This window comes from Duganella vulcania (assembly GCF_009857655.1).
In the GTDB taxonomy this organism is placed as follows: Bacteria; Pseudomonadota; Gammaproteobacteria; order Burkholderiales; family Burkholderiaceae_D; genus Rugamonas; species Rugamonas vulcania.
The window spans coordinates 1-57671 of sequence record NZ_WWCX01000027.1 but is presented as its reverse complement, the minus strand read 5'-3'; the positions used below and the strand labels follow the sequence as shown (position 1 = coordinate 57671).

The following is a 57671-nucleotide window of genomic DNA, read 5'->3' as shown; positions in this document are numbered from 1 at the left end:
GCACTACCGCACCGAGGAACTGCGCAAGGCCACGCTGCTGGATCACCGCGCGATCTACGACGCCATCGCCGGCAGCGATCCGGTCGCCGCACGAAGCGCCATGCGCGCCCACCTGCAGCGCGTGAACCGCACGCTGGCCGGCGGCTGAACCTGACGGACGGCGACTGCGGCCGGCCAGCGACCGTTCAATCCGCGCCGGAATGGCGCGAGCCGTCCGAACCTTGAGCGCGGCCGCCAGGGACGCCGCCAGCACACGGCCAGTAGCGTCCCATGCAAGCCTACAGTCAGCGCAGCGGCTCCAGGATCACCGCCGCGCCGCCCGCTGGCGCCAGGCGCAGGGTGAGCGTGTCGCGCGCCGTCACCACGCGTTCCACGCGGCGCAGTTCATTCGGCGTATCGCCGTCCTCCCACAGTGTGGCGCGGAAGCGGCCGGCCGGCAGGAAGCCCAGCGACACCGGCTCGGCGCGGCCACCCGCCGTTTCGTCCGCCGTCATCGCGCCCAGATACCAGCTGCGGCCCTGGCGGCGCGCCAGCACGATGTCCTCGCCCGGTGTGCCGGACAGGAAGCGCGTCTCGTCCCACGCGGTCGGCACGCGCTGGATGAAGTCGAATCCGGCGGCGCCGCGATAGACCTCGGGATCGTCGGACACCATCTGCAGCGGGCTGTCGTACACCACGTACATCGCCAGCGCCTGGCCGCGCGTGTGCTGGGTCTGCGGCATCACCTCGCGCACCGCGAAGGTGGCCGGCGTGCCGTTGTGGAAGCCGCCCGGCGTGTAATCGAGCGGGCCGGCCAGCATGCGCGTGTACGGCAGCATCAGGTTGTGGCGCGGCGTGATGGACTTGTCCATCTTGTCCCACTCGGCGCCGCGCACGCCCTCCTGCGTGATGAAGTTCGGATAGCTGCGCTGCAGGCCGGCCGGCACGTAGGCGCCGTGCAGGTCCAGCAGCATGTGGCGCTTGGCCGTGGCGGCCGCGACGCGCTGGTAGAAATCGACCACGTCCTGGTCGTCGCGGTTCATGAAATCGATCTTGACGCCCTTGATGCCCCAGCGCGCGTAGGTGTCGAGCACCTCGTCCATGCGCCCTGCCACGTGCTCCCAGTGCGCCCACAGCATCAGGCCCACGTTCCTGGCGGCGGCGTAGCGCACCAGTTCCGGCATGTCGATGCCGTCGGCGGCGCGGGTGACGTCGGTGGCCGGATTCGCATCGCAGCAGCCGCCCGGGCCGGACGCCCAGCCGGCGTCGATCAGGTAATACGGCAGGCCGGAGGCGGCGGCGAAATCGATGAAGCGCTTGTAGTTGTCCATGCCCGGCTTCATGCCGGCCAGCGGGCCGGACCACCAGTCCCATGCCGCCTTGCCCGCCCGTACCCAGCTGAAGTCGCCCTGCGGCGGCGGGTTGAGGTTGCCGATCAGCTGCGACGGGATCATGTCGCCGATGCGGTCGCCCATCATCACCACGCGCCACGCGGTGGTCAGCCCGGCTTGGGAAATGTAGGCCGGCGCCGGCCGCTTGGGCGGCGCCGACAGCCGTATCCGCAGCGCTCCGCCTTCCGGCAGCAGCGCCGCGCCGGTGTAGCCGGCCAGGTTGGCCTGGGTGATCGCGTAGGCGGTGCGTCCGGACAGCGCGGTGCAGACCACCGGCACGTCGTAGGCCTGGCCGGCGCGCAGCTGCGACACCCTCACGCGTTCAAACGGCACCTCGTGCGCGCCGTCGGCCGTCGACACCAGGCATTCCGGATCGCCTGCCGGCACGAAGGCTGTGCGCTCGCCGCGCAGGCGCACCGGCTCGGCGCCGTCTAGGCGGTAGCGAAAGGCGACGCCGTCGTCATAGGCGCGCACGTCGAGGTACAGCCGGCGGCCTGCCGGCGCCTGTTCGCGGAACACCAGCGTGGCGCCGCGATAGCGGTCGCGCGCCTGGGCGGCCTTGGTGGCCGTCAGCGCGATGGTTCGGTCGACCTTGACGTCCTCGCGCCGCTCCAGCCGCAGCGCGCCCAGCTCCGGCACACCGTCCAGCTCCAGCCCAAGCGGCGACGGTGCGATGACGGTCTCGCCCCGGCGCGCGACCGAAAAGCGGCCGGCGTCGTCGTCGATGCGGATGGTGGTGCGCCCGTCGGGCGACGACACCAGCGCCGGCGCGGCCGAAGCCTGGGCCAACGGCAGCAGCAGCGCCGCCACGAGGGTCGTCACCAGGGGTTTCATGACGGCGGCGCCGGCCACTTGCTGCGGAATTTCGCGTCTCTTCATACCATTCTCATTATTCGGATTAGCACCCGCGGGCGGCGGGCGAAGGAGCTCGATTGTATTGTATATATTTAATACAATCAAGCGCATCGGCCTCCGCGCCATTATCATTTTAAGCATGCTTTTGCTACAATAATGGCCTTTTGCAATTTATTTTTCTATAAGGATACTACGATGACAGTACGATTTGGCCGCCTGACGGCCAGCATGCTCGCGTTGGCCTGCAGTTGCGCCTGTGCCGGGATGACGCGCGTATCTGCCAGCAGCCGCTGGCGGGCTCGCCGTGGACCGTGCCGCTCACGGTGAGCGTGAAGTCGCCGATCAACCTGACCGCGCTCAAGGCCATCGACGGATTGGGCAGCTGGACGACGTACCAGGGCAACGCGTCCCATACGGGCTTTGTTGACGCCAGCTTCAATCCAGCGGCCTTTTCACGCCGCTGGAACATGGCCGGCGTCAACGACAACCTCGGCAATTACGCGTCCACCGCCACCGAAGGTGGACGCGTATTTTTTGTCCGCCACGACAGCCTGGGCACCCGTTGGGAGCTGCTGGCCGTGTCCGAGGACACCGGTGCCTTGGCATGGAGAGTCGACCTGGGCCCCTTGAGCCGGGTCAACCCGCCGGCGGTGTCGAACGGCCGTGTCTACGTCACCTCGAACGCCTACCAGGACGCCTATATGTGGGTGTTCGACCAGGCGACAGGAGCGCAGCTCAATCGCCAGCAAATGATCTCGCAATGGACCGAGTATTCGGCCCCCACCGTCTTCGGCACCGACGTTTATTCGTTCAACGGCTACCTCGGTGGCATCGCCAAATATTCCGATGTGGACGGCAAGATCAGCTGGAGCAACCCGGCATATGGCGACGATGGCTGGAGCCCGGCGACCGACGGACGCTTCATCTACAGCTACACCACGCCGGACAATACGCTGGCGGCGTTCAACCCCGCCGATGGCAGCCGCGCCTTTGCGATCGGTGGGACTTATGTGGGCCGCACCAGGCATAGCGGCAGCCCGGTGGTCCTGACCGGCACCCAACAGGCGATTGTGGCCGAGCGTAACCTGATGGCGTTCGACCTGGCCACCCGCACCCGCTCCTGGGTGCTGGACACCGGCGTGTACGGGGCGGTGGCCTACGGGAACGGCACCATTTATGTCTTCGATCAAACCAACACCCACCTTGAGGCACGGTCGCCGGCAAGCGGGAAGTTGTTGTGGACCACATCCAAGCTGGAAAGCGATGGCTTTGACGACATCAACACCAGTTACACCGGGGTGATCGTGACACGTAACCTGGCCTTCGTCAGCTCCGCGGTGCGCACCCTGGCGATCGATCTCAACACGCACACTGTCGTCTGGTCCTGTCCCAAAGGCGGCAACCTGGCGATCTCGCCGCGCGGCGTGTTGTACATCCTGAACAAGCGGGGCGAGCTGACAGCGGTCAGCCTGCGGTAACGCGCGCCACCCACGCCACCCACGCCGGTCCAGCTGACGTTCAGCCGACCGGCAGGGTTGGCGACGTCCCCGAATGCGCCTTCGGCAGCTTGCTTGCGTACATGGTTTGGTCGGCGTAACGCATCAACTGCTGGATGTCGTCGCCATGTTCCGGATAGTGCGCCACGCCGATGCTGGCGGTGGCGCCCAGGCTCACGCCGTCGGCCAGCCGCATCGGCACCGCCAGCGTCTGGTGGATCTTCTCCACGATCCGCAAGGCGTCGCCGGCCACCAGCACTTCCTCCACGATGATGACGAACTCGTCGCCGCCAAGGCGCGCCACCGTGTCGGACTCGCGCACGCAGTGCCTGAGCCGCCGCGCCACCTCGCGCAGCAGCTCGTCGCCGCAGTCATGTCCATGCTCGTCGTTGACTTGCTTGAACTTGTTCAGGTCGATGAACAGCAACGCCAGCTGGCCCTGGTGGCGCTGGGCGCGGGCCAGCGCCATCTGCAGCCGGTCGAGGAACAGCCGGCGGTTGGGCAACTGGGTCAGCTCGTCATGCTGGGCCATGAAGCGCAGCCTGGCATTGAGCTGCTGGCGATGGATCGCCGTCGCCACCTGGCTGGACACAAAGGTCAGCAACTCCTGCTCCTGGTCGGTGTAGCCGGCCTGGCCGGGGGCGTCCCCGCCCTGCAGCAGGAGCACGCCGATATCGCCCTGGGTGGTGGTCAGCGGCACGCCTATCCAGCAATCCGGCTCGGCGCCCGCGGCGGCCCGCACGGCGGGCGGCACCAGTGCCATCGCCGCCGGCGTCAGCAACACAGGCGCGCCGCCGCGCAGCACCTCCTCACCCAGCCAGCGCGCCAGCGTGTGCGGCGCGCTGCCGCCGCCGGCGTGCGCGTGATAGGCGAAGCGCAAGCCGCTGCCATGCTCATCCCGCAGCGCGACCGCGAAGCCGCTGGCCGGCAGCATCGCGCCGATGATCTGGTGGATGCGCTGGAACAGCGCGGGCAGATCGTCGCTGGCGTGCGCCGCCTCCGAGATCGCATACAGCGTGTACTGCATTCTCTCGGCCTGCTTGCTGGCGGTGACGTCGTGCGCCACCGCCACGCGCAGCTGGTCCGCCTCCGACCAGCGCGCCGACCACATGATGTAGACGAGCTGGCCGTCCTTGCGGACGTATCGGTTTTCGAAACGGGAATTGGGCTGGCCGTCCATGATGGCGCGCGCCGCCGCCAGCGTGCGTTCGCGGTCGGCCGGCGCCACCAGGTCGATCATGCGCATGCCGACCATCTCCTGCGGCGTGTAGCCGAAAATGCGCTCGCAGGCGGCGCTGACGAACACAAAGTGGCCGTCAGCATCGACCATGCAGACGGCATCCATCAGCAGGTCGGTGATACGGGCGATCGTGTCGGCGCTGGATTTGTGCATATCAGGCCATTCTAGCCCTAAATGCCGGCCGCGAGGAGGACTAGCGCGCAGTGTTGCAAAATGACATCGGTACGCCGCTCTCCCCCCTTTAAGCGGCCGCCACGTGCTCGCGCAGGAATTGCGCATGGTCCGGCATGCCGTCCACCGCGCGCGCGATCGCGTTGCGCAGGTTCCAGAAATGCGCCTGCACCTGGCGCAGGTCCAGCAGCCCGGCCATCGGGTCATAGGCGCGGGGCCGCACGCCGAGCCCCGTCAGGATGGCCAGGTGGGACGCCTCGCGGAATCCCTGCAGGTCGTAGGGCGCGCTGTTTCGCTCATCCCTGCTGCTCCCTATGCGCGGCGCCATGATGCCATCGCCTCAGAACGAGAAATGCGCCTTCAGGTAGTAGCTGCGGCCGGTGAAGTTGGCGAAGTGCTCCTTCAGACCGATCTGCTGCTGCATATACTGCTTGAACATGGCGTTGGTGAGGTTGCCGACGTCGAACGACACGGTGATGTTGTCGTTCACCTTGTACTGCACGCCAAGGTCGGTCTGGCCATAGGCCCCGCCCCAGACCGGCAGCGCGTAGTTCACCGAGCCCGACTGGCCCTTGTTCGGGCTGTTCGGATTCTGGTCGATGCCGTCGCCGCCGTTGGTGCCGAAGGCGTTGATCACCTGCAGGTAGTCCGAACGCCAGCTGTAGGCCAGGCGTGCCGACCACGGTCCTTTGTCGTACAGCAGGGCGAAGTTCACCGCGTTCTTGGACGTGCCCAGCATCGGCTCGCTGCCCAGCACGCGGCCGTCGGTGTCGCAACCGGACAGGTTACGCAGGGTCTCCGACTCCAGCGTGCCTTTCGGCGTGCACCACAGGGAGGTCGGCGCGTGCATGTCCTGCTTGCTGCGGATATAGGTGTAGTTGCCCTGCACCCCGATGCCCTTCAACCAGTCCGGCAGGTTGTCGAAGTAATGCTGGAAGCCCACCTCGGCGCCATAGGCGCGGGCATCGGCGCCGTTGGCCGGCCCGTTGGTCAGGAAGTCATGCTTCACGCCGGCGGAGTCGGTCAGCGTATTGATCACGGTGCGGGTGATGATGATGTCCTTGATTCTCTTGTGGAACAGCGACATCGTCAGCGAACTGCCATGGCTGAGGTACCACTCCGCCGTCAGGTCCAGGTTGTTCGACAGGACCGGCTTGAGCAAGGGGTTGCCGGCGCTGTCGCCGACGAAATCGATCGAATCGAGCACGGTCTGCTTGGTCACCGGATCGACGTGCGTCTGCGGCTTCAGGTCCAGCGTGGTGTATTGCTGCATCTGGTAGAAGTCCGGCCGCGACATGCCTTTCGAGGCGGCGAAGCGGAACTGCAGCTCCTCGTTGACCTTCATCCGCAGGTTCAGGCTTGGCAGGACGTTGGTGTAGTTGTTGTCGATCGTGTGCAGGTCGTTCACGGCCGCAATCGTGGGCACGCCCTGCACCTGGGTGCCGGTCGGCGGGCTGAAGATCGTCATGCCGGTCGCCTTCTCCTCGGTCTTCACGACGCGCACGCCGACATTGCCGTCGACCGGATAGCGCAGGTTGTCGAAGCCGAAGCGCAACTGGGTGTATGCGGCCTTGGTGCGCTCCTTCTGCTGGTTGGTGTCGCTCGGACCGCCGAACACCGAAGGCTTCCAGTTGGTGCAATCGCCGGTGGCGCCGGGGGTGTTGCAGTAGTAGTTGGCGTAGTTGTGCAATTCCTGGTAGGCCGCCGGCACCGACGTGAAGGAGCTGCTCACCATCGCCTGGGTCGGAACAATGATGGTCGGCGCCGCCGGCAAGGTGCCGTTGAAGAAGTTGCCGAAGCTGTGGGCGACGTAGTTCGACTGCCCCAGGCGCGGATCGGTCAGGACCGCGAAGTGGCTGTAAGGCTGCCAGCTGTTGCCGACCGACCAGGACTGGGTGATGTTCTGCCATTCGTTGCCGCCATTGCCGCCGTGGGTGCGGTTGGTGACCGAATCGCGGTCGGTCATGCGCAGGCCGAAACGCAGGTCGCGCAGCACCGGCGAATCGAACACGAACCGGGCGTCGGCGCGCGCCACATCCTGCGTGGCCACCGCCGCGTCGCGGTGCTCCTGGGCGAAGCTCCAGTAGTAGTTGTTGGCATCGGCCAGCCAGGCGCGGTCGCCGGCGTCGAAGGTGTAGGTCGGCACCGAGGTCCTCAGGTCGACCGTCTCCTTGGGCATGAAGCCGCCCAGGCCGACCGTGTTGTCGTAGGCCTGGGTGGTGGCGCGCGTGTGCTGCAGGTCGGCGGTGAGGGTCCACTGGTCGGTCGGGCGCCACTGGATGTTCCAGGACAGGTCGGAGGTGTCGGCCTTGCGGCTCGAGCGGCGCGCGTCGGTGCCGAAGCCGATCCCGTTGCTCAGGCCGTAACCGCCGTCGGTCGGGTTGTGCAGGACGCCCGTCAGCAGCGCGCCCTTGGCATCGTAGGTCGCGCCCGGATCGACGGTCAGCGTGGCCGGCGTGGTGGCCATGAAGAAGCCGGCCTCCTCGGTGTACATCTTGTACTTCGACTTGAAGTAGGTCATCGAGGAAGACCAGTTGTCTTTCTTCCATTGCAGCGCGCCGTACAGGCCGTCGCGGGTGCGGTCGAAAGTGTTCGAGTTCCAGCTCGCGCCCGGGCTGATCCAGCGCGTCTGGCCGGGCGTGATGTCGGTGCGCGGAATGTAGGGGCTCACGCCCATGCTGTCGCTGGCGGTGGAAATCTCCGAATGCGCCAGGTCGAGCAGCGCGCCGAACTGGCCCAGCGGCGTGGTCCAGCGGTTCGAGATCAGGCCGGACAGGCCTGGCCGGGTATGCGTGCTGCGGCTGGCGCGCGACTCTTCCACCGACAGCGCCGCCTTGAAGCCCTTGTAGTCGAACGGCAGCGCGGTGCGCAGGTTGACCAGGCCGCCGATCGCGCCCTCGACCTGCTCGGCGGACGGATTCTTGTAGACGTCCACGCCGGCCATCAGCTCGGGCGGCACGTCCTCGAAGCTCAGCGCGCGGCCGCCGTTGGCGGAGAACGAGTCGCGCCCGTTCAGTTCCGAACGCACATAGTTCATGCCGCGCACCGACACCCCGGTGCCCTCGGCGGCGAAGCGCTGGATGCCGTCGCCGGTGCTTTGCAGCGGATCGGCGCGGTACTGGGTGCGGTCGATGGACACGCCCGGGATGCGCTGCAGCACTTCGGTGACCGAACGGTCGGGCAGTTTGCCGATGTCGGCGGCCACGATCGAATCGACGATCTCGTCCGAGTTCCGTTTGATGTTGGCGGCCGACTCCAGCGCGGCGCGCTGGCCAGCCACGACCACCGTGACGGGTTGGGCTTCCTTGTCTTTATCGGTGGCGGTAGCGGTCTGCGCCAACACGGCGCCACTGGCCAAAAGCAACACTTGTGCAACCGCGGCAGCGATCGCTGTTTTTTTAAATTCGCTCAATTTTGTCTCCGTCTTGGTATGGTGCCACCATACGATCAGGTGACAGGCAGATGTTGCTTGCAGCATCGATCTCACTCAATCACAAAAAAACTCAATCACAAGAATGAAATTCAGCATCCGGACTGCCGTACCAGTGCGGATCGCCAGCGCGCCGGCGGCATCGCGGCGCTGTATGTCGCCCTCCCGCAACACGCATCCGCATGCCATTCCTCTCCTGCCGCGTTTGCCCAAACCGGTTTTTCATGGCAGCATGCGGCTGTGCTGACTTACAAAATAACCAATGTTAAATAAAATACTGGGCGTGCTCGACAGTGCGCGGCGTGTCTTCGGCTCGTCGGAACAGGCATTGATCACCGACGGCCTGGGCGGCCTGGATCTGATCGCCAAACAGCTCGCCAGCCGCGCGGCCGATTTTGTCGCCAACGGCGGCGATCCGGCGGTGCTGCTGGAGCTGGCCGGCAGCCGTGGCGCGGCCGGCATACTGCTCGGGCGTCCCGGCCATCTGGATTGGGCCACCCACACCAGGGGCGACGCCAGCGATGCCGCGATCAAAGCCAGCGTCGCCGCCCGCCATGCGCTGTACCGCCGGGTGGTCAATGACGAGACGCACGTCGCCATGCTGGCCCGCCTCGGCAAGGTGCTGGAAGCGGCGGACCAGAAACACTCGCTGACCTACACCGGCACCTTCGCGCCGGATTGGCTGCAGTACCTGCTCAACGACGCGCTGTGGAGTGTTTGTCCGCGCGGAGGCACGACAACCACCGACGACGACCGTCCGGCCTGGGACGTCAACCTGCTGGCCGCGCTGCTGGCGGCCGAGGGCTATCCGCAAGGGATGGTGCTGCCCATCCTGTTCGACCGGCGCGACCTCGATAGCTATCACCAGAAACACCTGTTCAGCCGCATGCTGGCGCCGGGCGCGCTGGACGACTACCTGCTGGCCCACATTCCCGACGTGGACGCGGCAGTCAAGGCCCTCTCCGCCGTGGGCCGCAACCTGCTGGTCAACCGCATCGGCGCCCAGCCACGGCTGGTCGCGGCGCTCGGCGCCGTGCTGGTCAAGGTGGCGGTCGGCGACAGCAAGATCGCAGCCGCCAGCGCCGCCAGCCTGGTCGGCAGCATGGACCGGACGCAGGCCACCGCGCTGCTGGCCGAGGTGCTGCGCACCGGCCATCCCGCGGAGCGCGTCAGCGCGGCCGAGCTGCTGGCCCGCACCCAGGGCGACAGCGCCGTGCCGGTGCTGGAAGCGGCGCTGGCCGGCGAGACCGGCAAACCGGCGCGGCAGGCGATCCAGAATGCGATCACGCGCTTGCAGGCGGTGGAGGACTCGGGCGGCCTGGAGCTGCCGGAAACGCCGCCGTTGCCGCCCGAGCCGCAGGAAGTGCTGGGCGACGATGTGCTGGACATGCTGCTGAAGAACCGTGACGAGCTGCTGGAGCGCTTCCGCCAGAACGCGGCCGCCGAAGTCGAATCCAACCGCACCGCCAAGTACCAATCCGACTATCAGCAGGACAGTTATGCGCGCTATCGCCGCCTTGACGAGCGCCAGCTGCGCGCCGCCATCAAGGTGCTGAACGGCGAAGGCAAAGCCGTCGATTCCATCCTCGGCGATTCGGAAGTGGACAGGACGCTGGCCACCAGCCGCGTGGAAACCCGCACCGATTTCGGCCTGCTGCAGGTGTTGCGCTGGATCGTAGGCCGCGGCGGCCGCGGTTACGGCAGCGTGTGGAACCATCCCTACTTTCAGTCATGGCTGGGACACCAGGACAAGAACGGCATCGACCTGCGCCAGCTGGTGGCGCTGACGGCGCAATGCGGCGGCGATCCGGAGACGATCTATCGCGTATGCCTGCTCGATTCATACTATGGCAGACTGGCGCCGCAGCATGTGCTGCCGCCCGACCGCGTATGGCCGCTGTTTGCCGCGCGTCCGGACCTGATCGACCAAGGCCTGGGCATGGCCGACGCCTCCAGCACCGAGTATGGCTCGCCGCAGCTGGGCGCCACGCTGTCCGTGCTGGACACCTTCCCGGTGATTCCAACCCGCTGGATGCCGCGCCTGATGGAACTGGCGCTGGGCGAAGGCAAGACCCACCGCGCCGCCGCCCAGCAGGTGCTGTCGCGCACGCCCAATATCGGCAAGCTGGTGAGCGACACCCTCCAGTCCAGCAAACAAGAATTGCGCATTGAAGCGGCGCGCTGGCTGGTCACGCTCGATTACCGCGACGGCGTGCCGGCGCTGCGCACCGCGCTGGAAAAGGAAAACCGCGAAACCGCCAGCGCCGCCATCATGACCGCGCTGGAGCAGCTGGGCGAGGACATCTCGCCATACCTGGCGCCGGACACGCTGCTCAAGCAGGCGCGCAAGGGCTTGAAGGGCAAGCCGCCAAGCAGCATGTCCTGGCTCGCCCTGGACGGCGCCCCCGCCTGCGCCTGGAGCGACGGCACCCCGGTCGAGCCGGAGATCATCCGCTGGTGGGTGATCCTGGCCTGCAAGCTCAAGGAGCCGGCCGGCAACGGCCTGCTGGAGCGCTATCTCGGCCTGCTGGCGCAACCGTCCCGCGCCGCGCTGGGCGGATGGCTGCTGCATCAGTTTATCGCCCGCGACACCGCGCATCCGTCGCTGGAGGAAGGCATTGCGTGGGCACAGGCCAACGCGCCACAACGCTATCAGAACTATCAGGACGCGGCCAAACGCTATCCGGATTACTACGCGGCGCAGGGCAAGCTGACGCCGGAACAGGTGTTCGAGGAAGTCAAGCGCGAGAAGATGAGCGTCTACGTGGGCAGCGCCCTGAACGACAGGGGCTTGCTGGCGTTGATCTCCGGCGTGCCTGGCCATGAACTGGCCAGCGTCATCCAGGTCTATATGCGCGACCACTACCTGCGCCGCGCGCAGATCGAGGCGCTGCTGGAAGCCGCCTGCGTGTCCAACGACGCCAGCGTGATCCAGTTCACGCTGGGCATCGCGCGCCGCTACCGCACCGCCTCGGTGCAGCAGAAGGCGCGCGACCTGGTGGAGCGCATCGCCGAGCGTAACAACTGGACCCAGGACCAGTTGGGCGACCGCACCGTGCCATCCTGCGGCCTGGATGACAGCGGCCGCATGACGCTGCAATACGGCAGCCGCCAGTACTTCGTCACGCTGGACGCCGCGCTCAAGCCAGTGCTCAGCAACGAGGAAGGCAAAACCGTCAGCGCCCTGCCCGCGCCGCGCCAGAACGACGCACCGGAAGCGGTCAAGGAAGCCAAGCAGCAGCTGACCGCCTGCAAGAAGGAAGTCAAGCAGGTGGTGGAGATGCAGACCGGCCGCCTGTACGAAGCCATGTGCGCCGGCCGCCTGTGGCCCGTGGACGAATGGCGCACCTATCTGCAGCGGCATCCGGTGGTTGGGCGTCTGGTGCAGCAGCTGGTGTGGCAGGAGATGGCCGCCGGCGGCGAGGCCGTGCGCCTGTTCCGCCCGACCGAGGACGGCAGCCTGATCGACGCGAACGATGACGAGGTCACGCTCGACGAAGGCTCCAGCGTGCGCCTGGCACACAGCGCGCTGCTGGACGATGGCGAGGCCGCCAAATGGCTGGCGCACTTCAAGGACTACAAGCTGAAACCGTTGTTCGCGCAGATGGCGCACAAGCTGCCGGCGCAGCGCAGCGGCGACCACAACGCCGACCGCCTGGGCTGGGTGAGCGACACGTTCACGCTGCGCGGGGCCTTCAACAAGCGCGGTTATCAGCGCGGCTCGGCCGAGGATGGCGGTGTGTTCATGGAATACACCAAGCAATTCGCCAGCGTCGGCATGACGGTGGTGATCGAGTTTACCGGCAACGCCCTGCCGGAGGAAAACCGGGCGGCCGCGCTGAAGTCCCTGCAATTCCGCAGCATGGACGGACAGCGCTACGGCTACCGCCCGCTGCCGCTGGACCAGATCCCGCCGGTGCTGCTGGCCGAGGCCTACGGCGATTATCTCGCCGTGGCGGCCGCGTGCAGCGGTTATGATCCTGAGTGGGAAAAGAAAATGCCTTGGTAAGGAACAGCATGAGCACACAGAGTACATCCAGTACGGCCGACATCCTGCGCAGCAGCGCCGAACTGCGCTACCAGGAGGAGCTGCGGCGCCTGCAGGAAACCGACAAGGACCAGCGCCCGCAGGGCTGGCGTCTGTCGCCGCGCGCCGTGCGGCGCTTCATCCTTGGCGACGAGGCGCTGGGCGTGAGCCGCAAGTTCTACGGCGACGATCCGCTGGTGGACCGCGCCGTCGTCACGCTGATGGGCCACCAGGGCCTGATGCTGGTGGGCGAACCGGGCACCGCGAAGTCGCTGCTGTCCGAGCTGCTGAGCGCCGCCATCAGCGGCGATTCGGCGCTGACCATCCAGGGCACGGCCGGCACCACCGAGGACCACATCAAGTATTCGTGGAACTACGCGCTGCTGCTGGCCGAGGGGCCGAGCCAGCGCGCCATGGTGCCCTCGCCGCTATACCAGGCCATGGTGGCCGGGAAGATCGTGCGTTTCGAGGAGATCACGCGCTGCCCGCCGGAGATCCAGGACGTGATGATTTCGCTGATGTCCGACAAGCAGGTCATGGTGCCGGAACTGGGCGACCAGGCGCGCGTGCACGCCAACCGCGGCTTCAACGTGATCGCCACCGCCAACCTGCGCGACCGGGGCGTGCACGAGATGTCGTCGGCGCTGAAACGCCGCTTCAATTTCGAAACCGTGCGGCCGATACGCGATCACGCCTTCGAGGTGGAGCTGGTGATGCGCCAGGTGCAGCGCGACCTGGGCAGCGCCAACGCCAGCGTGCGCATCGAGCGCGACGTCATCGCCTTGCTGGTCACCACCTTCCAGGAACTGCGCGCCGGCCAGACGCAGGAAGGCACGGCGATCAAGACGCCGGACACCGTGATGTCGACCGCCGAAGCGGTCAACGTCGCCTACGCCGCCGCGCTGGAGGCGTGCTATCTGGGCGACGGCCGCCTGACGCCGCGCGAACTGGCCAACCAGCTGCAAGGCGTGGTCCTGAAGGACAATGCGGACGACCTCAAACGCGTGCAGCATTATTTCGACACCGTGGTGCGCGAGCGCGCCCGCCGCGACGACAACTGGAAGGCGTTCCGCGACGCCGCGCGCGCCCTGTGGCCATAAGCCAGGAAGTCCAGGCGGGGCTTGAGCAACTGGCCGCCGATGGCCTGTACTTCGCGCCGGTCCGTCACCACAGCCCCGCCTGCGCGCTGGCGCTGCAGGCGCTGATCCGCGAGGTGCGTCCGGCCGTGGTGCTGATCGAAGGGCCGGACGACTTCGACGCGCTGCTGCCGCTGCTGCTCGATCCCGCCACCCGGCCGCCGGTCGCCATCCTGTCGCAGGCGGCGCTGGCGGAGCAGCAGCCGCGGGAAGACGCGCCGCCGGTGGGCGTGCGCTCGGCCTTCTATCCCTTCTGCGACTACAGTCCGGAATGGGTGGCGCTGCGCGAAGGCCACGCGCTGGGCGCGCAACTGGCCTTCATCGACCGCCCCTGGCGCGGCGGCGAGGATCACAACGAGGAAGTGCGCAGCCTGATGTCCGAGCGCTGCCTGGCCCACAGCGAGGCCCTGAAGGCGCTCGCCGCGCGCAGCGGTTGCCGCGACCAGGACGAACTGTGGGACCATCTGTTCGAGCTGCGCGACGCCGCCGGCCTGCGCGACTGGCGGCGTTTGTTCGCCGACGTTTTCGCCTACTGCGCCATGGCGCGCGCCGGTTACGAAACCGCCGTGCTGGAAGCCGACGGCAGCCTGCCACGCGAGCGGCACATGGCCGCCCACCTGCGCGCCTGGCGGGCCAGGACCGCCGGCGCCATCGTCGTGGTGACGGGTGGCTTCCACACCATCGCCCTGCAGCAGATGCTGGAGCTGGACGCGCCGCCAGCGGAAGCCGTGGCGGGCAAGCGCATCGGCAACTGGCTGATACGCTACAGCTTTGACCGGCTCGACGCCTTGAGTGGCTACGCTGCCGGCATGCCGGCGCCGGCCTACTATCAATGGGTGTGGGACAGCGCCAACGCGGCGGCGGACGGCCCGGCGTTGCTGGACGTCGCGGCCGGCGCGCTGACCGCGCTGGCGCGGCAATCGCGAGAACTGGGACTGGCCGAACAACTATCCACCGCCGACGTGCAGGCCGCGCTGCTGCAGGCCGCGCGGCTGGCCGAACTGCGCGGCCATGCGGGACCGGGCCGGCAGGACCTGCTGGACGCGGTGCGCTCCTGCTTCATCAAAAGCGCCATTGACGACGGCACCGGCGGCCTGGCCGCCGACGTCCAGCGCTTCCTGGGCGGCAGCAAGCTTGGCGACATTCCGCCGTCCGCGGGCTCGCCGCCGCTGGTGGAAGACGCCCGCCGCACCGCCGCGCAAATGCGCATCCGCGTGGACGACAGCCTGCCGCGCATCGTGCGGCTGGACCTGTATCGCAAGGAACGGCATCGCGCCCGCAGCCGCTTCCTGCATCTGATGGCGTATCTGGACACCGGCCTGGCGCAATGGCAGTCCGGCCCCGACTTCATCGGCGGCGCATCGCTGGACATGCTGACCGAGGAATGGCGCGTGGCCTGGAACCCGATGGTGGAAGCCCGCCTGATCGAACTGGCCACGCTGGGCCCGTCCTTGTCCGCCGTCGCCATGGCGCGCCTGCGCAAGGAACAGCACCAACTGGCGGTACAAGGCCAGGGACGCTCGGCGGCACAAGCGGTCGACCTGCTGACGCGCGCCTGTCTGATAGGCCTGCACCGCCAGCTGCCAGCGTTACTGGAGCTGATATCGTCCATACTGGACGAGGATGCCAATGCCGGTTCCGTCATCGCCTGTGCCCACAAGCTGCTGCTGTTGTGGCGCGGCCGCGAGCCGCTCGGCTTGCAGGAGCACCCGCAGTTGCGCCGGCTGCTGCTGCAAGCCTGGCGCACCGCGCTTTTCCTGATGCCGCAACTGGCGCAAATGAAGCAGGATGAGGAGACCGCCGCCGTCGAAAGCCTGCGCTCCATGCACACGCTGCACGGCGCCCTGCGAAAACTGGTGGACGACGAAGTGGACCACTCCCTGTGGCGCCAGCACCTGCGGCGCCTCGCCGCGACGCCCGAGGCGCCAGGCGTCGGCAGCGCCGCCGGCGCCATGCTGTTCATCGACGGCAGCTGGAACGAGGCGCAGCTGGCGGCCATGCTGCAAGCGTGCTTCGGCCCCGGCGCCCTGCCCGGCGACGCCGTGCGCGCGCTGAAAGGCCTGATGGCGGCGGCGCCCGAACTGCTGCTGACGCAAGCGAGCCTGCGCACTGCGCTCAACGCCGTCATGGCCGGCTGGGACGAGCAGACTTTCGTCTCCTTCCTGCCGGACCTGCGCCAGACCTTCACCGCGCTCAGGCCACGGGAAACCGCGGAACTGGCGGAGGCATTGACCGGCGCGCGGCAGGACACGCTGCTGGCCGAACTGCACTACGACGCCACCGAAGCCGACCTGCTGGCCGGCGCCGCCATGCAGGCCGCGCTGGCCGACAGCCTGGCACGCGATGGCCTCGGCGCCTGGCTGGGTGCGCCGGGAACATCGGGAGCGCCGCATGATTGACCAGGAAATGCTGCGCCGCTGGCGCCTGATTCTGGGCCGCTACGCCGAACAGTCCATGAACAAGGCGGAGATGAGCGACCGCGATCGCCTGCTGGAGCAATCGCTGGACTATTTGTACAGCCGCGAATACGAGGGCCGTGGCATGATGCGCGCACCGGGCGGAGGCGGATCGCTGGACGGCAGCGCCGTCACCGCCATCGACTGGCTGCAGCGCACCCGCAAGCTGTTCCCGCGCGAGGTGTTCGAGCGCATCCAGCACCACGCGGTGGATAAGTACCAGATGACCGAACTGCTGGAAGATCCGGCGGTGCTGCGATCGCTGGAGCCCAACCAGGCGTTGGCCCGCACCCTGCTCGGCCTGCGCGGCCGCCTGAGCGCGGAAGTGAGGGATGTGGTGCAAGGCGTGATCCGCAAGGTGGTGGACGACATCAACCGGCGCCTGCGGCCGCAGTTCGTCAACGCGCTGGTGGGCCGGCGCAACCGCTTCCGCCGATCGCACCTTCCCAGCGCGCAGAATTTCGACCCGCGCGCCACCATCGCCGCCAACCTGCGCCACTACGACACGGCCAGCAAGCGGCTGGTGATCGAGCGGCCGATCTTCAACGCGCGCGTCAAGCGCAACCTGCCGTGGGATGTGATCCTGTGCGTCGACCAGAGCGGCTCGATGCTCGATTCGGTGATGTACAGCGCCGTGGTGGCCGGCATCCTGGCCAGCCTGCCGACGGTCAATGTGCGGCTGGTGGTGTTCGACACCAACGTGGTCGACCTCTCCCACATGGCGGCCGATCCGGTGCAGGTGCTGCTCACCGTGCAGCTGGGCGGCGGCACCAACATCGGCCGCGCGCTGCAATACTGCGAAACGCTGGTACGCACGCCGCACCGAACGGTGGTGGCGCTGATCAGCGACTTCGAGGAAGGCGCGTTCCCCGGCCCGCTGCTGAACAGCGTGCAGCGGCTGGCCGAGTCGCGCGTGAAGATGCTGGGCCTGGCCGCGCTGGACGAAAGCGCGCAGCCGGTCTACGACACCACCATGGCGCAAAAGCTGGCCGGGCGCGGCATGGAAATCGCCGCGCTCACGCCATCGCATTTCGCCGAGTGGCTGGCCGAGGTCATGGGGTAGCGCATGGAACGGGACTGGCTGCAAATCTACCGCAACTTCGACGACAACGCGCTGGCGGCGCTGTCCAGCACGGGCCTGGTGCGCCGTGCCGCCAAGGATGTGGAAGCGGACAAGGTGGCGTGGGCGTCGCCGCCGGACAGCGAGCAGGCCACGCTGCGCGCCGACGGCCAGCTGGTGACGCTCAACCCGGGCGGTCCGGCGAAGGCCAGTTGCGATTGTCCCGCGCCCGGCATCTGCAAGCACATACTGGCCGCCGCGCTGTGGCTACGCGCCGCCGCGCCCTCCTCCGCAGGTGAAGCAGCGCCGGTGGACGTGCTGGCCGAGGTGCTGCGGCTGGAACCCGCCGCAGTGTTCAAGGCCGCCGGCGTGGCGGCCACCCGCAAGGCCGCCGCGCTGCTGGCGGACACCGAGGGCGCCGTCATCACCGACACGCCCGGCGCGCTTTCGATACAGCTGCCGGCGTTGGACGTTCCTTGCCTTTACATCGCCGGCGGCGGCTATGCCAGCATGGTGTCCGAAGCGCCCGCCGCCTCGCGCGCCGTCGTCCATCTGCTGGCCGTGGTCGCGGTCTGGCGCCGCCATGGCAGGGAGTTCGCGTGGCCGGAAGCCCTTGCCGCGACCACGCCGGCAGCTGGACCGGAGGATGGACTGTCCGACGACGAGCGCCAGTTCCTGGTCCGTCTGCGCGCGCTGGTGCTGGAGATCTGCCACGGTGGATGGGCGCACGTCAGCGAGATCATGCCGGCGCAATTGCGCGCGCTGGCCATGTCGGCGCGGATCGAGTCCTTCCAGCGCCTGGCCGGCATGCTGCGCACACTGGCCGGCACCACCGACCTGCTGGCGAAGCGGGATCTCGGCGCAGATGAACGCCAGGCCATCCGGCTGGCGGTCCGCATCTATGCCCTGTCGCACGCGCTGGAAGGCGCCCGGGGCGATTTGCTGCGCGACCTGCGCGGCGCGGCACGCCGCAGTTTCAATGGCGCCGGCACGCTGGAGCTGCTGCCGCTAGGCGCGCACTGGTGGGAGCTCCGCAGCGGCGCACGCGGCTTGACCATGGCGTTCTGGGATCCCGCCGCACAGCGCATCATGCAGGCGTCGCTGGCGCGGCGCGATGGCGCCGACCGCGGTTTCAACCGCGACATGGCCTGGAGTAGCAGTACGCTGTGGCCGGGTGTGGGCGCGCCGTGCGCACTGGGCGACGGCACGCTGACGCTGTCGAATGTGCGCGCATCGGACGACCACCGCATCAGCCTTGGCGCCGAGACCAGCGCCGGCATGCTGCCGCCGTGGCGCGCCGACGATCCGCGCTGGCAGGCTGCCGGCCATGACGACTGGACCACGCTGGCCGAGGCCATACGTCAAGGCGCCGGCTTGCGCGGCGAGGCCTTCAACTGCGTGCTGCTCAAGCCAACCCGTTTCGACCAGCCGGTGCTGGACGAGATACGCCAGGTCTCCAGCTGGACGCTGCGCGATGTGCATGACGAGCCGCTGACGCTGCGCCTGTCCTGCGACCCGGAGCACCATCTGCGGATCGACAATATCCAGGGATGGGCCGAACAAGGCCCCGTCATTCGCGGCGTGCTGGCGCGGCTGGAGCGCGACCTGCACGGCTGCAGGCTGGAGCCGCTGTCGCTGGTCATCGAACGGAATGGCGTGCTGCGCGCCGTCTCGCTGGATTATGAGGCGCCGACCAACCGCGCCGGCATGTCGCTGCTGCAGCGCATCGCACGCATGTTCAAATCCGGCGCGCCCGCAACCGCCGCCGCGCCGGCGGCCGCGCACAGCGACTGGCTGGAACATCTGCGGCTCACCATGGAAGACAAGGCGCTCACCGGCCGCCTGCACATGACGGGCGAAGACCGGAACAGCCTCGCCTCCATGCAAAGCTTCCTGCGCGCCAGCGGACTCGATCTGGTGGCCGACGCCTTGCGCCGCTATCTCGACCATCCCGGCGCGGAACAGGCCATGGCCCTCATGTATCTGTGTCAAGCCTGCGCGGACGCGGGTGACCTGGCCAGCGCGCTGCGATAACGCTTCTTGCGATATCCGCTTGCTGCGTCCTCAAAGCCATGGAATATTAACCCGATAGTCACCACCAATTTTGGAGCTATCCCATGACACCGACGACAATCGTAATGTGCGGCCTGGCAGCTGGACTTGGCGTCATGCTCTGGCGACGCCGGCTTCGGTCGCGCCGCGCGGCCTACATCACGGCCTATGCGCTCCCCGTCGGCTTGCTGGAAAAACTGCGCGAGCGCCATCCGACCCTGAGCCTGGAAAACTACCAGCTTGTGGCACAGGGGCTGCGGCAGTTCTTTCTGGCCCATCTCAATAGCGGCATGGAATTCGTCTCGATGCCATCCCAGGTCGTTGACGACCTGTGGCACGAATTCATCCTCTACACCAAAAATTACCAGCAATTCTGCCGCCGTGGCTTCGGCCGCTTCCTGCACCATTCGCCGGCCGCGGTGTTGAACAAGCGCCAGCGGGGCAATGCCGGAATACGCCAGTGCTGGTTCCAGGTCTGTCGCCAGGAAAATATCAACCCGCGCCGCCCCAGCCGGCTTCCTTTGCTGTTTGCGTTGGATGCGCAGTTGAACGTGCCAAACGGTTTTACCTATGTCGTCGATTGCAGCGGCGTCGCACGCCAGGCGGATAGCGGCACCACGATCTACTGTGGCGCCGACCTGGGTGGATCCGTGGCCGGTTGCGGAGGCGGTTCCGGCGACGGGGCGCACGGCCATTCCGGCTCGGATTCAGGCTGTGGTGGCGATGGCGGCGGCGGGGACGGCTGTGGTGGAGGCTGCGGTGGCGGCTGCAGCGGAGGCTGCGGCGGCGATTGATCCGGGTCTGCTAACGCGAGATTTCATTTACCGCACTCGACGTCGCCTGCTCCCATGTGATCAAAACCTTGTATTCAACATTCGTGGTAGCGCTGGCCGTCCCTTGGACCCCGCTGCGTTGGGATCTGCGCGCTCTCCTTGATTGTGGATGCCCGGCAGTGCCCTTTTCAATTCTCAAAATCGCCAAAACGCCGTATCAATTTTCAGCGGGCGCCTCGCCTGATTTCATCGATTCATGCAATTATCAAATTCAATGGTGGCGGTTTATCTCTGCAATTGATGGGAATAAAGTACGCCTTGCTCAGAAAACCAAGGAAACAGAACCATGATCAAGCCTCCAACCCTGCACTATATTTACGATCCGCTTTGCGGCTGGTGCTACGGCGCCGCGCCGCTGGTGAAGGCTGCCCGCGAGGTCTTGTCCGTGCAGGCTCACGGCGGCGGCATGATGGCGGGCGACCGCCGCCAGCCGGTCACGCCGCAGTTGCGCGACTACGTGATGCCGCACGACCGGCGTATCAAGAATCTCACCGGCCAGCCTTTTGGCGATGCTTATTTCGAAGGCCTGTTGCGCGATACCTCGGCGGTATTCGATTCCGCCCCGCCAACCGCCGCGGTGCTGGCGGCGGAAAGACTCGCCGGCCGCGGCCTGGACATGCTGTCCCGCCTGCAATCCGCGCACTATGTCGAAGGCCGGCGCGTCGCCGACCGCGAGGTGCTCGTCGACATGGCTGGCACGATCGGACTGGACGCTACTGCCTTCGAGCTGGCTTTAGACCAAGCTCAACGCGAGGAACTTCACGCGCACATCGCCGAGACGCGCCGGCTGATGGAACGTGTTGGCGCGCGGGGCTTCCCCAGCTTCGCGCTCGAACGCGACGGCAAATTCACCTTGCTCGACGCGGGCGCTTTCCTCGGCCGCCCGCAGGAGCTGCGGGATTGGCTGAGGACCCAGTTGCCCGATGCCATGCCAGCGCCCGGAAACGCGGCGACGGAGTTTGGCTGCGGACCGGATAGCTGTTCAATCTGAAGAAGGGGAAAATAACCATGCGTAGCAACTTGCAGATCGCCTCCGAACACTATGCCGCATCGGGCCGGGGCGACATCGCCGGCATGATGGCCGACGTCGCCCCGGACGCGCGCTGGACGGAGATGGCGGGTTTCCCTTGCGCGGGCACGTGGATCGGCCCCGCACAAATTGTTGAACACGTGTTCAGGGTCCTGGGCGGCGAGTGGGATGACTACCGCATGACACTGGAGTCCCTGATCGATGGAGGCGACTGCATCGTCGGCATTGGCAGCTATTCCGGCACGTACAAGCGCACCGGACGAGCCATGCAAGCGCGTGTGACCCATGTGTGGCGGCTGGCCGGCGGCAAGATCGTGGGCTTCGAGCAGTTCACCGATACCTTGCTGGTGGCCAGGGCCATGCAGATCGATCGCGCAGCGCGCGATTCAAGCCACTGACGGCGGGGCGGACTACGCCGTCCACGCGCTCAACGGCTACCTGAAGACCTGCGGGATTGCGCCGGAAGCCGCTTGTATTGCCGAAGCAATCTCGTCTTCGCTGCGTCCCCCATTGATGGCAATGCGTCCCCCAAAGACAAAGTGAGGAACCGAACGGACACCGGCCTCCCTCGACTTGACCGCCTCCTCCTCGACGCGACGGTGCTGTTCCGGATCAAGTGCGATGGCACGAGCCTGATCGCGGTCAAAACCGTAGTCGGCTGCGATGTCGGCCAGCACATCGGCATCGGAGATATTCTTCGCCGCGATGAAGTACGCATTGGTGATTGCGACCGCGAGCCGGTGCTGCGTGTTACGCCCAGCGGCTGCCCGAATCACAGCATGAGCAGCCTGGGTCGGATAGGCCCGGAGCTGGCGGCCAAGATCGAGGTCGAAGCCCGAAGCGCGGGCTTCTCCCTCGGGGCGGGCAAAGGCGCCCTTGGGATCGGTGATGCCGTAGCGCGAACGCAGCAGGTCGGGAATATACAGGCCGCCCGCCGGCGCATCCGGCAGCAACAGGACTGGATGCTGCCGAATGTCGACGGCCAGGTTGGGGAAACGCTCCGCCAGCACTTTGTCGAGACGGTGATGTCCGACGATGCACCACGGGCATGTGATTTCAGTATAGAGGTCTATTTGCATAATCGAGATGTCCCTGCATGCTTTCCCGACCATCAGGTCACGCAGCCTTCGCCAACAAGGCTTTGATGGCAGTCTCGGTGTTGGCGATGGCGGCGTTCGCCACGTCGGGGCCGAGAACCGTGCCTTCGACGCGTATCACTTCAACGTCGGTCAGGCCGATGAAACCGAGCAGGTGCAGCAAATAGTTATTCTGAAAGTCGAACGGTGCCCAAGCACCTTCCGAGAACACGCCGCCGGCAGCGGTGACCAGATAGACCTTCTTGCCGGTCAGCAGTCCTTGCGGCCCGGCGCCGCCATAGCTGAAAGTGACGCCTGGCCAAGTGACGTGATCGAACCATGCCTTGAGCTGCGAGGGCAGGCCAAAGTTGATCATGCCCGAACCGAGCACGATCACATCGGCGGCCTTCAACTCATCGACAAACTCTTGGGCGACCTTCACCGCTGCGGCCTGTTCCGGCGTGCGGTCTTCGGGCGAGGTGATCCGGCCCTCGATGTAGGCTGGCGTGATGTGCGGCGGTGGATTCGCGGCGAGGTCCCGCACGGTCAGCGGGCCACCGTTGCGGGCCTGAATGCCCTCGGCGATTTCGGCCGCGAAGCGGGTGGAAAGGCTGTCAGCCCGGCGCGGACTGGAAGTAACAAGTAGGGTGTGGTTCATGACGGCTCCTAAGTATAAAATGAGAACCAAGTAATCAATCGATTCTTGCTTACTGATCCATACAAAGAATGGTATAGTTCCCGCCATTTCTCCACAAGAAGGCACACATATGTCACCTAGTCACATCGAGCTGCCTGCCGATATGCCTGCACCTGACACCGGCGGCTGCCTGGCAACCCGTGAAATCCTGGACCGCATCGGTGACAAGTGGAGCCTCTACATTGTCGCCATGCTCGCTAAAGGCCCGCGGCGCTTCAACGAATTGAAGCGTGGCATCGACGGCATTTCCCAGCGGATGCTGACGCTGACCTTGCGCGGCCTGGAACGCGACGGACTGGTAACGCGAACGATGTATCCGACGATTCCTCCGCGCGTCGATTACGAACTCACTGACATGGGAAGAACGCTGTTGAAGCCTGTCATGGCGCTGGTCAACTGGGCGAACAAGCACCAGGTCGCCATTGCCGAGGCGCACAAGCGTTTTGACGAGGGGCCGGAGCCGGATCAGGTCTTGATTCAAGGCGTTGTTTACCAGCGTCGATAAGCGAGCCCCAGGCTGCAGGGCTTGTGCAAATGCAGCGGCGTCATACCAGGGCTTGGCGACCTTGTTCGGCTACTTGAGCCGGTCAAAAAAGGCCTTGGACTCCTGCGCCGAAAAATTGGGGTACCGGTGGGCCCCCTCTCGGTGCCGCACCAGATGACGGGCTTGCCGCTATCGCAGCCTTGGTACTCTACGCAGCCGTTACTACCCACGGGGCTGTTGGTGTTGAAGTACTGGTGACGCCTGTTCCCCCTCCGCAAGCGACGAGCGCAATGAACAGTAGCGCGGCCAATACATGTCTCATGTCTTCTCCTTGTTTGCACCGCGGCCTTCCATGCGCGCCAAGTCTAATGGCCTCGATTGCGTACGTCTTTTACGATTTTTGACATTGGACGACATGTTTTTGAATATCAATCACATGCCATGTCATCAACATTTCATCATCGTTACGTAAGCTGTCGCTTCCCCTGACAATCGACCTGGATCAATCAAATGCAAATTTTCAAATTCGCGGGCGCCCGCATGCAGGTGCACGCATGAGCCGTCGTGACTTCCTCCGCAAAATGGGCAAGTCGGCCGGAGCAAGTGCCGTGCTTGCGACCTTTCCACCGTCCATCCAAAAGGCGCTGGCCCTCCCCGCCAACCAGCGCACCCGCAGCCTGCAGGATGTCGAGCATATCGTTGTGCTGACGCAGGAGAACCGCAGTTTCGACCATTACTTTGGCACGCTGGAAGGAGTCCGGGGATTCGGTGATCCCTTCCCGATTCCGGTGATGGACCGGCAAAATCTCTTCAACCGTAAATCGGTCTTCGTGCAGCGCTCTGTCGGCGGGGCGCCGGTGCCGGGCCGGCCCAACTGGCCCCAGGGCAGCGCCATCGCGCCGTTCCGGCTCAACACGGTGCAGGACTTCCCTGTCATGCGCGTGGCCGGGACGCCGCATGCCTGGCTCGACGCCCAACTGGCATGGGACCAGGGACGCATGAATGACTGGTGCACGGTCAAGCAGAACCGCGCGATGGGCTATTACGCCGACGCCGACATTCCGTTCCAGTTCGCGCTCGCGCGCGCCTTCACCGTCTGCGACCACTATCACTGTGCGACCCAGACCGGCACCAACACCAACCGGCTGTTCCTGTTCACCGGCCACAACGATCCACTGGCGGTTGCGGGCGGCCCATCGACCGACAACAGCCACGACGACTTCAATCCGGACATGTCCACCGACTACTTGTGGACCACCTATCCGGAGCGGCTCGAAGCGGCGGGTATCCGCTGGCAGGTGTACCAGAACATGGCGGACAACTTCACCGATAACTCGCTGGCGGGATTCCGCCCGTTCCGCAACGCGTGGTATCGCCGGCCCGGCTATTCGCAATCCCTGCGCGATCGCGGCACCACGACACGCGACCTCGACCTGCTCAAGGCCGACGTGCTGGCCAACCGCCTGCCGCAGGTCAGCTGGGTGGTCGCGACCGCCGAAGGCTCCGAACACCCGGGTCCATCGAGTCCTGCGCAGGGCGCCGACTACATCTCGCGCGTGCTGGATGCGCTGACCGCCAATCCTGAGAGCTGGAGCAAGACGGTCCTGATCATCAACTTCGACGAGAACGACGGCTTCTTCGACCACATGCCGCCGCCGGCGGTCCCTGCGTACACGAGCTACAGCAGCAACCCGGCGCAGTCGCAGCTGGCCGGTGCGTCGACCGTCGACACGACCGGCGAATACCATCACGTGCTCAACGGCGCCGATGCACGCACGCTCCATCGCCCCTACGGCCTCGGGCCGCGCGTGCCGATGTATGTCATCTCGCCGTGGACCAAGGGCGGCTGGGTGAATTCGCAGGTCTTCGACCACACCTCGGTGATACGTTTCATCGAGGCGCGTTTCGGTGTGCGCGAGCCGCTGATCAGCCCGTGGCGCCGTGCGGTGAGCGGCAACCTGTTGTCCTGCTTCGACTTCGCCAACCCGAACGACAACGGTTTCACGCAACTGCTGCCGGAAACGGCTGCGCGGCGTTCGATGGCGCTGAGCCTGCCAAACACCAAGGTGCCCGCGACGCCGGCCACGCTGACGGCTCCCGTCCAGGCCGCCGGCGTGCGTCCGGCACGCGCCCTGCCCTACGAACTCCAGGTGCAGGCACAGGTGCCGGTGGGAGGCGGCCAGGTGGAGCTCCGGTTCGACAACCTGGGCGAAGCCGGAGCGGTGTTCCATGTGTACGACCGGCTGGCGCTGGATCAGGTCCCGCGCCGCTACACGGTCGAACCAGGCAAACAGCTCACAGGCCGCTGGAACACCGCATCCGCCTACGATCTGTGGGTACTGGGACCGAACGGCTTCCATCGCCACATCGTTGGGGATGTGCGCGGCAACGGCAACATCGCATGGCCGGAACTCAGCGTGCGCGCCGAACGCAGCGCCGGCGAACTGGTCATTGAACTGGTCAACAATGGCACGCAGCCATGCACCTTCGAACTGACCGCCAACAAGTATTACTCCAGCAAGCCTTTGCAAGTGCGCGTCGTCGCACGTTCCAGAAGCGCTGTCCGGCTTCCGTTGGCATCGAGCTCCAACTGGTACGACTACAGCCTGCGCGTGGCTGGCCTGCCGGGCTGGTTGCGCCGCTTCGCCGGCCATCTGGAAAACGGCTTGCCGTCCATCAGCGATCCGGCCATGCAAGGGCCGGCGCAACTCGACCAGTACCGCGTCATTTGATTTTTATAAGGAGCTTTTCATGAAGTGCAAATTTTTCCTCGCCGCGGCCTTGTTCGCCGTGGCGTGCAGTGCCAAGGCCGACGTCCTCTACGGTCAGAATCTTGTTGTCAACGGCAATGCCGAGGCAGGCGTGAGCGGCTGGACCGGCTACACGGGTTACGACATGGTCCAGTCGGTGGACTATGGCAACAACTGGGTGCTGCCCACCCAGCCTGGCCCGGTCGATCGCGGCAACAAGATGTTCGCCGGCTTCGGGCAGTATGCCGTGGCCTCCCAGACCCTGGACTTCGGCGTGGCGACGACCAGGAACAGTTCCTATTCCCTGAGCGGATGGCTCGGCGGCTGGACCAACCAGGGCGATAACGCACTGTTCTATGTGCAGTTTCTCGATGCGGGCAACAACGAGATAGGCAACGCCGCGATCGGTCCCGTCACCCCGCAAGACCGCGGCAACCAGACAGGCCTGTTCTACCGGGAGTCCGTGGGCATCATGCCTGCCGGCACCAGCAAGCTGTCGTTCTGGCTGTCGATGGAGCGTCTCGTTTCGAGCGACAACGACGGCTACGCGGATAACCTGTCCTTCATCGCTACCAGCCCGGTACCGGAACCGGGCATGGCGTCAATGTTCCTGCTGGGCTTGGGCATGCTGGCCGGGGTGGTCCGCCGCAATAGGCGCGCGTCCACGAATCCGCTATAATTTCGATGTCGAAAATGGTGGACCGGTTTAGGTGAGCCCCGGTCAGCTCGATGCCTGCAAGGCATCGAGCCTCAATCCAACCCGCAAGGGTCGCGGACCACGACAGAAGGCGAACGTGCGTCGTTTTCTGTCAGATGGTGGGCGCCAGCAAATTGCTGGCGCCGCATTCCCTCCCCCGGGACTTGCTGCGATCGGCAGATACCTCGTGCGTTCATATGCGCGCTAGAAGCGCGTTCTTATTCTGCGTCGAGGTCAACATGAAACACATTCCAGTCCTTATCATTGGTGGCAGCCTGGTCGGCTTGTCCGCCGCCCTCTTTCTCTCGTGGCGAGGGGTGCCAAACATCGTCATCGAGAAGCACGAAGGCAGCGCCCTGCATCCGCGCGCAATCGGCTTCACCGAACGCACGATGGAGTACTTTGCAGCTGTCGGCTTGGGCGACAAAATTCCGCAAGTCGCGCCGGGCACCCGTCTACGCCGGGCGGTCGTCGAAAGCCTGGCCGGCCGCTGGCTACGCGAAACGGAGTGGACGCCCGACAGCGCTGTTCCCGGCCAGGGGGATCGCCTCACGCCCCACACCGGCGCCGCCATCGCCCAGGACAAGCTGGAACCCATTCTTCGCGCCCGTGCCATCGAACTGGGATCGCAGCTGGAGCAAGGGACCGAGTTGATCTCGTTCGAGCAGGACGCCGACGGCGTCACGGCGCTCATCCGCAGCCGCAGGACCGGCGAAGAGCGATCGATACGCGCCGCATACCTGGTGGCCGCCGATGGCGCGTCCAGCGACATCCGCGAGACGCTGGGCATTGCACGCGAGGGGGTGGGTTACCTGCGAACGATACACAGCGTCCTGTTCCGTTGCCCGGAGGCTGAGCATTTTCTGGCGCGTGGTGTCCAGCAGTTCGAGATTGAGCAAGCCGGGCTCCGCGCCTTCCTGACCAGCTATGGCGACGGGCGCTGGGTGCTGATGCGCACGGACGGGCAAGCGCTGAACGAATTGGAGCTCGGCCCGTTCATCAGGACATGCCTGGGCCAGGACTTCGCGGTTGACATCATCACGACGGGACACTGGGAGATGGCCGGCCGCATCGCGGAAAAGTACAGCATGGCCCGGGTGTTCCTCGCGGGCGACGCCGCCCATCAATTGCCGCCGACCCGGGGCGGCTTCGGCGCCAACACCGGCATCGACGACGCCTGGAACCTGGCGTGGAAGCTGGCCATGGTCGTCGACGGACAATCGAATCCGGCATTGCTGGATACCTACGGCGCCGAACGGCGCCCGATTGGATGGCTGCGCCACCAGCAGACCTTTGCGCGCCCCGACTACGCGAAATGGCTGAAGAGTCCGATAGAGCCGCAACCCTTGTTCAGCGACATCGCCATGGAACTCGGTCAACTGCACCGCTCGGCGGCGGTCATCGGTGCCGCCGGCGACTTGCCGCCAGCAGCGCATCCGAACGACTGGGCGGGACAGCCCGGCGTTCGCGCACCTTACCTGGAGATGACGGGCCCGGCAGGCCGCCTGTCCACACTGGATTTGGTGGGCAAGCAGTTCACCCTGTTCGCAGAAGCCTCGACGTGGATTGAAGCCGCCGCTCGCGTGTGTGCCGCGACGGGCGTGCCGATTGTCGCGGTGCAGATCGGGAAGGATGTGGACGTCAACCGCGATGAGGTCCTTTCAAGATTCGGCATCACATCCGCAGGCGCAACCTTGGTGCGACCCGACGGCATCATTGGATGGCGCTCAACCGGAGGCGTGCCTGACGCGCATGCAGCACTAAGTGATGCGCTGCACGAAATCGCATCCTTGCACGGGGTGTAGGGCACCTCGAAAAGGGGGGGGTTGTTATCCTTAATTTCAATCAGCGCGACGCCACCGTCACCGGGATCGTCAGCTGGGCGCTGCCGCCGGCATTGTCGGTCACGACCACCTTCAATTGATAACTGCCGGCCACCGGCGCGCTCCAGTACGGCATGACGCTCAGGCCGCTGGACTGGAACATCATCCCCAGCGGCACGCCGGAGATCGTGATCGACACCGAACTGGCGCCATTGTCGACGACGGTGATCAAGCCCGTCATCGGCTTGCCCGCCACGCCCGTCATGGCCGCGGCGGTGATCACCGGTCCGCCGTTTGTGAGTTGCACCGTGTACTTGGCTTGGCCGCTCAAGCCGGTCTTGCTGTCCCTGGCGGTGACGATTACCGTGTAGACGCCGGCCACCGGCTTGGCCCAGCTGACCAGGCCCGCAGTGCTGATCGTCATGCCGGACGGCGCGCCGCTCAGCGCGTAGGTGACCGGATTGGCACTGCTGGCCGCCGCCGAGAACGACAACGCCACACCCACCTTGCCGCTGATGGTGCCCGAGGTCAGCACCGGCGCAGACAACGGCGCGATGACGACGGTGTACACGCCCTGCCCGCTGAGGCCGGTCTTGCTGTCCTTGGCGGTCACGGTGACGGCATAGGTTCCGGCCACCGGCGCCGCCCAGCCGACCACACCGGCGCTGGTGATACTCATGCCGGACGGCGCCCCGGTCAGCGCATAGCCGACCGGATTGGCCGCAACGGTGGACACCGTGAACGTCAGCGCGGTGCCGACCGTGCCCTGGATGCTGGCCGAGCCCACCTGCGGCGCAGCGGCGATGGTCAGGCCCGACAGTGTCGACAACAGGCTGGACACGTTCGGGGTACCCAGGCCGGTCAACTGATCGTAGCCAGTCTTGGCGGTGCAAGCGGCGCAACTGCCGTCGCTGCCGGCGGTGATATCGGCAAATGCGGACGCGTACGTACCCGGCACGGCGGCGATCCCGCCGTACAGGGCCGCGTGCGGCGCGCCCAGTGCCGCCTTGCCGTTCAGCGCGCGGGTGGCGTTGGCCACCGCGATCAGGCCGGCCCACTGCGGCGTCGACAGGCTGGTGCCGCCCACGCTGCCCCAGCGCACCGTGCCGCTGCCGGGCGCGATCATCGCCACGTACTGGCCGGACGATGGATCGGCATTGAAGGCGACATCGGCCACCGTGCGGCGCGCGGGCGTGCCCATGCCCGGCACGGCGTTGGTCTGGTAGCTCGGCGTGGCCGTGTACAGGCTGACGCCGCCGCCGGTGCCGGACCAGGCCACTTCGGAACGCAGTCCGCTGCCACTGTAGTGGAGCGTGGTGCCACCGACCGCCAGCACATGCGGCGCGACCGCTGGCCACGACACGCCTGCGCCGGAGTCGCCGGTGGCGGCCAGATAGGTCATGCCGGGGGCGGCGAACACGCTGTCGGACGAAGTGGTACCGCTGCTTTCAGCGCCGCCAAAACTCATCGAGACGATACCCGGCCCCATCGCTTTGGCCAGCTTGGCGCCACCCAGCAGATTGTTGTAGCTGGCATCGGCGGTTTCAATCAGCACAATGCGGGCCAGTGGCGCGGTGGCGTGCGCCCACTGCACGTCGAGGGCGATTTCGCTGGCCCAGCCGGCGTCGTACGCGGGCTGGGTCGAGGTCATGGCGCCGCTGGCGGTGCTGTACACCACGGCCAGTTCGCAGCCGCCGGTGGAGGCGGCGGCCAGCGGCAGGCCGGCCGTGGGAGCGATGGACTTCGTGGTGCAGGCCGGCAGGCTGAATTTGGTGTTGAACGCGGCCAGTTCGGCGGCCACGTTCGGGTCATGCTGGGCGTCGAGGATGTAGATGGTCTGGCCGGCGCCCAGTTGGGCCGCCTGGGCCGCCGTCAATGCGCTGCCGGCCGCCGGCAGCGTCGGCAAGCCATAGGCGGCGCGGACCTGGGCCGGCGTGTAGGTCGCCACCACGCTGGCGGTGGCTGCCGGCGCGGCGACTGCTTGCTGGCTCTGGCCGCGCGGGGCTTCCATCTGACGGCCTTGCAGCGCCTGCATGGTGAGGCGGCGGGTCGACAAGTGCCGGAACTCAGTCGGGACAGCCTGCGCGTGCACCGGCGCGGTGGCGCTGTCGGCATGGTCGTCCGGCGCCGCCAGTTCAATCGGTGCCATGTGGAACGACGGCTGCGCCATGCGCTGGGCATCTTCGGCCGGCAGCGTGCCGGGATCGAGCACCAGCGTGGTCGAGCCGGTGGCGAGCGGTGCTGCGTGCAGCACCACAGGCGCTTCAGCGGCGTTGTCGGCGCCGCCCCCACCGCATGCGCTCAGCATGGCTGCCGTGCACAGCGCGAGCGCCGGCAGCGCAAGCGCCGATGCGTTGAATTTTGTTAAATGTTGATTTTTCATCATCCGCCTTGGCGCCGCCATTTTGTATCCGTATGGAAATTATCGCATAGTATTTATGAGTTACAAGGTTGCGAACGTATCCAAGGCGACGCACGCGCATTGCCAGATTTGCTTCTCGTTTGCTGTTATATCTAGGGGCAAAGAATAGTTGTCAATCGTGCAGCATCAAAAAATTGCCGATGCTATACTTCCGCCGGGAAATTTTTCAATATTTCATCTTTTGCAACATGGATATTCCTCGCAACCTTTGTTCAGCGCGCTGCCAGGCAGGCGGCACACAATAAACCTATTAACGCAAGCCATTGCTGACCCAGCCATGGCTGAGTAGAGAAAGCTGTATGAGTAGCTTGTCAGAAATGATTGCCGCGTTCGCGCACGGCCGGCAAAACAACCGCATTCTGCGCCTATCGTTCCCGCACGACGATGGCCCCCGTTCCATGCTACTGGCGAACCGCCTGGAAGCAAGTGAGGGCTTGTCGCGCGACTTTGAATATACGGTGGAAGTGCTGGCCGATGACGCCAGCCTCGCCCTCAAGGATGTACAAGGCAAGATGGTGACCATTTCGCTGGTGCGCGGCGACGGCAGCATGCGTTTCTTCAACGGCTATGTGTTCGAGTTCCGGCTGGTGAAAACCGACGGCAGCGTAGCCTTCTATTCCATGGTATTGCGCCCTTGGCTGGCCTATCTGAAGCTGCGCAAGGACAATTACCTATTCCACGGCAAGAGCCTGCGCGACCAGTCGGCGGAGGTGTTCTCCGATTACGGCACGCATCCCGACTGGGATTGCCAGGTGATGGGCGCCGACGAACCGGTGACCATGGCTTGCCAGTTCGACGAAACCGACCATAATTACCTGCACCGCCGCTGGGAGGCCGCCGGCTGGCACTACTGGTACGAGCATAGCGAGCGAGGCCACAAGCTGATTCTGGCCGACGACTCCACCCAGGCCGCGCCGATCGACGGCGACGATCCGGAGATCCGTTTCCAGCGCCATGCCGGCGCCATCGAAGAAGATGCAATCGGCGACTGGTCGCCTGTGCGCTCCATCGTGGCGAGCAAAGTGGCCATTTCTGCGTTTGACTTCAAATATCCCGTACCTCACAACGTTGACTTGCCGACGCTGAATCAGCAAGGCGATGTGCTGACGACGGAACAGTATGAGTACGCCGGCGCCTACGGCGTCAAAGGCCGCAAGGATGCCGAAGCGCTGGCCCTGCTCCGCATGGAAGAAATCGAAAGCCGTGGCAAGCATATCGAAGCGGGAGGCAACTGCCGCTTCGCCATGCCGGGCCGCTGGTTCCGCCTGACCGACCATTTCCATGAAGGTTCGCAGGACAAGCAAGAATATGTGCTGGTCAGCGTGCACCATTCGGCCACCAACAACTACCTGCAACTGGGTGATGCTGCTGCCGACTACAGCAACAAGCTGACCTGCATTCGCAAGAGCGTGCACTGGCGTCCGGGGCGCGGCTTCAACAGCGTTGAGACCAAGATCCACGGCCCGCAGACCGCCGTTGTGGCGGGCCCATCGGGACAGGAAATCCATAGCGATGAACATGGCCGCGTGCGCGTACAGTTCCATTGGGACCGCGTAGGCTTGCACGACGAGCAGAGCTCCGCCTGGGTACGCGTGGCATCGAACTGGGCTGGCGGCAACTTCGGCGCCATTTCCTTGCCGCGTATAGGCCAGGAAGTCATTGTGCAATGGCTAGACTCCAATCCAGACCGTCCGATCATCACGGGCCGTGTCTACAACGGCGAGAATATGGCGCCGTGGGAACTGCCGCACCAGCATGCGCTGTCAGGTATTCGCAGTCGCGAGCTCAAAGGCGCTGGCGGTGCCGGTGGTCGCAATAACCATTTGCTGATGGACGACACGGCAGGCCAGATTCAGGCCGTGCTGTCGTCGGACCACTACCGCAGCCAACTCAGCCTCGGCTACCTGACACGCGTGCTCGACACCTCCGGCCGCCAGGATCATCGCGGCGAAGGTTATGAACTGCGCACCGACGGTTGGGGTTCCTTGCGCGCGGCCAAGGGCATCCTGGTGACCGCCTGGGCTCAGCCGGTGCAAGACCAGGGCACGACCCAACAAGACAATACCGAGGGCGCCGATACCCTGCGCGCCGTGCTCGACAGCGCGGAAATGCGCAGCCAGGCCGCCGAGATGGCGACGGAACAGCGCGGAGAAATCAAGAATTCGCACCGCGGCCTGAAGAACCAAAAGCTGCTGAGCGAAAACAGTTGGTCGTTGACCAAACCGTTGGTCTTCATTTCGGCGCCGGAGGGTATCGCTGCCAGCACGCCGAAGAGCATCGTTCACGCCGCCGGCGAAGACCTGGGCTGCTACGCGGCTGGCAATGTCGATATGACCTCGGGCGAATCGATGTCGTTCAGCTCGGCCAAGGGCATTCAGCAGCACGTTGAACGCGGCGGCATGGTCACGGCCATCAGCCACGGCAACCACTACTTGCACGTACAAGACGGCAAGAGCGAAACCATATCGCAAAAAGGCATGGTCTTTGAAGCCAAGAGCGGTGACATCGTGCTCAAGACCAAGGGCGGCAGTATCGTGCTGACCGAAAAAGGCGAGATCCTGATCAAGGGCGCCAACGAGACCCACGATATTGCAGGCACCATCAAGCTGGGCGCCAAGCAAGTGGTCAACCAAGGCTCGGTGCCCGCCGCGCCTGTGACCGAGTTCTGGGGCAAGATGAACGTGGGTAAATTCAGCCAGCAAGTGGTGCTGGCCGATGCGCTGCACATGGTGGATGGCGTCGCTGCCAACTACGCGTACAGGATAGTGGCCAAGGACGGTTCCGTCCTCAAGTCCGGCAAGCTGGATGCGGACGGCAAGACCGAACGCGTCTTCACCGAAGATATGGAAGAACTGCACGTCGAGATCGACCGCAACAACGGCAAGTGGCAGTTCATAGAGGACGTCAAGCACGATCCATATATGGACGAAGACGAGGACGATCACGAACTGGCCGAGCAGGTGAAAACACCGGTAGGCGTTGGCGTCCTGGCGACGCACACGGAAATGCCCATGGACATGGCCAAGAGCCTGTTCATGCCCGATGGCGAAATCAATATACGCACCGAAGCGATGGGGTTCTTGAGCAGGAAGCTCCATATGCCGGTGGAAAGCATCGTGCACGTCCTGAAGAACGCACATAGCTCCAAAGGCGCGGTCGCCGATCTCGGCAAGGAGAAGGTGTACGCCGTCCTGCAACATGAGGCTGACAAGCTCGTCGAGAAAAAGGTCAACGCTTCCGCCGCCGGGCTGGTGGCCATGGTCAGCAAAGGCTGGCGTGGCAACGACGACCTGCCGCGCGACGTGACGGCGATCTTTGAAGAGGCTGCGTTCAAACGCGTGCGCGATATCGCCAGGGTGGCTGAAGCCGCCGCCAGGAACGACTGCTTCGGCGTTGATGATGACACGCACCTGCTGTCGATGCATGAAGATGAGCCGCTCGAACTGGATGGCCCGCCGTCGGACATGCGTCATGATGGCAATAACTTACCTTCAACTCCTAATACTTACGAAACCTGATTATGAAAAAAAGCACACTACTCGTTGGATTCGCACTGTCCGTCACCCTGGCGCATTCCGCGCTGGCCGCAGACAAACCTGCACTGCTTCAGCGCAGCGCGGCGTTGCAATGCGCCGACCGTAAGATTGAACTGAAAGGCGCCTGCTACAAGGAAGATGGTTATCCTGGCCTGTCCTGCACCAGCCTGCGCTTTATCATCAGCGACAAGGCCAGCGGCCGCGAACTCGGTGGCCAAGCGTTTAAGCCGGCGCCCATCCAAACGGGCGACTCCTATCCGATCGTGGCCGAGAAGGTCGGCGAAGTGACATGCGTCGAGACCGAGGCCAAGGAAAAATTCATCGTAGCCACCGTGAACAACGGCGGCAACTGCTCCCGTTGCGAGTGGCACGAACTGTATAGCTGGGATGGCAGCCTGCTCGGTTCCAGCCTGGATGCAAAGAAAAATCCGGCAATCGGCGCGGCGCTCCAAGCCACGGAAAGCAAAAAGGCCAGGATCATCGGTCAGGGCGGCTTGAATTCTGTTCGCAAAGAACCGGTGCAAGATGGCCATTGACTACAACGTCTTCTATACGCCAAAGCGCGGCGCTGCCTATAAAGACGAACAAATCGTCAAGCATTCGCACTACAAGGAACCGGTCGACCAACGTCCAGGACGTCTAGCGGGCAAGTCTCGTATCTGGGGCGATGCCTCGTTGGAAGTGCAGAAACAAGTCATCGACAAGTTGATTGCCACCGGCAAGGCTGGCGGCATGAATGTACGGCGTGTTGCCATGCTGCTTGCGATGGCAAAGATTGAGTCGGGATTCAATCCCGATGCAGCAGCCGGCACCACTTCGGCGAGTGGCTTGGGCCAATTTATCGACGACACCGGCGAGGCCTATGGCCTGGACAAGAGCAATCGCTTCGACGTAGACGCCAATGCGAAGGCCTTGTTCGCGTATTTCCTGACGAATGAAAAGCTGGCCAAGAAGCGGGGCAAGCCTGATGTGTGGGTCTACAAGTACCACCACGATGGTCCAACGAACGATTACGGTGGTGAAGCGCTTGCTACAGGCAAGTTCGCAAAGATCGCGGACGCCTTTGAAAAGGCACTGGATGTCGGTCATGCGCTGAGCATCGTCGATGCTGCTGGCGCACCGATTCCAGACGCCACGATCAAGGTCGTTCAAAACGGCAAGGAAGCGCTGATGAAGACCAATGAGCACGGCATGTTGCCGACTTTTATGGCTTCGCCCAACTTTGGCGCGCTGACGATTCATATTCAAAAGGCGAGCAACGAGTTCAAAGAACTCGGCCAACTCGCTATTGATAAGCTGAGCTCGGCTTGGACCATTGTCGCGCCAAAAGAGCGAGTGGCGGTCAAGACGCACGCCCACGTGGACAAGGCGCCGCCGGCAGTCAAGACGCCAGGCATGCACAAGGTCAAGAAAGGCGAGACGCTGTCCAATATTGCGCGCGCCCATGGCACGACCTATCTGGAACTTGCCAAGCTGAACAACATCGACAAACCTTATCTGCTTTATCCAGATCAGATGTTGAAGGTGCCAGCGGGTGAAGGAAATCCGGCGCCGGCGGCGGCCAAGCCCTCAGCTGCGGCGCCAGCGCACACGCATGCGCCAGCGCACGCGTCCGCTTCCACAGCCACGCCCGCGACAACACGTCCGGCTAACCCGCCGGCGACAGGTGCCAATGGTACGGCTGGGCACGGCGCCGCGGCAGGCTCTCATGCAGCTGGAACGGAAGCAAAAGACAAGCCGGCGCAAACTACCGCGCCAACAACGTCAGCTACCCCGGCTGCGACCAAGCCGGTGGTCAAGGAACAGCGCAGCGCCGACACGACGCATCCAGAAGCGCGTGTCGCGAAAACTCAGGTCTCGGATAGAATTACTGCGGCAATTACTCATGCAATGAACCACAAATTCGCGAAATCGAAGGGTAAGTGCTTGAAGTTCGTCAAGGGAGCTTTGTTGGCTGCAGGTTACTTCCCGGCATACCCGGGAGTCGAACACGCCAAGGACTTTGGTCCTACTTTGGAGAAGGCTGGGTTTAAAAACCTGCTGGTAACAGAGCCAGGCACCAACATCAAAACCGCGCCTGTGGGTTCCGTGATTATATATAATCCTGTCGAAAAACAGTCCTACTCTGGCGGCGTTATTTCTGGGCACATCGAAATCAAACACACCGGCGGATACGTCAGTGACTTTAACGGGAATAATCCCTGCTACCGCACAGATCCGGTTAAGTTGGTTTCACCTGTCAACGTTAAGTATGGCGTAAGCTTCAAAGTAACCGGCATCTGGTATAAGGAATAAATCATGAGCTATTCGAAATTGGTATTCACAGCAGGACTGCTTCTCGCGATGTCGTGCGCAGCAACCAGCGCTACTGCCGGCGAAGCATATGCGCCGTTAGGCCTGCGTTGCCCTATTCCTGAAAAGTCCGCCTATGAAGACACGACAAAAGTGGCTGATGGCTTGAGACTGCGCTATGCAAAGGTATGGGGTAAGGACTGGTTAGAAAAGCCTAAGCCTCAGCAGCGCATCGATCCGGCAATTATGGGGGAGATTGCCGCCATTTCCGGATGCGCCGCCATCATGGACCTGCCAGCTTGCGCGACATTCTTCGATCCTGAAATGGGCGGTGATTTGAGCATGTTCGCCAACTTCAGCACCAAGGTGCCAGTGCGCAAGCAGTTCGATGAGGCAGTTGCAGCGTTACCTTCAGTGGAAGCAAAAAAGGCGGTGCAAGCCTGCATGAAGCTCGTGGCTAAAAAGTAAGCGGCAGAAGGAAAAATCATGAGTCGTCCTGTAATACGCATTGGTGACCAAACCTCGCACGGTGGTGTTGTCAAGACTGGCAGCACCGAGTTCATCGTCGATGGCAAGGGTGTGGCTCGCCTGGGCGACACGGTCAGCTGCCCGTTGCATCCGAGCGAGACCGTGATTAACAGCGGCAGTGAAACCTACATCACCGACGGGAAGCCGACCGCAAGGGATGGAGACACTACGGCTTGCGGTGCAAAGTTGATTGCCAGCCAGGCCAGCTATTTCATCGAATAGCACCACGTCGGCTGCAGGGGTGTACTGACTCCAGTTTCGTAAAATCAATCTATGCGCGCGGCGCATTTTGCGTACGAGCCTGCCAGATAATGCGCGCTCAAAGAGAAAAAGCCCCTGAAAATCAGGGGCTTGGTCTCATCCTTTGCCCCGGCAGCGCCAGTCGCTGCCGGTCAGGAAATCACTCCCATTCGATCGTCGCAGGCGGCTTGCCCGAGATATCGTAGACCACGCGGTTGATGCCGCGCACTTCGTTGATGATGCGGTTGGACACCTTGCCCAGCAGCGCGTGCGGCAGGTGCGCCCAGTGCGCGGTCATGAAGTCCTGCGTCTGCACGGCGCGCAGTGCCACCACGTATTCGTAGGTGCGGCCGTCGCCCATCACGCCCACCGACTTCACCGGCAGGAACACCGCGAACGCCTGCGACGTCGCCTCGTACCAGTTGGTCGGCACGCTGTCCTGGTCGAAGCCTGGCACCACCACCGGCTCGTACGGCGTGTTGCGCAACTCTTCGATGAAGATCGCGTCGGCGCGGCGCAGCAGGTCGGCGTAGTCCTTCTTCACTTCGCCGAGGATGCGCACGCCCAGGCCCGGGCCCGGGAATGGATGGCGATACACCATGTCATGCGGCAGGCCCAGCGCCACGCCCAGCTTGCGCACCTCGTCCTTGAACAGTTCGCGCAGCGGCTCCAGCAGTTGCAGCTTCATGTGTTCCGGCAGGCCGCCCACGTTGTGGTGGCTCTTGATGGTCTGGCCCTTCTTGCCCTTGCCGGCCGACTCGATCACGTCCGGGTAGATGGTGCCCTGTGCCAGCCACTTGGCGTTGACCAGCTTGCCCGACTCGGCGTTGAACACCTCGACGAATTCGCGGCCGATGATCTTGCGCTTCTGCTCGGGATCGGCAACGCCGGCCAGGTGGCCCATGAACTGGTCCTCGGCGTCGATGCGGATCACCTTGACGCCCAGGTTCTTGGCGAACATGTCCATCACCATCTTGCCCTCGTCCAGGCGCAGCAGGCCGTGGTCGACGAACACGCAGGTCAGCTGGTCGCCGATGGCGCGGTGGATCAGCGCGGCGGCCACCGACGAATCGACGCCGCCGGACAGGCCCAGGATCACTTCATCGGTGCCGACCTGGGCGCGGATTTTCTCGACCGCTTCCGAGATATAGTCCGGCATGTTCCAGTCCGATTTGCAGCCGCAGATCTCGTGCACGAAGCGGCCCAGCATGGCCTTGCCCTGCACCGTGTGGGTGACTTCCGGGTGCCACTGCACGCCGTAGAAACGCTTCTCCTCGTGCGCCATGGCGGCGATCGGGCAGCTCGGGGTGTTACCCATCAGGACGAAGCCCGGTGGCATCTCCAGCACCTTGTCGCCGTGGCTCATCCACACTTTCAGCATGCCGTGGCCTTCGTCGGTGACGAAGTCGTTGATGCCGTCGAGCAGCTTGGTATGGCTGCGCGCGCGCACCTCGGCGTAGCCGAATTCACGCACCAGGCCGTTCTCGACCTTGCCGCCCAGCTGGGCCGCCATGGTTTGCATGCCGTAGCAGATCCCCAGCACCGGCACGCCCAGTTCGAACACGGCGTCGGGCGCGCGCGGGGCGTCGCCTTCCAGCGTCGAGCTGTGGCTGCCCGACAGGATCACGCCGGCGGCGCCGTAGTTGCGCACGAATTCGTCGCTGACGTCGTACGGGTACACTTCCGAGAACACGCCGGCGTCGCGCACGCGGCGCGCGATCAGCTGGGTGACTTGGGAGCCGAAATCGAGGATGAGGATTTTTGAGTGCATGAGTAATGTACTGGAGAGGTAAAGAATAGAAAAACGCCGGCTTTGCTAAGCCGGCGTTGCAAGGACGGTTAGTCGCCGGAACGGTAGTTCGGCGCTTCCTTGGTGATCTGCACATCGTGCACGTGCGATTCGCGCATGCCGGCCGAGGTGATCTCGACGAACTCGGCTTTGCTGCGCAGTTCGTCGATGGTGGCGCAACCGCAGTAACCCATCGATTGACGCACGCCGCCGACCAGCTGGAAGATGATCGCCAGCACGCTGCCCTTGTAGGCGACGCGGCCTTCGATCCCTTCGGGCACGAACTTGTCGGCCTTCATGGTGGCGTCCTGGAAGTAGCGGTCGGCCGAACCGTCGGACATGGCGCCCAGCGAGCCCATGCCGCGATACGATTTGTACGAACGGCCCTGGTACAGGATCACTTCGCCCGGCGCTTCTTCGGTGCCGGCAAACATGGAGCCCATCATCACGGTCGACGCGCCGGCCGCCAGGGCCTTGGAGATGTCGCCCGAGAAGCGGATGCCGCCGTCGGCGATGCAGGGCACGCCGGTGCCTTCCAGCGCTTCGGCCACGTTGGAGATCGCGGTGATCTGGGGCACGCCGACGCCGGCCACGATGCGGGTGGTGCAGATCGAGCCAGGGCCGATGCCGACCTTGACCGCGTCCGCGCCGTGCGCGACCAGCGCCTTGGCGGCGGCGGCGGTGGCGATGTTGCCGCCGATGACGTCCACTTGCGGGAACTTGGTCTTGATCCATTTCACGCGGTCCAGGATGCCTTGCGAGTGGCCGTGGGCGGTGTCGACCACCAGCACGTCGACGCCGGCCGCGACCAGCAGTTCGATCCGCTCTTCATCCTTGGCGCCGACACCGACAGCCGCGCCGACCAGCAGCTTGCCCTGCGAGTCTTTCGACGCCAGCGGGTGCTCGGTGGATTTCTGGATGTCCTTGACGGTGATCAGGCCGCGCAGTTCGAAGGCGTCGTTGACGACCAGCACGCGCTCGAGGCGGTGCTTGTTCATCAGGCGCTTGGCTTCGTCGCGGTCGGCGCCTTCCGCGCCCTCCTTGACGAACACCAGTTTTTCGCGCGGGGTCATCTTGGCGCGGGCTTCGGCGTCGAGCTCCTGTTCGAAACGCAGGTCGCGGTTGGTGATGATGCCCACCACTTCCTTGCCTTCGACGACAGGGAAGCCGGAAATGCCATATTGCTCGGTCAGCTTGATGACGTCGCGGATCTTCATGGTCGGCGGAATCGTGATCGGATCACGCAGCACGCCGGCCTCGAAGCGCTTGACGCGCGCCACTTCGCGAGCCTGATCTTTCGGATTCAGGTTCTTGTGGATGATGCCTATGCCGCCCTCTTGTGCCATGGCGATCGCCAGGCGGGCTTCGGTGACCGTGTCCATCGCTGCGGACAGCAACGGGATGTTCAGGCTGATGTTGCGGGTCAGACGAGTTTTGAGGGACGTATCGGCAGGCAGAACATTCGAGTACGCTGGGACGAGAAGCACGTCATCAAACGTGAGTGCTTTTTGGAGTAGACGCATAGCATTTCCTATAGGCGCAAAAACAGATTATACAGTATCAGCCATGGCTTGTCCCGAAACTTCTGCAAACCGCCGGAAACGCCCCGCCAAACCATCGCATGCATCTTTGCAAGTTTGCTTGCCTTTCGGCATGCATTCCTGACTATGTTGCAAAAAAGCCTCGATTCTTGCCTCTAATTCGGCGGTGGGCAAATTACTGTCGAGCTCGTAAACACCGGGCGTCGCAGCGTTTCCAGACCTCTATTCGTGGATATTTTATAAATAATATATATAGATAGCCAAGAAAAATTGCTGTACTTTATTAAACGTAGTCATTTGGGCCAGATGCGCGTAAACGTCGCACCTGACATGTTCAACACGCTCGCCTGCAATGCAGGCACTTCAATACCATTGGGGCACCATGAACTTGAATAAATACCTGATCGGACTCGTGGCTTCCGTCGCCACCTGCTCCGCCTTCGCCAGTCCCTTGTTATCCGAGGGATTCAATGACATCAGCACCCTCGGCGCCAGCGGATGGGTAATGACCAACAACAGCGGCGCGGTCGGCTCGACCAACTGGTTCCAGGGCGACGAGTCCAAGTTCCACGCCGCGGCCGGCGCGAACGATTCCTACATCGCGGCCAACTTCAACAACGCGATCTTCGGTGGCGCCGTCAGCAACTGGCTGATCACGCCGGAAGTGGCGATGTCCAACGGCGAAAAACTGAACTTCTCGCTGCGTCTGCTCGGTGAAGGCGCGGTCGACACCGTTCAAGTCTATTACAGCACCGCGGGCGCCAGCAGCAATGTCGGCAGCACCGCCAGCTCGACCGGCGACTTCCAGCTGCTGGGCACCTACAGTGCGTCCGCCGACACCGGCTGGACCAACAACGCGCTGACCCTGTCCGGCCTGTCGGGCGCCACCACCGGCCGCTACGCCTTCCGCTATCTGGTCGGCGACACGTCCGTCAACGGCGACTACATCGGCATCGACTCGGTCAGCATCAGCGCCGTGCCGGAACCGACCACCGCACTGATGCTGTTGCTGGGCCTGGGCGTGGTGGCGTTCAGCCGCAAGAAGCTGCGCCTGCTGGCCGTGGCCGGCCTGTCCGCCAGCACGCTGGTGGCGCAAGCGGCCGAGCCGCAGACCGGCGCCAATGGCCTGATGAGCTTCCCGAACGCGCGCGTCGCCGTGCAGCCTGAACTGCTCGCGACCGCCGCGCCAGCCGGCAGCGGCATGGTCGCCTATAAAGACGCCGCCACCGGCCAGCTGGTCGGCCCGTCGGCCGAACAGGCAGCCGAGCTGGCCGCAGCGGCAGCGCCCGCCGCCGCCAGCGTGCAGGCCGCCGGCCGCCAGTCCGCCACCGCCCGCCTCGCCCCGCTGACCACCGCGCGTGGCGGTGTCGGCCGCAAGCTCGACGACTCCACCGTCAGCTACGCCATCGTCCACAAGGACGCCGACGGCCAGCTGGTCGAAACCTGCGTCCCTGGCGAAGAAGTCGCCAGCCACCTGGCGCACGGCCCCAGCCTGCCAGCCGCAAAAGGAGAACAACAATGAAGCGCTTCACCCTGAACGCGGCTGCCGCAGCGGCCGCCTGCCTGTTCGCCTCGTCCGCCTGGGCCGCCACCATCGTGATCGTCAACGGCGACCCGGCCAATGTCGGCTTCAATGACCCGACCGTGGTCGCTCCCGTCGGCGGCAACACCGGCACCACGCTGGGCGTGCAGCGCCTGAACGCGTTCCAGGCCGCCGCCAACAAATGGGGCGCCACGCTGACCAGCGCCACCCCGATCCGCGTGCTGGCCACGTGGGAAGCGCTGACCTGCACCGCCACTTCGGCCGTGCTGGGCAGCGCCGGCGCCACTGAAATCTTCCGCGACTTCGCCGGCGCGCCGCAAGCCGGCGCCTGGTTCGGCAAGGCCCAGACCGCCAAGCTGACCGGCGCCGATCCGGATTCCTCGGTGGCCGACATCCGCGCCCGCTTCAACATCAACCTGGGCAAGTCCAACTGCCTGGCCGGCTCGCCGTTCTACCTGGGCCTGGACGCCAACCACGGCACCGCCGTCGACCTGGTGACCGTGCTGACCCATGAATTCGGCCACGGCCTGGGCTTCCAGACCTACACCAGCGGCTCGACCGGCGCGCAGCAGGACGGCACGCCCAGCATCTGGGACTTCTACCTGAAGGACAGCACCACCAACAAGCTGTGGAAAGACATGACGGACGCCGAACGCGCCGCCTCGTCGCTCAAATCCGGCAAGCTGGTCTGGAATGGTCCGATCGCCAACAGCTACGTCAGCACCGTGCTGCAGCAAGGCGCCCCGGCGCTGACGCTGATCAGCCCGGCAAGCATCGCCGGCAACCTGCAGGTCGGCACGGCCAGCTTCGGCCCGGCGCTGAGCAGCCCGGGCCGCACCGGCGAGATCATGCCGGTGGTCGACACCGCCCCCAACCTCGGCCTCGCTTGCGGCCCGCTATCGGCGCTCAACGCCGCTGCGGTCAACGGCAAGATCGCGCTGGTGGACCGTGGCGTGTGCGCCTTCACGATCAAGGCCAAGGCCGTGCAGGACGCCGGCGCGATCGGCATGATCGTGGCCGACAACGCCCCGGGCTCGCCACCGCCGGGCCTGGGCGGCAGCGACCCGAGCGTGACCATTCCAGCGGTCCGCATTTCGCAGGAAGATGGCGTGGCCCTGAAAGCGGCGCTGGCCAAGCGCACCCGCCTGCATTCCAACGTGTTCGCCAACCTCGGCGTGAACCTGGCGCTGCGCGCCGGCGCCGACGCGGCGGGACGCCTGCAGATGTTCGCGCCTAATCCGTACCAGTCGGGTTCGTCGGTGTCGCACTTCGATGTCGGCGCCTTCCCCAACCTGCTGATGGAACCGGCGATCAACAACGACCTGACCCACGAAGTCACGCCGCCGTACGACCTGTCCTTCCCGCTGCTGCGTGACGTAGGCTGGTAAGCACCACGGCGGCATCCGCCACCAGGAGCCCGTCGTCCTCTGGACGGCGGGCTTTTTTCTTTGCGGTTGACAGTGGCGGCGAATCATGGCGAAATCGGGGCTGGCCTTACTGGAGCCTCACCATGACTTACCGTATCCCGCGCGGCCTGGCCGGCGCCCTGCTGCTGGCAGCCTCCTCGCTGGCGATGGCCCAGTACATCTGGATCGACGACAAGGGCGTCAAGCAGTTGTCGGACCGTCCGCCGCCGCCGTCGGTGCCGGAAAAGCGCATCCTGAAGGCGCCCGGCAAGGCGCCGTTCAATCCCAACGCCGAGGCCGAAACGCCGGCCGCCGAGCCGGCGCCGGAGGCGGCCACCAAGCGCCCGCCCACGCTGGCCGAGCGCAACGCCGACTTCAACAAGCGCAAGGACGAAGCGGCGGCCGCCGCAAAAAAAGCCGCTGGCGAAGCCCAGCAAAAGGCCGACATCGCGGCCAACTGCGACGCCGCCCGCAAAAACCTGCAGGCGCTGGCCGACGGCGTGCGCATGACCAATTACGACAGCAAGGGCGAACGCGGCATCATGGGCGACGCCGAACGCGCCGAAATGGCGAAAAAGAATCAAAAAGTGTTGGCCGGATGCAAATAGCCTCTGTCGGTTGGCGGCCTTGCTGCCGTATGATATCGCTATCAACATTTCTTCCCGGCCCAACATGATCAAACCAGCAGCGAACAAGAGCCGCGCCAGCGGCCGCATCACCTTGGCGATGGTGGCGGCGCACGCCGGCGTGGCCACCATGACCGCCTCGCGCGCCATCACCCAGCCGGACATGGTGTCGCAGGCGCTGCGCGACCGGGTGGACCAGGCCGTCGTCGAACTGGGCTACGTGCCCAACCGCGCCGCGCGCGCGTTGGCCTCGTCGCAGTCCAAGGTGATCGCGGTGCTGGTGCCGTCGCTGTCGAACGCGGTGTTCACCGAGGTGCTGGCCGGCATCCAGGACGCGCTGGACGCCGACGATTACCAGATCCTGATCGGCAATACCCGCTATTCCGACAAGGAAGAGGAAAAGCTGATCGGCACCTACCTGCAGTCCAATCCCGACGGCATGCTGCTCTCGGGCCTGAGCCACAGCCCGCGCGTGCAGCAGATCCTGACCAACTCGCGCGTGCCGGTGGTGTCGATGATGGACATGTCGACCGATCCGTCGCAGTTGACGGTCGGCTTCTCGCAGGTGCAGGCTGGCTACGCGATGACGCGCTACCTGATCGACAAGGGCCACAAACGCATCGGCTTCCTGGCCGCGCAGCTGGACGAGCGCACGCTGCGGCGCGCCGAAGGCTACCGCCAAGCCATGCGGGAGGCCGGCCTGCTCGACGCCAAGCTGGAGGTGATGGTCGGCGAACCGTCCACCATCGCGCTGGGCGCCGAGCTGCTGGGCCGCATGCTGGCACAGGCGCCCGATTGCGACGCCATCTTCTGCTGCAACGACGACCTGGCGCACGGCGCGGTCTACCAATGCCAGCGGCGCGGCATCAGCGTGCCGGCGCAGCTGGCCATCTGCGGCTTCAACGACCTGCCCGCGTCGGCGTGGATGAATCCGTCGCTGACCACGGTCGCCACGCCGCGCTACCGCATCGGCTACGAGGCGGCCAAGCTGCTGCGCGCCGTCATCAAGGGCGAGGAGCCGGCCAACAAGCAGATCGACCTGGGCTTCACGCTGATGGCGCGCGAAAGCGCATGAATGGATGCGGCGCCGCTGCGCCGCAACATCAAATCTTGTTTACAAATTTCGCCAAACGCTTACACTGCGATCACCTTTGTTAGCGCTACCATCTTGGACCAACATGTGAAGACTTCCCTGACCTGGCGTGAAAAAATCAGCTACGGCATCGCCGATATGGGTTTCAATTTTTATTGGACCAATATCGCCACCTTCCTGCTGATCTTCTACACCGACGTCTTCGGCATCTCGGCCGCGGCGGCGGCGTCCATGGTCTTCGCCATCAAGATCGTCAATGCCTTCACCGATCCGCTGATCGGCGCCCTCGCCGACCGCACCCGCACCCGGCACGGCAAGTTCCGCCCTTACCTCATCTGGGTTTCAGTGCCGCTGGCCTGCGCCGCCGTGCTCACCTACACCACGCCCGACCTGCCGCAGGGCGGCAAGATCGCCTGGGCCTACGGCAGCTATCTGCTGATGATGGTCTGCTACACCGGCATCAACATCCCGTACAACGCCTTGTCCGGCGTGCTCTCGGCCGATCCGCAGGAGCGCTCCACCGTCAACGGCCTGCGTTTCATCTTCGCCTTCGCCGGCGGCACGCTGGTCACGGCGGCCACGCCGGCGCTGGTGCGCTGGCTGGGGCACGGCGACGACCAGCTGGGCTGGCAGCTGACCATGCTGGCCTGGGGCGTGCTGGCCTCGGCGCTGTTCGCGCTCACCTTCCTCAACACCCGCGAGCGCATCGCGCCGCCGCCCGCGCAGAACAGCAAGGTGTGGCAGGACATCGGCGACCTGTCGCGCAACCGGCCGTGGGTGGCGCTGTTCTTCCTGGCGCTGATCATCATGATCACCATCACGCTGCGCACCACCAGCGCGGCCTACTACTTCAAGTACGTGGTTGGCCGGCCGGAGCTGATGCAGGGCTTCGTGCCGGCCTATATGATGTCGGCCGCCGCCGGCGCCGCGCTCACGCCGGTCCTGACGCGCTACGTCGACAAGCGGACGCTGATGATGATCCTGATGAGCATCACCGCCCTGCTGTCGCTGGCCTTCTTCTTCGTCGGCAAGGAGCAGGTCACGCTGATGTTCGCGCTGCAGATCGCCACCGGCCTGGCGCTCGGGCCGAAATCGCCGCTGGCGTTCTCGATGTACGCCGACACCGCCGACTACAACGAATGGCGCACCGGCCGCCGCGCCACCGCGATGACCTTCGCCGCCGCCACCTTCTCGCAAAAGCTGGGCACCGCCGTCGCGGTGGCCGTCATCGGCTGGCTGTTCACGCGGCTGGGCTATGTGGCCAATGTGGCGCAGTCGTCCGGCTCGCAGGCCGGCATCGTCTGGCTGATGTCCTTGATACCGGCGGGGTTCGCATTGTGCGCCGTCGCCGTGATGTACTTCTATAACCTCGACAACGCCATGCTGGCCAGGATCCAGGCGGACCTGGCGGCGCGCAAAACAACCATGGAGACCGATTGATGCTGCGTCCTACCCACGACGGCGACCGCTACGAACTGACCAGCCCCACGGCGATGCCGCGCGCGGCGGGCTTCCTGTGGAACCAGAAGATGATGATACAGGCGACCTGCCGCGGCTACGCCACCGCGCAGTTCATGCAGCCGGAGCCGGCCAAGTATGCCTACGCGCCCAACCTGGAGGCCAAGACCTTCATGCAGCCGGAGCAGAACTACTACGCGCATCATCCGGGCCGCTTCTTCTACATCAAGGACGAGGACAGCGGCGAGCTGTTCTCGGCGCCGTACGAGCCGGTGCGCGCGCCGGTGGACGCCTTCACTTTCTCGGTCGGCAAAAGCGATATCGGCTGGACCGTCGAGCACCTGGGCGTGCGCGTCGAGCTGGTACTGAGCCTGCCGGTGGAGGACGTGGTGGAATTGTGGTCGCTGCGTGTGACCAACCTGTCCGGCCGGCCGCGCAGGCTGAGCGTCTACCCCTACTTCCCGATCGGCTACATGTCGTGGATGAACCAGTCCGGCGAATACCGCGCGGACCTGGGCGGCGTGGTGGCCAGCTGCGTCACGCCATATCAAAAGGTCGGCGACTACTTCAAGCAGAAGGACTTCAAGGACAAGACCTACTTCCTGTGCGAGGAAGCACCGCAGGCGTGGGAGGTGCAGCAGGCGGCATTCGAAGGCGAAGGTGGCCTGCATCATCCGTCCGCCATCCAGGCGGACCAGCTGTCCAACGGCGACGCGCGCTACGAGACGCCGGCAGCCGTGGTGCAGTACCGGCTGGCGCTGGCGGCCGGTGCATCGCACGACTACCGCTTCATCTTCGGCCCCGCCTTCGACGACGCCGAGATCCGCGCGGTGCGCGCCAAATACCTGAGCGCCGCCGCCTTCGACGCGGCGCGCGCCGGCTACGCCGCCTACATCGCCGGCGGGCGCGGCTGCCTGCACATCGAAACGCCCGACCCGGACCTCGACAACTTCGTCAACCACTGGCTGCCGCGCCAGGTGTTCTATCACGGCGACGTCAACCGCCTCAGCACCGATCCGCAGACCCGCAACTACCTGCAGGACAATATGGGCATGAGCTACATCCGCCCCGGCGTGATGCGCGCGGCCTTCCTGCACGCGCTGTCGCAGCAGGAAGCCAGCGGCGCCATGCCGGACGGGATACTGCTGGCCGAAGGCGCGGAACTCAAATACATCAACCAGGTGCCGCATACCGATCATTGCGTGTGGCTGCCGGTCGCGCTCAAGGTCTATCTCGACGAAACCGGCGACTACGGCATCCTCGACGCCGAGGTGGCCGGCCATGAAGGCGGCGACACGCTCAGCGTCGCCCAGCGCATGCACCGCGCCATGGACTGGCTGCTGCAGGCGCGCGACCAGCGTGGCCTGAGCTACATCGCGCAAGGCGACTGGTGCGATCCGATGAACATGGTCGGCTACAAGGGACGCGGCGTGTCCGGCTGGCTGACGGTGGCCACCGCGTACGCGCTGAACCTGTGGGCGGAGATCTGCGAACAGCGCGCGGACGCGCCGCTGCTGGCAAGCGCCAGCCGCTTCCGCGCCGGCGCCGTGGCGGTCAACCAGGCCGCCAACGAGCATCTGTGGGACGGCGCCTGGTACGCACGCGGCATCACCGACGACAACGTCAAGTTCGGCATCGCCAAGGATGTGGAAGGCCGCATCTGGCTTAATCCGCAGGCCTGGGCCATCCTGGCCGGCGCCGCCGACGCCGGCCAGCGCGCCTCGATGCTGGAACAGGTGGAACAGCAACTGGCGACGCCCTACGGCGTGGCCATGTTCGCGCCGCCGTACAGCGCCATGCGCGACGACGTGGGCCGCGTCACGCAGAAGCATCCCGGCTCGGCGGAGAACGGCGCGGTCTACAACCATGCCGCCGTGTTCTACATCCACAGCCTGTACACCATCGGCGAGGGCGACCGCGCCTACCAACTGCTGCGGCAGATGATCCCCGGCCCCGACGAAGCCGACTACCTGCAGCGCGGCCAGCTGCCGGTGTTCATCCCGAACTACTATCGCGGCGCCTGGCGCGAGTATCCGCGCACGGCCGGCCGCTCCAGCCAGTTGTTCAATACCGGCACCGTGTCGTGGGCCTACCGCTGCTTCATCGAGGGCTTGTGCGGCTTGCGGGGCGACGCCGAGGGCCTGCGCATCGCGCCGCAACTGCCGAAGGCCTGGGACGCCATCAAGGTCACGCGCGAGTTCCGTGGCGCGACGTTCAAGCTATCGATACGACGGGCGGACGTCGCCGGCATCCAGGTCTGGCGCGATGGCGAATGTTTGGCCGATGCGCGCGTGACCGGCATCGTGGCGGGCGCGGTCCAGGCGCTGGAGGTGCTAATACCCCGATGAGGGACCTGGAAAGCGCTACTCCTGCCAGCTGACGTCCATGCCGCCGACAAATGTGCCGTTCCAGACCACCACTGTGGCGCTGACTACGGTGCCATTGCTGCTGCCCATCACGCGGATGTTGTTGACGTGGTAGCGATACTTGGCGCCCTCCTTCTGCGCCGCCAGTTGTTCGGCATGACGGCCACGCTCGCCCATCATCAGCGTGAAGAACATGACGCCGTATCCCGCCAGCAGCAAGGCCCCTAGCGCCAGCGGCACGCGCATGTCGTAGGGCTTGCGGCCCTCGAACGCGCGCGCCTGCCGGATCGCCGGGTCGCTCAACAAGTACAGCATCCACAGGGACATGCCGCTCTTGAACATCGGCAGCAGGAAATTGATCACGCACGCGGAGGGCTGCAGCGCCAGCTGCGTCAACGTCAGGTCCAGCGGTTGAAAGAACACCACCAACGGCCACACCGCCAGCATGGGCACGCCCACCATGGACAGCCAGCGTAGCACGACCGCGATCCTCAGTCCGCCGAACGCCAGCAGCAGCATCACGACCAATGACGACACGTCGATGTTGAACATCGATCCCATCCCGTGCACGGCATTCCAGATGCCGGCGGCGACGTCGACCACCGCCACGCACGCCATCACCTTGGCCGCGCGGCGCATGGCAGGCCGGTAGCTGGCGGGATCGGCGCGGGGCCGGTCGGCGACGGCAGCGGCAGCGGCAGCGGCAGGCGATGCGGCCGATACGCTGGGTTGCGCGGCCAATTCCGCCAGCCGCGCCTCGATCTGCGCGACGCGCTCGGGGAAGCGTTCGGCATCAATGCTGCGGCGGATCTGCCGCAGCTGTTCTTGGTCGTATCTGGAATAATCGGGCTGGTTCAACATCGCTCCATCGCGGGTTCGGGCATGGAGTGTAGCCGAGCGCGCGGCACTTGCGCAAACCGGCGCGGCGATCGGCCGCCGCGTCGTACACTGATGTCAAAACCATCAGGAGATCGCCATGCAATTCACCAAGCATGCGGAGCTACAACGGGCCCTGGCCGACGCCGCGCCGGAGCTCGTGCTATCGCCATCCTCGCTGCTGCCCGCAACGCCCTTGCCGGCAGCCGAGATCGCCGATGAGAACCTCAACATCGTGCGCCACAAGGACAGCGGCTGCATCCAGTTCGTGTTCCCAACCCAGACCGCGCCGATGCTGCTGGCGCCCATGCATCCGGCCGCCGGCCGCATGGACTGGTTCAAGCAAGCCACCCTGCGCGTGAGCGAGCGCATGACGCAGCGGATGGCCGAGACCATCGAAGCCCACAACAAGCCGGAGGCCTTGCTGAGCCTGCGCCACGGCTGGCGCCAGCCGGCGACGGCGGCCGAACTGGCGGCCTCGCGCGGGCGCAAGGTGCTGCTGCTGGTGCATGGTGTGTTCAGTTCCATCGAGGGCGCGTTCGACGACCTGGCGGCGGACGGCACCATGCAGCAGCTGCTGGCGCGCTACGACAACCAGGTGTTCGGCTACGACCACTGGACCATCGCCAAGACGCCGCAGCAGAACGCGCTGGACTTGCTGTCGCACCTGCCGGCCGATGCCGGATGGGAGGTCGACATCGTCTGCCACAGCCGCGGCGGACTGGTGGTGCGCTCGCTGCTGTCGACGGTACCGCACGCGCAGGACGCCGTGCTGGCCGCCGTCGCCGCGCAACGCGCGGGCCGTATCGCCAGCGTGGGCAAGGTGTTCTTTGTGGCGGCGGCCAACCAGGGTTCGCCGCTGGCGTCGGCGCAAGAGATCCAGCACTTCCTCAACGTGGCCGCCATGCTGGCCTCGTTCAGCGGCGGCATGGCGCTGGACCTGGTGATCGGGCTGGCGCGGATGGCGGTGTCGCTGGGATTCGAGCTGCCCAGCGTGGAGGCGCTGGCCAGCGGCTCGGCGCTGATCGACCAGTTGGGCCGCGGCGATTCGCTGCTCGCCAGCGCCAGCGCCAGCACCTACTATGCGCGCGCGGATTTCGATTTCGGCCATTCGATGCTGGAGAAAGCGGGCACGCTGATCAACCGCATGCTGCTGCAGGCCGATAACGACGTGGTGGTCCCTTACGACGGCGTGCTGCTGCCCGAGGCGCAGGTGGCCGAGGCGCGCATGCTGAGCTTTGGCACGCCGCAGCAAAAACAGTCCGAGGTCTGGCACACGGAGTTCTTCAAGCAGCCGGCGCTGCGCCAGTTCCTGGTCGAGCGCGGGGCCTGAGCGTCAGGCGGCGGCCTTGCGGCGCCGGCGGGCGTTCTTGGGATCGGCGATCAGCGGACGGTAGATTTCAACGCGGTCGTGTTCGCGCAGTACCGTGTCCAGCGTCTTCTTCTTGGCGTAGACGCCGACCTGCATGACCGCCAGGTCGATTTCCGGCGCTTCCTGCAGCACGCCGCTGAGGGCGATGGCCTGCTCGATGGTGGTGCCCACGGGCACCCGCAGCGCGCGCAGGAACTGCACCGCGTCGCTGGCGTAGCACACTTCGATGTTGAAGGTTTCAGCCGCCATACACTGTTTCCGCCCGTTTGCAGAAGGAATCGACCATGCTGTTGGCGATCATGCCGAACACCGGCCCCACCAGCTGCGCCAGCAAGGCGCTGGAGAACTCGTAGTGCAGGTCCAGCTCGATCTTGCAGGCATCCTCGCGCAGCGCCTTGAAGGTCCACACGCCATCGAGGCACTTGAAAGGACCGTCCACCAGCCTCATCTTGATCTCGGTCGACGGCGTGTTCTCGTTGCAGGTGGTGAAGCTTTGCTTGACCCCGTGGTAGTTGATGCCGACGCTGGCCGTCACCGTATTGCCGTTACGCTCACGTATTTCGACACCACCGCACCACGGCAGGAACTTGGGATAGTCCTCGATGGCGGCGACCAGGTCGAACATCTGCTGGGCGCTGTATCCGAGGAAAACTGATTTGTGTACTACTGCCATAGGCTAACCATTTGCTATGATGTTGAATTATTCGCGTTTCTGTGCGCGAAGCAGTAGTTTAACCGATACCATCCCATGACCATAGCCGATAACAAAAAAGCCTTTTTTGACTACTTCATCGAAGACCGCTACGAAGCCGGCATCGTCCTCGAAGGTTGGGAAGTCAAGGCCATCCGCGACGCCCGCGTGCAGATCAAGGAAGCCTACGTCACCATCAAGGGCGACGAGCTGTTCCTGTTCGGCGCCCACATCAGCGCGCTGCCGACCGCGTCCACCCACATCCACCCGGAAGCGGTGCGCACCCGCAAGCTGCTGCTGCACCGCCAGCAGATGGACAAGCTGATCAGCAAGGTCGAGCGCTCCGGCTACACGCTGGTGCCGCTGAACCTGCACTACAAGGGCGGCCGCGTCAAATGTGAAATCGGCCTGGCCAAGGGCAAGAAGATGCACGACAAGCGCGCCACCGAGAAGGACCGCGACGGCAAGCGCGAGGTGGCGGCCGCCATGAAGACCAACCGCCGCTGACCTGCCGCACTGTTGCGCGCCCTGTACAAAACCCGGTCCCGCACCGGGTTTTTTATTGCCCGACGAGTTTCTAATTAGAAACACCCATGCTAAACTGGGAGAAGAATGATTTTACATTCGTGGCTGGCGCTTGCCGATTGCGCGCGGGGCCGCGAACCAGACGAGACTTTTGACGACGAGGCAATGATGGCGCTGAAAACTGCAATGGCTCTGGCAGCCGGTATCGTGCTCGCAGGCTGTGCGTCGCACTACACGCCGACCCCGCTGGCGGCGAACTTCCCCACCACCAAGCAGGCCAAGCTGCAGGCGGCTTACCACTGGGGTGTCATTTCCAACAACATCGAAAAAAGCATCGTGGCCGAGCTCAAGAAAAGCCCGCCCCGTCCGGTGTTCCTGAACGAGCCGCGCGACCCGAGCCCGTTCCAGCGCGCGCTGACCACCCAGCTGACCACCTCGCTGGTCAACGACGGCTACGTGGTGACGCGCTCGCCCGCCGGCTCGCTCAAGGTCGACATGGACGTGCAGGCCGTGACCTTCACCGCCAACCGTCCGCAATACCGCTACCACGGCGAGCGCGCCGCGCTGGCCACCGGGGTCTGGGTGCTGAGCGAGATCGAGGCGCCGCTGCTGGGCGGCGTGGCGGCCGGCGCCGCGGCCTGGGATTCCTACGACTGGTTCAACGCCCAGTTCGCCCCCGGCGCGACGCCGCGCACCGAAATCATCGTCACCGTCTCGGTGTCCGACCAGTTCCGCTACGTGGCGCGCAACACCTCGGCCTATTATGTGGCCGACAGCGACCGCATCCTGTACGGCATCGTCGATCCCGAGCCGGACGAGCCTAAACTGACCCGACTGTTCAAAGTCCGCGGAGACATGTAATGCCGAACCACGTTCTGACCCTGGCCCGCGCCTCCGTGCTGGCGCTGCCGCTGCTGCTGGGCGCCTGCTCCTCCACGCCCACCAAGGACGAGGGCAATTATTCGACCATCTCCTCCAACCAGTTCATCGACGCCAACTACAAGGCCGCCGACGCGCTGATGCACCAGCTCAATGGCAAGCTGATGGCCGACAAGCCGCTGATCATGGCCACCATCGTCAACATCGACGCGCTGGAGCAGACCACCACGCTGGGCCGGCTGGTGTCGGAGCAGCTGTCCACGCGCCTGGCGCAGGGCGGCCTGAGCATGCTGGAGATGAAGCTGCGTAACAGCGTCTACCTGAAACGCAACCAGGGCGAGCTGATGCTCACCCGCGAGATCGGCGAGGTGGCCACGGCCCACAACGCGCAGGCCATCGTGGTCGGCTCGTATGCGGAGACGTCGGACATGGTGTTCATCAACATCAAGGTGATCCAGCCGAACACCAACTTCGTGCTGGCCGGCCAGGATTATGTGCTGGCCAAGGAAGCCATCGTCCGCTCGATGCTGCAGCGGAATTGACCTACAACAGGCGCGGCAGCACTTCGCTGGCCGTGGCCTCCACTTTCAGGCCGATCAATTCGTCCGCCCGGGTCTTGCCCAGGTTGACGGCGGCGATCGGCTTGCCGGTCGCGGCGGCCAGCTTGCAGAAGCGGTAGCCGGAAAACACCATCAGCGACGATCCCACCACCAGCAACGCGTCGGCCTGTTCCATCAGGTCCAGCGCGGCGGCCGTGCGCGCGGGCGGGATGTTATCGCCGAAGAAGATCACGTCCGGCTGCAGGGTGCCGCCGCAGGCGTCGCAGCTGGGCATGCGAAAATCCTGCAAGGCGTCGAGCTCGATCTCGGCGTCGCCGTCGGGGCGCGCCTCGGGCACGATCTCGCCGCCCTCCCCGGCGCCAGCCTCGGCCAGCGCGGGGTTGGCCGCCGTCAGCCAGGCCTGGATGTCGGCCCGGCGATGCAGCGCGCGGCAGTCGAGGCAGACCACGCCGTGGATATTGCCGTGCAGTTCAATCAGCTTGCTGGTGCCGGCGCGCTGGTGCAGGCCGTCGACGTTCTGGGTGACCAGCGCATCGATGCGGCCGGCCGCCTCCAGCTGGGCCAGCGCCTGGTGGCCGGCGTTGGGCGCGGCCTGGGCCAGCGTCGGCCAGCCGGCCATGCTGCGCGCCCAGTAGCGGCGCCGCACCGCCTCGGATTTGCGGAAGTCCGGCCCCTGGATGGGTGTGCGGCCGCGGCGCACGCCGTCCTTGTCGCGGTAGTCGGGGATGCCGGAGGCGGTGCTCAGGCCGGCGCCGGTCAGCACCAGCACGCGCCGGTGGCGCTGCAGGAAACCGGCCAGCTGGTCAACTTGTTGGTTCAGGTTCATGTGCGCCATGTTAGCCGAGAATCGCGGTGGTAGCATGGAAGCATAAAATTTCCCAATTTGTAGAACCGTTTTCGCCAGGCAAGGCATTAACGGGGGAAATGGAGGATGATCGATGCAGCAAGAACGGGGCCGGAACGGCGGCCCGAACCCGGAAGCGGAAGAGGTGCGGCTGGTGGCCAGGATAGCGGCCGGGGACAAGCTCGCCTTCGAGGCGCTGTACCGGATCTATTTCCCGCGCCTGTCGCGCTTTATCGGCCGCATGGCGCGCAACGTGGCGTTGATCGAGGAAGTGGTCAACGACACCATGTTGGTGGTCTGGCAAAAGGCGGCTACTTTCGACGGCACGTGCAAGGTGTCGACCTGGGTCTTTGCGATCGCCTACCGCAAGACCTTGAAGGGCTTGAAGGCCAGCGACGAGCCGGTGGAATCGGATGCGTCGCTGTACGAGGACGACAGCGGCAACCAGCCGGAGCAGACGATGAAGCGCCAGCAATTGCAGCAGACCGTGGCCGAGGCGCTGGACCAGCTGCCCGCCGCGCAACGCGCTGTGATGGTGCTAACCTACTATCACGACATGGCCTACAGCGATATCGCCGAGGTGGTGGAGTGTCCGCTGAACACGGTGAAGACCCGCATGTTCCATGCGCGGCACAGATTGAAGGACTTGTTGTGGAACGAAAGAGAGAGCAGCCAATGAACGGGCGCATCTTCAGAATGGATATCCCGGCCCACCAGGCGGTGCAGGAACTGCTGCCCTGGTACGCCAGCGAACAACTGGCGCCGGACGAGACGCAGCGCGTGCGCGAGCATCTGCAAACCTGCGCGCAATGCCGCCAGGACCTGGAATGGGAACGCGACATGCGGGCCGGGGCTGCCGCGTCGGACGCCTTGCCGCCTGGCCTGGACATGGAAAGCGCGCTGGCCCGGCTGATGCCAACGTTGGGCGCCCAGGAGCGTGCCGCGCCGGCAATGGCAGCGCAAGCTGCGCCGGCAGCGGCGCCAACCGCCGCCGGAACGCCGCAACGCGTGTCATGGTGGCGCACGGCCGCGGCCAACCAGCCTTCGTGGCTGCGCTGGACCGTGGCGGCGCAATGGGTGCTGATCGTCGGCCTGGGCGCCCTGCTGCTGCGCCCGGACACCGACCCGGCTCCCTACCGCGTGCTCGGCTCGGCCGTCAGCAGCGGCGCCAACCTGGTGGTGATCTTCCAACCCAACACCAGCGAGCGCGAGCTGCGCCATATCCTGCAAGCGCAAGGCGCGCGCGTGGTTGACGGCCCGACCGTCACCGACGCCTACCTGCTGCACGTGCCGCCCGCCAGCCGCGAACGCGCGCTGGCCGCCCTGCACGCCGAGCCCGCCGTCCAGCTGGCCGAGGCACTGGATGGAGGTACGCCACCTTGAACGCCTCCTGGCCACGCGTCGGCGCGGTGCTGGCCTGCCTGGCATGGCTGGCGGGGGCACCGCTGGCCGCCGAAGCGCAGGCGGCGCCGCCGGCCGGCGATGAAACCCTGCGCCCCGTGCCAGCCGCCAGCCACGATCCCGGCGAGCACACGCTGCTGGTGATGCTGCGCCTGCCCGCCACCCACTTCCGCCCGGACGCCAGCTACGGCGGGCGCTACATCGACGACAGCGGCCGCGCCTCGCGCCGCCGCCGCGCCGAGGAGCTGGCGCGCCAGCACGGCCTGACGCTGGTGGACGACTGGCCGATGCCGGTGTTGGGCCTCGACTGCTATGTAATGCGCTACCCGGAGCGGGAGTCACCCGAGCGCATCCTCGCCAACCTGGCGCGCGATCCGCAGGTGGAATGGGCGCAGCCGGTGGCCAGCTTCGACGGCATGGCGTCCACTCCGCCCGCCGAGGCCGATGCGTTGTACCCGGTGCAGCCCGCCGGCCGCTACTGGCACGTGGCCGAGCTGCACCGCGAAACCACCGGCCGCGACATCAGGGTGGCCGTGGTCGACAGCGGCATCGACGCCAGCCATCCCGACCTGTTGGGACAACTGGCGGTCAACGCCAACTTCGTCGACGGCGGCGCCACGCCGGCCGAGAACCATGGCACCGCCGTGGCCGGCATCATCGCGGCGCGCGCCGGCAACGGCGGCATCGTCGGCGTGGCGCCGCAGGCAAAGCTGATGGGCCTGCGCGCTTGCTGGCAGCAGCCGGACCTGGCCACGCGCTGCAACAGCTTCACGCTCGGCAAGGCGATCAACTACGCCATCCTGAACGGCGCCCAGGTCATCAACCTCAGCCTGGCCGGACCGCCGGACCGCCTGCTGGACCGGCTGCTGGACGTGGCGCTGGAGCGCGGCATCGGCGTGGTCGGCGCGATCGACGCCAAGGCAGCCGGGCCGGCCTTCCCGGCCAACCACCACGGCGTGCTGGCGGTGGCCTCGCAGCCGGCCAGCGGCAAGCCGGCACC

47 protein-coding genes (1 of these 47 running past the window's edge) are annotated in these 57671 nt (G+C 65.2%); 34 read left to right on the top strand and 13 right to left on the bottom strand.

Annotated features, from left to right (window positions below):
* On the top strand, positions 1-148 hold the final stretch of the coding sequence (locus tag GTP90_RS16615) for a FadR/GntR family transcriptional regulator (RefSeq protein WP_161084605.1). The gene continues 563 nt to the left of window position 1, outside the view; only the last 148 of its 711 coding nucleotides appear in the window; the start codon falls outside the window, past its left edge; the stop codon is at positions 146-148.
* Positions 149-284: 136 nt separating this feature from the next.
* Here the strand turns inward: GTP90_RS16615 and GTP90_RS16610 are convergent, their stop codons facing one another.
* Positions 285-2249, bottom strand: coding sequence for a glycoside hydrolase family 97 protein (locus GTP90_RS16610; RefSeq protein ID WP_217431988.1), 1965 nt, complete (start codon positions 2247-2249; stop codon positions 285-287).
* Positions 2250-2473: 224 nt separating this feature from the next.
* Between GTP90_RS16610 and GTP90_RS16605 the strand changes: the two genes are divergently transcribed.
* Entirely contained in the window at positions 2474-3703 is a 1230-nt protein-coding gene (locus tag GTP90_RS16605; RefSeq protein ID WP_161084604.1) for an outer membrane protein assembly factor BamB family protein, read from the top strand.
* A gap of 40 nt (positions 3704-3743) precedes the next feature.
* Here GTP90_RS16605 and GTP90_RS16600 read toward each other — a convergent pair whose 3' ends face one another.
* From GTP90_RS16600 to GTP90_RS16590, 3 genes are all read right to left on the bottom strand, one after another.
* On the bottom strand, positions 3744-5114 hold the full coding sequence (locus GTP90_RS16600; RefSeq protein ID WP_161084603.1) for a sensor domain-containing protein: 1371 nt from the start codon (positions 5112-5114) through the stop codon (positions 3744-3746).
* Between the two features lie 88 nt (positions 5115-5202).
* On the bottom strand, positions 5203-5460 hold the full coding sequence (locus GTP90_RS16595) for a tryptophan 7-halogenase (protein ID WP_161084602.1): 258 nt from the start codon (positions 5458-5460) through the stop codon (positions 5203-5205).
* A gap of 12 nt (positions 5461-5472) precedes the next feature.
* The gene (locus GTP90_RS16590) at positions 5473-8475 is read right to left on the bottom strand and encodes a TonB-dependent receptor (protein ID WP_371875068.1); all 3003 of its coding nucleotides are present in this window, start codon (positions 8473-8475) and stop codon (positions 5473-5475) included.
* Positions 8476-8601: 126 nt separating this feature from the next.
* Here GTP90_RS16590 and GTP90_RS16585 point away from each other — a divergent pair, with 126 nt between their 5' ends.
* The 10 genes from GTP90_RS16585 (at position 8602) to GTP90_RS16540 (ending at position 21554) form a co-directional block, all read left to right on the top strand.
* Positions 8602-8835, top strand: coding sequence for a hypothetical protein (locus GTP90_RS16585; RefSeq protein WP_161084600.1), 234 nt, complete (start codon positions 8602-8604; stop codon positions 8833-8835).
* Positions 8825-12571: a DUF4132 domain-containing protein gene (locus tag GTP90_RS16580; protein ID WP_161084599.1), complete on the top strand. Its 3747-nt coding sequence runs from the start codon at positions 8825-8827 to the stop codon at positions 12569-12571. The genes GTP90_RS16585 and GTP90_RS16580 overlap by 11 nt, the downstream gene beginning before the upstream one ends.
* An 8-nt stretch (positions 12572-12579) precedes the next feature.
* On the top strand, positions 12580-13689 hold the full coding sequence (locus GTP90_RS16575; protein ID WP_161084598.1) for an ATP-binding protein: 1110 nt from the start codon (positions 12580-12582) through the stop codon (positions 13687-13689).
* Complete coding sequence (locus GTP90_RS16570) at positions 13680-16124, top strand: DUF5682 family protein (RefSeq protein WP_161084597.1); 2445 nt, start codon at positions 13680-13682, stop codon at positions 16122-16124. The genes GTP90_RS16575 and GTP90_RS16570 overlap by 10 nt, the downstream gene beginning before the upstream one ends.
* Complete coding sequence (locus tag GTP90_RS16565; protein WP_161084596.1) at positions 16117-17244, top strand: VWA domain-containing protein; 1128 nt, start codon at positions 16117-16119, stop codon at positions 17242-17244. Before GTP90_RS16570 ends, GTP90_RS16565 begins: the two co-directional genes overlap by 8 nt.
* Before the next feature lie 3 nt (positions 17245-17247).
* The gene (locus tag GTP90_RS16560; RefSeq protein ID WP_161084595.1) at positions 17248-19275 is read left to right on the top strand and encodes an SWIM zinc finger family protein; all 2028 of its coding nucleotides are present in this window, start codon (positions 17248-17250) and stop codon (positions 19273-19275) included.
* Between the two features lie 83 nt (positions 19276-19358).
* Positions 19359-20087 carry a glycine-rich domain-containing protein gene (locus GTP90_RS16555; protein WP_161084594.1) on the top strand — a complete coding sequence of 243 codons (729 nt, stop codon included), beginning with the start codon at positions 19359-19361 and terminating at the stop codon, positions 20085-20087.
* 56 nt (positions 20088-20143) lie between these two features.
* Positions 20144-20416: a hypothetical protein gene (locus tag GTP90_RS16550; RefSeq protein WP_161084593.1), complete on the top strand. Its 273-nt coding sequence runs from the start codon at positions 20144-20146 to the stop codon at positions 20414-20416.
* Positions 20413-21117, top strand: a complete 705-nt coding sequence (locus tag GTP90_RS16545) for a DsbA family protein (protein WP_161084592.1) — start codon at positions 20413-20415, stop codon at positions 21115-21117. The genes GTP90_RS16550 and GTP90_RS16545 overlap by 4 nt, the downstream gene beginning before the upstream one ends.
* 17 nt (positions 21118-21134) lie before the next feature.
* Positions 21135-21554, top strand: a complete 420-nt coding sequence (locus tag GTP90_RS16540) for a nuclear transport factor 2 family protein (protein WP_161084591.1) — start codon at positions 21135-21137, stop codon at positions 21552-21554.
* Positions 21555-21590: 36 nt separating this feature from the next.
* Here the strand turns inward: GTP90_RS16540 and GTP90_RS16535 are convergent, their stop codons facing one another.
* The gene (locus GTP90_RS16535; protein ID WP_254451896.1) at positions 21591-22235 is read right to left on the bottom strand and encodes a DsbA family oxidoreductase; all 645 of its coding nucleotides are present in this window, start codon (positions 22233-22235) and stop codon (positions 21591-21593) included.
* Positions 22236-22272: 37 nt separating this feature from the next.
* Entirely contained in the window at positions 22273-22890 is a 618-nt protein-coding gene (locus tag GTP90_RS16530) for an FMN-dependent NADH-azoreductase (protein WP_161084589.1), read from the bottom strand.
* A gap of 109 nt (positions 22891-22999) precedes the next feature.
* On the opposite strand from GTP90_RS16530, the gene GTP90_RS16525 reads away from it, so the two are divergent.
* From GTP90_RS16525 to GTP90_RS16510, 4 genes are all read left to right on the top strand, one after another.
* Complete coding sequence (locus GTP90_RS16525) at positions 23000-23434, top strand: winged helix-turn-helix transcriptional regulator (RefSeq protein ID WP_161084588.1); 435 nt, start codon at positions 23000-23002, stop codon at positions 23432-23434.
* 533 nt (positions 23435-23967) lie between these two features.
* A complete protein-coding gene (locus GTP90_RS16520; RefSeq protein WP_161084587.1) occupies positions 23968-26145 on the top strand; it encodes a phosphocholine-specific phospholipase C in 2178 nt (725 codons plus the stop codon).
* A gap of 19 nt (positions 26146-26164) precedes the next feature.
* The gene (locus GTP90_RS16515) at positions 26165-26842 is read left to right on the top strand and encodes a PEP-CTERM sorting domain-containing protein (RefSeq protein WP_161084586.1); all 678 of its coding nucleotides are present in this window, start codon (positions 26165-26167) and stop codon (positions 26840-26842) included.
* A 257-nt stretch (positions 26843-27099) separates the two neighbouring features.
* Positions 27100-28665, top strand: a complete 1566-nt coding sequence (locus GTP90_RS16510) for an FAD-dependent monooxygenase (RefSeq protein WP_161084585.1) — start codon at positions 27100-27102, stop codon at positions 28663-28665.
* A gap of 40 nt (positions 28666-28705) precedes the next feature.
* Here GTP90_RS16510 and GTP90_RS16505 read toward each other — a convergent pair whose 3' ends face one another.
* Positions 28706-31069 (bottom strand): S53 family peptidase, encoded by a 2364-nt coding sequence (locus GTP90_RS16505; RefSeq protein WP_161084584.1) that lies wholly within the window; start codon positions 31067-31069, stop codon positions 28706-28708.
* 335 nt (positions 31070-31404) lie between these two features.
* Between GTP90_RS16505 and GTP90_RS16500 the strand changes: the two genes are divergently transcribed.
* Genes GTP90_RS16500 through GTP90_RS16480 form a run of 5 tightly spaced genes read left to right on the top strand, consistent with a single transcriptional unit; the run spans position 31405 to position 37683 of the window.
* Positions 31405-34623 carry a type VI secretion system Vgr family protein gene (locus GTP90_RS16500; protein WP_161084583.1) on the top strand — a complete coding sequence of 1073 codons (3219 nt, stop codon included), beginning with the start codon at positions 31405-31407 and terminating at the stop codon, positions 34621-34623.
* 2 nt (positions 34624-34625) lie between these two features.
* A complete protein-coding gene (locus GTP90_RS16495) occupies positions 34626-35177 on the top strand; it encodes a hypothetical protein (protein WP_161084582.1) in 552 nt (183 codons plus the stop codon).
* The gene (locus GTP90_RS16490; RefSeq protein WP_161084581.1) at positions 35167-36936 is read left to right on the top strand and encodes a lytic transglycosylase; all 1770 of its coding nucleotides are present in this window, start codon (positions 35167-35169) and stop codon (positions 36934-36936) included. Before GTP90_RS16495 ends, GTP90_RS16490 begins: the two co-directional genes overlap by 11 nt.
* A gap of 3 nt (positions 36937-36939) precedes the next feature.
* A complete protein-coding gene (locus GTP90_RS16485; protein ID WP_161084580.1) occupies positions 36940-37401 on the top strand; it encodes a hypothetical protein in 462 nt (153 codons plus the stop codon).
* An 18-nt stretch (positions 37402-37419) separates the two neighbouring features.
* Complete coding sequence (locus GTP90_RS16480; RefSeq protein ID WP_161084579.1) at positions 37420-37683, top strand: PAAR domain-containing protein; 264 nt, start codon at positions 37420-37422, stop codon at positions 37681-37683.
* Between the two features lie 178 nt (positions 37684-37861).
* Here GTP90_RS16480 and guaA read toward each other — a convergent pair whose 3' ends face one another.
* A complete protein-coding gene (guaA, locus tag GTP90_RS16475) occupies positions 37862-39472 on the bottom strand; it encodes a glutamine-hydrolyzing GMP synthase (protein WP_161084578.1) in 1611 nt (536 codons plus the stop codon).
* Between the two features lie 68 nt (positions 39473-39540).
* The gene (gene guaB / locus GTP90_RS16470) at positions 39541-41013 is read right to left on the bottom strand and encodes an IMP dehydrogenase (RefSeq protein ID WP_117011286.1); all 1473 of its coding nucleotides are present in this window, start codon (positions 41011-41013) and stop codon (positions 39541-39543) included.
* 400 nt (positions 41014-41413) lie between these two features.
* Between guaB and GTP90_RS16465 the strand changes: the two genes are divergently transcribed.
* The 6 genes from GTP90_RS16465 to GTP90_RS16440 all read left to right on the top strand — a co-directional run bounded on the left by GTP90_RS16465 (position 41414) and on the right by GTP90_RS16440 (position 49505).
* Positions 41414-42553: a choice-of-anchor J family PEP-CTERM protein gene (locus tag GTP90_RS16465; RefSeq protein WP_161084577.1), complete on the top strand. Its 1140-nt coding sequence runs from the start codon at positions 41414-41416 to the stop codon at positions 42551-42553.
* The gene (locus tag GTP90_RS16460) at positions 42550-43962 is read left to right on the top strand and encodes a PA domain-containing protein (protein ID WP_161084576.1); all 1413 of its coding nucleotides are present in this window, start codon (positions 42550-42552) and stop codon (positions 43960-43962) included. Before GTP90_RS16465 ends, GTP90_RS16460 begins: the two co-directional genes overlap by 4 nt.
* Positions 43963-44084: 122 nt before the next feature.
* Positions 44085-44588, top strand: coding sequence for a DUF4124 domain-containing protein (locus GTP90_RS16455; protein WP_161084575.1), 504 nt, complete (start codon positions 44085-44087; stop codon positions 44586-44588).
* A 64-nt stretch (positions 44589-44652) separates the two neighbouring features.
* The gene (gene gntR, locus GTP90_RS16450) at positions 44653-45681 is read left to right on the top strand and encodes an HTH-type transcriptional regulator GntR (protein WP_161084574.1); all 1029 of its coding nucleotides are present in this window, start codon (positions 44653-44655) and stop codon (positions 45679-45681) included.
* A 105-nt stretch (positions 45682-45786) separates the two neighbouring features.
* Positions 45787-47139: an MFS transporter gene (locus GTP90_RS16445; RefSeq protein ID WP_161084573.1), complete on the top strand. Its 1353-nt coding sequence runs from the start codon at positions 45787-45789 to the stop codon at positions 47137-47139.
* Positions 47139-49505 (top strand): GH36-type glycosyl hydrolase domain-containing protein, encoded by a 2367-nt coding sequence (locus GTP90_RS16440; RefSeq protein WP_161084572.1) that lies wholly within the window; start codon positions 47139-47141, stop codon positions 49503-49505. Before GTP90_RS16445 ends, GTP90_RS16440 begins: the two co-directional genes overlap by 1 nt.
* Before the next feature lie 15 nt (positions 49506-49520).
* Here GTP90_RS16440 and GTP90_RS16435 read toward each other — a convergent pair whose 3' ends face one another.
* Positions 49521-50384, bottom strand: coding sequence for a hypothetical protein (locus GTP90_RS16435; RefSeq protein ID WP_217431986.1), 864 nt, complete (start codon positions 50382-50384; stop codon positions 49521-49523).
* 115 nt (positions 50385-50499) lie between these two features.
* Between GTP90_RS16435 and GTP90_RS16430 the strand changes: the two genes are divergently transcribed.
* Complete coding sequence (locus GTP90_RS16430; RefSeq protein ID WP_161084570.1) at positions 50500-51732, top strand: esterase/lipase family protein; 1233 nt, start codon at positions 50500-50502, stop codon at positions 51730-51732.
* A gap of 3 nt (positions 51733-51735) precedes the next feature.
* Here GTP90_RS16430 and GTP90_RS16425 read toward each other — a convergent pair whose 3' ends face one another.
* Complete coding sequence (locus GTP90_RS16425) at positions 51736-52020, bottom strand: RnfH family protein (protein WP_161084569.1); 285 nt, start codon at positions 52018-52020, stop codon at positions 51736-51738.
* Positions 52010-52444 carry a type II toxin-antitoxin system RatA family toxin gene (locus GTP90_RS16420; protein ID WP_161084568.1) on the bottom strand — a complete coding sequence of 145 codons (435 nt, stop codon included), beginning with the start codon at positions 52442-52444 and terminating at the stop codon, positions 52010-52012. The genes GTP90_RS16425 and GTP90_RS16420 overlap by 11 nt, the downstream gene beginning before the upstream one ends.
* A gap of 75 nt (positions 52445-52519) precedes the next feature.
* Here GTP90_RS16420 and smpB point away from each other — a divergent pair, with 75 nt between their 5' ends.
* The 3 genes from smpB to GTP90_RS16405 all read left to right on the top strand — a co-directional run bounded on the left by smpB (position 52520) and on the right by GTP90_RS16405 (position 54408).
* Complete coding sequence (gene smpB / locus GTP90_RS16415) at positions 52520-52969, top strand: SsrA-binding protein SmpB (protein ID WP_161084567.1); 450 nt, start codon at positions 52520-52522, stop codon at positions 52967-52969.
* A 105-nt stretch (positions 52970-53074) separates the two neighbouring features.
* Positions 53075-53848, top strand: a complete 774-nt coding sequence (locus GTP90_RS16410) for a hypothetical protein (protein ID WP_254451895.1) — start codon at positions 53075-53077, stop codon at positions 53846-53848.
* The gene (locus tag GTP90_RS16405; protein ID WP_161084566.1) at positions 53848-54408 is read left to right on the top strand and encodes a FlgO family outer membrane protein; all 561 of its coding nucleotides are present in this window, start codon (positions 53848-53850) and stop codon (positions 54406-54408) included. Before GTP90_RS16410 ends, GTP90_RS16405 begins: the two co-directional genes overlap by 1 nt.
* A 1-nt stretch (position 54409) precedes the next feature.
* Here the strand turns inward: GTP90_RS16405 and GTP90_RS16400 are convergent, their stop codons facing one another.
* On the bottom strand, positions 54410-55252 hold the full coding sequence (locus tag GTP90_RS16400) for an NAD-dependent protein deacetylase (RefSeq protein WP_371875067.1): 843 nt from the start codon (positions 55250-55252) through the stop codon (positions 54410-54412).
* 112 nt (positions 55253-55364) lie between these two features.
* On the opposite strand from GTP90_RS16400, the gene GTP90_RS16395 reads away from it, so the two are divergent.
* The 3 genes from GTP90_RS16395 to GTP90_RS16385 form a co-directional block, all read left to right on the top strand.
* Complete coding sequence (locus GTP90_RS16395; protein WP_161084565.1) at positions 55365-55949, top strand: RNA polymerase sigma factor; 585 nt, start codon at positions 55365-55367, stop codon at positions 55947-55949.
* Positions 55946-56653, top strand: a complete 708-nt coding sequence (locus tag GTP90_RS16390) for a zf-HC2 domain-containing protein (RefSeq protein ID WP_161084564.1) — start codon at positions 55946-55948, stop codon at positions 56651-56653. Before GTP90_RS16395 ends, GTP90_RS16390 begins: the two co-directional genes overlap by 4 nt.
* The coding region (locus tag GTP90_RS16385) for a S8 family peptidase (protein WP_161084563.1) at positions 56650-57671 on the top strand (1022 nt) is incomplete at its 3' end. The genes GTP90_RS16390 and GTP90_RS16385, both read left to right, overlap by 4 nt.

Coding starts and splice junctions, on each gene's coding strand:
- GTP90_RS16410 (WP_254451895.1), top strand. CDS start 53,075: ATGATTTTACATTCGTGGCTGGCGCTTGCCGATTGCGCGCGGGGCCGC.
- GTP90_RS16455 (WP_161084575.1), top strand. CDS start 44,085: ATGACTTACCGTATCCCGCGCGGCCTGGCCGGCGCCCTGCTGCTGGCA.
- GTP90_RS16465 (WP_161084577.1), top strand. CDS start 41,414: ATGAACTTGAATAAATACCTGATCGGACTCGTGGCTTCCGTCGCCACC.
- gntR (WP_161084574.1), top strand. CDS start 44,653: ATGATCAAACCAGCAGCGAACAAGAGCCGCGCCAGCGGCCGCATCACC.
- GTP90_RS16580 (WP_161084599.1), top strand. CDS start 8,825: ATGTTAAATAAAATACTGGGCGTGCTCGACAGTGCGCGGCGTGTCTTC.
- GTP90_RS16485 (WP_161084580.1), top strand. CDS start 36,940: ATGAGCTATTCGAAATTGGTATTCACAGCAGGACTGCTTCTCGCGATG.
- guaB (WP_117011286.1), bottom strand. CDS start 41,013: ATGCGTCTACTCCAAAAAGCACTCACGTTTGATGACGTGCTTCTCGTC.
- GTP90_RS16435 (WP_217431986.1), bottom strand. CDS start 50,384: ATGTTGAACCAGCCCGATTATTCCAGATACGACCAAGAACAGCTGCGG.
- GTP90_RS16390 (WP_161084564.1), top strand. CDS start 55,946: ATGAACGGGCGCATCTTCAGAATGGATATCCCGGCCCACCAGGCGGTG.
- GTP90_RS16505 (WP_161084584.1), bottom strand. CDS start 31,069: ATGATGAAAAATCAACATTTAACAAAATTCAACGCATCGGCGCTTGCG.
- GTP90_RS16545 (WP_161084592.1), top strand. CDS start 20,413: ATGATCAAGCCTCCAACCCTGCACTATATTTACGATCCGCTTTGCGGC.
- GTP90_RS16480 (WP_161084579.1), top strand. CDS start 37,420: ATGAGTCGTCCTGTAATACGCATTGGTGACCAAACCTCGCACGGTGGT.
- GTP90_RS16595 (WP_161084602.1), bottom strand. CDS start 5,460: ATGGCGCCGCGCATAGGGAGCAGCAGGGATGAGCGAAACAGCGCGCCC.
- GTP90_RS16575 (WP_161084598.1), top strand. CDS start 12,580: ATGAGCACACAGAGTACATCCAGTACGGCCGACATCCTGCGCAGCAGC.
- GTP90_RS16610 (WP_217431988.1), bottom strand. CDS start 2,249: ATGAAGAGACGCGAAATTCCGCAGCAAGTGGCCGGCGCCGCCGTCATG.
- GTP90_RS16460 (WP_161084576.1), top strand. CDS start 42,550: ATGAAGCGCTTCACCCTGAACGCGGCTGCCGCAGCGGCCGCCTGCCTG.
- GTP90_RS16420 (WP_161084568.1), bottom strand. CDS start 52,444: ATGGCAGTAGTACACAAATCAGTTTTCCTCGGATACAGCGCCCAGCAG.
- GTP90_RS16600 (WP_161084603.1), bottom strand. CDS start 5,114: ATGCACAAATCCAGCGCCGACACGATCGCCCGTATCACCGACCTGCTG.
- GTP90_RS16495 (WP_161084582.1), top strand. CDS start 34,626: ATGAAAAAAAGCACACTACTCGTTGGATTCGCACTGTCCGTCACCCTG.
- GTP90_RS16395 (WP_161084565.1), top strand. CDS start 55,365: ATGCAGCAAGAACGGGGCCGGAACGGCGGCCCGAACCCGGAAGCGGAA.
- GTP90_RS16400 (WP_371875067.1), bottom strand. CDS start 55,252: ATGAACCTGAACCAACAAGTTGACCAGCTGGCCGGTTTCCTGCAGCGC.
- GTP90_RS16510 (WP_161084585.1), top strand. CDS start 27,100: ATGAAACACATTCCAGTCCTTATCATTGGTGGCAGCCTGGTCGGCTTG.
- GTP90_RS16425 (WP_161084569.1), bottom strand. CDS start 52,020: ATGGCGGCTGAAACCTTCAACATCGAAGTGTGCTACGCCAGCGACGCG.
- GTP90_RS16555 (WP_161084594.1), top strand. CDS start 19,359: ATGACACCGACGACAATCGTAATGTGCGGCCTGGCAGCTGGACTTGGC.
- GTP90_RS16430 (WP_161084570.1), top strand. CDS start 50,500: ATGCAATTCACCAAGCATGCGGAGCTACAACGGGCCCTGGCCGACGCC.
- guaA (WP_161084578.1), bottom strand. CDS start 39,472: ATGCACTCAAAAATCCTCATCCTCGATTTCGGCTCCCAAGTCACCCAG.
- GTP90_RS16540 (WP_161084591.1), top strand. CDS start 21,135: ATGCGTAGCAACTTGCAGATCGCCTCCGAACACTATGCCGCATCGGGC.
- GTP90_RS16490 (WP_161084581.1), top strand. CDS start 35,167: ATGGCCATTGACTACAACGTCTTCTATACGCCAAAGCGCGGCGCTGCC.
- smpB (WP_161084567.1), top strand. CDS start 52,520: ATGACCATAGCCGATAACAAAAAAGCCTTTTTTGACTACTTCATCGAA.
- GTP90_RS16560 (WP_161084595.1), top strand. CDS start 17,248: ATGGAACGGGACTGGCTGCAAATCTACCGCAACTTCGACGACAACGCG.
- GTP90_RS16565 (WP_161084596.1), top strand. CDS start 16,117: ATGATTGACCAGGAAATGCTGCGCCGCTGGCGCCTGATTCTGGGCCGC.
- GTP90_RS16515 (WP_161084586.1), top strand. CDS start 26,165: ATGAAGTGCAAATTTTTCCTCGCCGCGGCCTTGTTCGCCGTGGCGTGC.
- GTP90_RS16500 (WP_161084583.1), top strand. CDS start 31,405: ATGAGTAGCTTGTCAGAAATGATTGCCGCGTTCGCGCACGGCCGGCAA.
- GTP90_RS16440 (WP_161084572.1), top strand. CDS start 47,139: ATGCTGCGTCCTACCCACGACGGCGACCGCTACGAACTGACCAGCCCC.
- GTP90_RS16405 (WP_161084566.1), top strand. CDS start 53,848: ATGCCGAACCACGTTCTGACCCTGGCCCGCGCCTCCGTGCTGGCGCTG.
- GTP90_RS16530 (WP_161084589.1), bottom strand. CDS start 22,890: ATGAACCACACCCTACTTGTTACTTCCAGTCCGCGCCGGGCTGACAGC.
- GTP90_RS16525 (WP_161084588.1), top strand. CDS start 23,000: ATGTCACCTAGTCACATCGAGCTGCCTGCCGATATGCCTGCACCTGAC.
- GTP90_RS16535 (WP_254451896.1), bottom strand. CDS start 22,235: ATGCAAATAGACCTCTATACTGAAATCACATGCCCGTGGTGCATCGTC.
- GTP90_RS16520 (WP_161084587.1), top strand. CDS start 23,968: ATGAGCCGTCGTGACTTCCTCCGCAAAATGGGCAAGTCGGCCGGAGCA.